We start from the raw sequence: 57,671 nt of genomic DNA, 5'->3' as shown, positions 1-57,671 counted from the left end.
ATACAGCCGTATTAAATGTCATTGGAGTAACGGAATTATTCTTCCAAACAAAATCAATTTCGGGTAACAACTTCCGTTATTTCGAATCATTCTTCGTTGCATGTGTTCTTTATTTCATCATGACATTTACCGCATCTCGCATCCTTCTGTATGTTGAAAAACGTCTAGATGGTCCTGATGCCTATCAAAAAGAACAAAAAGAAGCCGTATAGGGGGACGCACAAATGGCAGTCATTAAAATCGAGCATTTAAGTAAATCATTTGGACGTAACCAAGTGTTAAAAGATGTAAATTTCCAAGTGGAAAAAGGAGAGGTAGTTTGTTTAATCGGCTCCTCTGGATCTGGTAAATCCACATTGCTTCGTTGCATAAATTTATTAGAAACGCCAAGTGGCGGTCAAATTATTTATAAGGGGGAAGACATCCTAGATGAAAAGCACAATATTCAAGAATATCGCACACATTTAGGCATGGTGTTCCAGCAGTTCAATTTATTTAACAACCACAATGTCATAAGTAATTGCACAGTGGGCCAAATCAAAGTGTTAAAACGTTCGAAAAAAGAAGCAGAAGAAACGGCGCTTAAATACTTGAAAATCGTTGGCATGGATCAATATGTGAATGCCAAGCCACGTCAACTCTCAGGTGGACAAAAGCAGCGTGTGGCCATCGCTCGGGCCTTATCTATGAATCCTGATGTAATGCTATTCGATGAGCCAACATCTGCATTAGACCCAGAAATGGTGGGTGAGGTGTTAAAGGTAATGCGTCAGCTAGCAAACGAGGGCAATACGATGCTCATTGTGACACATGAGATGGAATTTGCCAAAGAAGTAGCAGATCGTGTTGTCTTTATGGATAAAGGTGTAATTGTGGAAGAAGGCCCTCCAGCACAAGTATTAGTCAATCCACAACATGAACGTACGAAGGAATTTTTAAAGCGTACATTAAAATAAGCACAAAAAAGTGAGTCCAACCTGTTGGACTCACTTATTTTCTAGAATTCCATTCTGCATAAAGTACAAAGCAGATTGCGAATGCTACAGCAATAATAAAAAACCATTGCGGTACACCACCAAAACTCATCATAACACCTCAAATATTCATTTTTTTTGGATAGAATAGGTATAGTATTTCTTTTTTCTCCACAAAAGACCAAAAATATTATAAAATAAGCAATAGACATTAGCTTTTGCTAGTAAAGAGAGGTAGAGAGAATATGTTACATTTAAAATGGAAAGATGCGCCAACATTACGAACGGTTACATGCAAACATACAAATGCATCGAAATACTTAGTATCAAACGTATTAACAGTAGGGAAAGAATATGAAGTGAAAAATGAAACAGAAGAGTTCCTATTTATCATCGACAACACAGGTAATGTCGGTGGCTATTATAAAGATTATTTTGAATAAAAACAAACAGGGTGGTTCAGAGCATTTGCTGAGCCACCCATTTTTTTGTTAATCTCGCTGATAGCTGCTAGCACCCGCCACATCCTGTAGCTGTTGTTTCTCTTGTTCAGTTGCGGTATGCAGGGCAAAAACATCTTTAATTGCTGTTTGTAGCTCTTGCTGTGTTTCTTTAAACTTCGAAACTTGCTGTTCAAACGTGGGACTTGAGAAGCGATCATGAGCCCTTGATAATCGCTCCTCTAAACGTGCATAATGATGATCCATATGCATCGACAGCATCATCGCCAGGTGGTTTTTCCAGAGCGGAATCAAGGTAACGATAGAAAACTCAATTTTTTCAGCTAATGTTTGATTGGCCTGCTGAATCATACGTATTTGAGGAGCTGTTTGTAGAGCGACTTGCTGTGATACCTGTAAATCATAAATACGTTGATCCAGTCTTTCGATTTGAGCAGCAAAGTCATTTAATTGCTGAATCGCAAGTGGCTGTTTGGTAGCTTGGACACTCGTTATTTGTGCAGGTAGCTCTACCTCAATGGCTTGCTGCTTTTTCATTTGTCCTGCGGCAATCGCCGTTGCCAATTCCTCAAAAAATCCTCGATTATGGGCATAAAGCGCCTCTAAGTTTTCAACATCTTTTATCAGCTGAAGCTGTGCACGTTCCAGCTGAACGCCAATGCGTTCCACCTGTATACTAATACGTTCAAATTCTGTGAGTGTTTGCTTCACATTAGGCTCGGTTTTGCCAAAGATTTTTTTGAAAAAGGTTTGCTTTTTTGGTTCCAAAGCAGTCGGATCTACTCGATCTAACGTCTGCATTAAAGAATCCAGCATTTGACCAATTTTAGTGACATCCTTTTGCTTTACTTGAGCAAGCATGCGGTCAGCAAATTGAGACAGAGCTCGCTGTGAATCTTGCCCAAGGGACAGCAATGATTCAAAATCAGTCAAATCGATTTGACTGGCATACAGTAATGCGCGACTTTGTGCAAGAGGCGATAGCGTTTCATAAGTCGCCATCGCCTCGTTTTGCGGAGTTGTTTCTAAATAGGATTGGACTAGTGGAGAAAGCCCTGGTATGGTATTTAGTTGAAATGCGTGTTCGTTTGCTGTCATTTATCATCGCCTCGCCAGTCCAATTGTTCTCTACGTCTAAGATTGGAACGATTTGCGAATTCAATCTCCATTTGCAGATGATCGATATCATTTGCAAGTGCATCCTTTAAATCAATTTGAATTGTGTCATTCAAATCAGTTAGGGTTTCTCGTGTTTTGGATAAAGTTAATTGAATTTCCTTATCCTTCACTGGCTGCTTGGAAAGCATTGTATATTTATCCGTTAATTCTACAGCAGAAGGTAAGTGTGCATAGAAAAATGGTTCCACATTATAAAATTTACGTGGGTCTGTCTTGACGATTTTGACGATATTTTTGGAGATACGCGTCATTTCAAGTAGTTGTTTAAACGCTGAAACAGAACGTACACGTAAATAGTTTTGACTCAATGTTTGAATATGCTTATTAGCTGTTAATACTTGTGTTTCAATGTGTTTGAATTCTTCTTTTGTGATGCCTGCTATTTGCATGACTTTCTTTTTTTGTCTATGTTTCAGCAACGCTGTACTCGTCGCATAGGAACCCGCAAACAGTAAACCACCAAGGAAGAATCCAGGATTTGCCGCAATTGCTGCGATAGAAACAGTTGTGAGCGAAATAAGAAAGCTGGCACTATGTCTAGAGAAAAACTGTCCGACACTAAGCATTGTTTCATCCTCCTTGCTTTTCAATATGTCTATCTTCTTATACGAAATAATCGACATAAAGTTTCATTGAAAATTAATCCCTTACATAAATTTTACTGCTATTTGTGAACTTTCTCAATGATAATACATAGAATAAGTGAGTTGTTTCGATGAATAAGTCGGTTTTGCTATCCTAAGGAGCCATTCTGACATCGGAATGAGCGATTTTTTGCATCTCGGTCCCAGAATAGAGGAGCGTAATTTGATTCAAGAGCGGCTTCTGCCTCAAAGCGAGCGGTTAAGTGAGATCCATGAGCGGCTCCAACTCGAAAAGGAGCGGTTTATTCTCTAAGAAGAGCATCTACATCCAAAATGAATGAGTCTTGTATGAAACTTTTTCCAAATGAATTCGTAACTGATACAAAGGGGGATATAGGATGACGAAAATTTTTCTGGTGTCTATTACAAAAAATATGGATGAACCAGTAAGTGAACAGAAAGTGAAAGAAAAAGTCTTTGAGAAAAAATCAAAATTAAAAGCCTATTTAAACAAAGAAGGCTATATGAAGGAATCTAAAAATCAATATGTGAAAATCACTGATGAATCGATATTAGTTGCTGCCATTCAAAAAATAAAAATCAAAAAATGATGATAGGTCATGTTCTTAAGAGCATGACTTTTTTGATTTCAATAAATAGGAGAGGAGGCATCATTCAAAGAACCCATAGCCCAGTGTCAGCTCTCTAGAAAAACGGCTTCCAATTTGAATCTTTTTCGTCTTTTTCGTTTGGTTTTCTTACAAACGCAATACATCGTTCTTCGCATGCACCCAATCTAATATACAAATTGCACATATCTGGTAAGTATTTAGTAGTTTTTCATGCATTATATCCGCAACAAGGACAAGTAAATTGTATTACTTCCTATGTGACAATAAAACGCCGTGTTAGTTTAAAATTTGTTGAACCCAACAACACTACAAAAAAGCCAGACATTAAACAATGTCTGACTCCATACGTATATAGCCTTTTAAATCATCGTATAATTCTAAAGAAAATGAATTGGAATTGGCTTGGGGACTAACGCCTTTTTGGACAAAAAGGAGAAATTCATTGAGTGCCTTTTCTGAGCCCTCCACTTCCACTTCAATTTGCTCTGCGTCATTCAATCGACAGTATCCTTTTAACCCTAATTCAATAGCTTTTTGCTTGATGAAGAATCGGTAGCCTGTGCCATAGACATCACCAAAAAATTTTATACTTGCTCGTTTGTTCAAGGGAATACCTCCTACTTAATAGAGGAGAGGGGCGAACCTCTCCTTTTATTGCATGACACGTTCTTTTTCTAAATAGGCAATTAAGTTATTAATGTGATAAAGTACATGCTTAGATGCCTCATCGACTTCTTTTAGATGAACATCAGCTTGTTCGATATGACCCGCTTTATGGGCTTCAGCCGCAAGCTTCGCTGATTCATGGACGCGTAAATGATAGCCATCTAATTCATGATAGTCCTGTAAATGACCGAAACGTTCGACTGTACGAGGCGCAGTGTACCATTTGCCAAGTCGACAGTCTCTATGAGAAGAAACATCGCTTGGATCAACGTTTTCTAGGCCAAGGAACATGTTATAAATGCGCCATTTCCATAAAATATGATCCGCCTTCGATAATTGTAGTAGGGCAATAGATGAAAGCTGTACATTATTGTTAGCAATAAGATCATTACGGAAACGGTTAATTTCTTTCCCTAATAAATGAATATCGCTGGATGTATTATGACTATAATCACGAATATCTTCCTGCAAGCTTGAAATTTCGATCATTCTTGCTGAAACTTCATCAATCGCGGCTGCTTGTTCCTGGGAAATGGCAGCCGTATTTGTCACATCTAAATTAATACCCTCAATCGCTTGAACAATGGCATTTAATAATGGTAACGAATCTTTTGCTTCAACGGTTGCTTCTTTAATAATAGCTGTCGTATCTGTAATTGAGTTAGAAACATCATTCGAATAACTCTTTAAATGATGAACATTTGCGGATACTTCACTTAGCGCAGCTACCGTGTTTTCAGCAAGCTTTCGTACTTCCTGTGCAACGACCGCAAAGCCTTTCCCATGTTCACCTGCACGCGCTGCTTCAATGGAGGCATTAAGTGCGAGTAGATTCGTTTGATCGGCGATTTGATTGATTAATGTGACAACCTGCTCAATATCATTTACCCTTTTTTGTAATTCCGAAAATGAGTCAACAATGGATGTAAAGGTCTCCTCTGTTTTAAAAATCTCCGATAGGGCATGCTCAATAGCATTTTTACCTTTTGTAGCATGGTCAACAGATTCAGTTGTTTTCTCTGATATATGAGAAGACATGCGTGCAACCTCATTGATAGAAGCTGCAATCTGTTCTGTTGCAGCAGTAGAGGATTGAATCTCTTCATTTTGCTTATCTAGGCTAAAGACTAAATCCTTCATGTACATAATTTTGGCATTGACATCCATTAAAGAAGATACTTCTCCTACCACATTTTCAATAATGCGTTCTGTTAACACTTCCACTAACAATTCTTGATCGACATTGACAGCGGATTGGAATGATTTCATATATTGAAATGCTTTATTTGGCTTGATACCAAAATTGTGTAAAATATATGTAGTAATATAGAAGGCAAATTGGTTGAAGACAACAATTAATTTACCAGGCTCGTATTGATGCTTGCGGAATAGATTGAAAAATTTGACAGTTTCATCTACATAATGATCATCACGAGTTGCTAAGAAAAACTGTGTTAAGTATTGATTAATATTTTCTTCACTAATGATTAATTGAGAGGTAGGGGATATCTCGCTTAAATAATGATGAAAAATGGCATTCATGGAAGGGGTAATGTCTTTGAGCTTTTGATAGAGTGCCTTTAAGTGCTCCTCATCTTGTGAAGTGAAATGATTGAATGCCAGTGTTTGGTAAAATCGGCCTGTTGCATGTAAATCTGTACCACGTTTGAGTAGTTCTTCTAGCTCTGCTTTAGGTCGAATACTTGAAAACATAAAAATACCTCCAAAAAGTATGTATAATAAGGTAATAATAGCATAATTCAGGTGGTTTTAATAGACATTTCAGTTGTGTTTGCTAAAATGAAACTATCTTATGACAGCAAGGAATGGGCAAATATGTATACAATTATTTACATGAAAGCGGACTATGAGCCTTGGTGGAAATTTGAAGGCTGGGAAGCTTATATTCAAACTGAAGATACATTTGACACGAAGGAGCTCTTTGAACGTGCATTACAACAAAAATTAGCGCATTTTCGTTCCTCTTACGATAATGAGGCAGCCAAAGAGGAGCAGTATTGGGCTTTTTGGTCTGAGGATGAAAGCTTTTACTGTGAGGCTTGCGATGATGATGCACAAGTATATCATGGGATAATTGCGTGTAAAATAGAAGAGAAGTAAAAAAATTTTGAAAAAAAGTAAAAAAGATTTTTTCTTTATTTGACAAAATTATGGATGGCAGTTATACTTAACTTAACAATTTAATTGCTTCACCGGAAACATGAATTCACATATTACAAAAAGTGATCGCGTTAGTTCGGTACTCTTTGTAATATGTGAATTTTTTTCAATCGCTGAAGAAATTACATATTGTTCACTTTTATTTTTTGGAGGTTTTCTTAAATGAAACAAGGTACAGTAAAATGGTTTAACTCAGAAAAAGGTTTTGGATTCATCGAAGTTGAAGGTGAAAACGACGTATTCGTACACTTCTCAGCTATCCAAGGCGAAGGTTTTAAAACTCTTGACGAAGGTCAAAAAGTGGAATTCGAAGTTGTAGATGGCAACCGCGGACCACAAGCTGCTAACGTAACTAAACTTTAATTCTCAGTAATTAAAATTACTTCGTTAAACCCAAGACATCCTATGCAAATAGGATGTCTTTTTTGTATCATTTGCAAGTTTAAGGATTACAAATCCTATTTTAGGTTAAATATATAGTAGTGGCGGATAGCCATGCAAAAGTAAAGGATAGCGCTATAAAAGTAGCGGATAGCCATGTGAAACTGAAGGATACCTGCACAAAAGTAGCGGATAACCCCATAAAATGGAGGGTAGCCCCGCCAAAATAGCGCATCGCTTGTAAAGAAGGAGGCAGATGAATGTGAATAATGAAGAAAAATTGCCTGAAGAACAGGAGCAACAAGATTTTTATCAGAAACTACGTACAAAATTAGTAACTTTTCTTGGGTCGAAAAAGGGAAAAAGTAACAAGTTTACTCCGTATTTAATGTTTGTGCCTGATTTATTTCATTTGTTAATTAAAACAGTAACCGATGCGGGTGTAGATAAAAAGAGTCGTGCATTAATTGGGGCATCCATTGCGTATTTTGTATTACCAATGGATTTAATGCCAGAAGGACTGCTAGGCTTTGGTGGCTATTTAGATGATGTTGTACTAGCAACTTTTGTGGTAAATACCATTATTAATAAGTTGGGTCCAGATGTAGTGGAAAAGCACTGGACAGGGGATGACAAGCTTTTACATGTGCTACAAAAGGTTGCAGAAGTAAGTGATGAGGTAGTCAGTAAAATTCCTGTAAAATCACCAATTGCTCAGTTCGTCAAGCAAGAAAGTAAAGATAAATAATAATATTATGTAAACCTAAGACGCCCTATAAAAATGAACCTTATTACAGGTTCATTTTTTATTGCTCTTCTAATAAATTTCGGAGTTGTTGTACAGGTACAAATAGGCCAACATTTCCAATGGGCTCATATTTCATCGTGGCAAAGATAACCCCAATGACCTCACCATGTTGATCGATTACAGGGCTACCACTATTGCCCCGATAAACAGGAGCTTTTAGCATCCTAACTGGCTCCTGCCAATCTTCTAATTGAATGGCTTCTAGCAATGTTCCTTCATTAGCGATGCCGGTGAAAGCAAGTGGATTTCCAATAAAATAGACATGTTCATTAACAGTGTAAGGTGGATCTTCTGCAAGAGGTAGATAGGGAAGTTGCTCAGCTTGCACCTGTACAAAGGCTAAATCTACGGCTGGATAGCTCTCGATTAATGTTGCTTCCATCAGTCCCTCATCAGGAAAGACAACTGATAATGTTGTGGCATGTTCGACAACATGGGCGTTGGTGACAATCAGACCATCTGGTGAGATGGCAAAACCAGTGCCTTTACTGGAGCCTGTTGAAATTTCAACGACTGCCTTTTTATAGGTTTGTATATCCTCTTGTGCAGAGAGCCGCGTTGAAACCTTGATAAATTCAAGCGCAGGTATGGAGTAGATTTGAAAAATGAGGGCAAATGTATTGAAAAACAGCACTAGTGCCATACCCCACACGATCCAGCGTACAAGAGGCTTTTGTTTTTTTGGCTTTTTTCCATAAATGCGTTCTTCTCGCGCCTGTGCTAATGCTTTTTGCTGTTCCTCGAGTACAAGTTCAATAAATTCTTCTTCCGTTAATTCATCTTGCTTTGGTGTTGCATTATGTATATCACTCATTGATTGGCCTCCTTTGCTAAAAAACAGACGCCCAAGCAGGACGCCTCTTTTCTTTCAATTATTCTATTTTTTGCAAGGTTGATGTCACAACAAATGGCTCATCTTGCTCTGTTTCCATCGTATCCTCTTTGCGAATTAGACCAATGTCCTTTGCAAAATATTTGGTTGTGGTCATTTGATCTTCAGAGCGACTTAGCTGGATGACATCTTGATAGACCGTTGTACCAGTATCAACAGTAGCGGTCGTTGATTCAATGGTCCAACCTTGAAAGCTTGTCCCGACTTGTAAAGGCTTTTGAAGTACGGTTTCCAGTACAGGATAAGATGCTGCCTCAGCTGCACTTGGCATGCTTGGATTACTGTCAACAGGTTCTCGATAGACAAGATCAATACTTGTATCCGTTATGCGGTAGATTTTTAATAGTGTCACACCACCATTATCCTCTATTTGTACGATATGCTGTGTATCGAGGTAGGTAGTTTTTAGTGTGAAGCTAGCAAATTCATTTCCTTCCCCTTGAAAAGAAGCAACAGATCCATCAGGTGGAAAATAGGAGAGAAGTGACGTTTGATCTTGTTCCACTGCTTGCTTGTCTTCCACAGATGGTGTTGGAGCTGGCACAGGCTCTTCCTGAACTTCTTCACGACAGCCAGCCAGTAAAAATACTACAGAAAGTACTAGAACAGGGTATCTCATGGGCACACTCCTTCGCTATTTTCTTTCATTATACGTGAACGAGGAGTGTTATACGAATAATATGAGATTATATAAATAATATTATTATGTAAACTATTAAATGAAAACTTGTAACAGCATGGAAAATTATCTATGATAGAAATGAAGTGAAAAAATGGGGGGCAAAGACATGTATAGACATGTAGATGATTTCTTACAAGAATGGTCAAATGCATCAAACGGGACACTACAGGTATTACAGGCTTTAACAGATGACAAGCTTCAGCAAAGCATTATAGAGGGTCACAGTACACTTGGTTGGTTAGGCTGGCATTTAGTTGGAGCAGCAGGTTATTTTAGCTATCTAGCAGGCTTAAAAGTACCAATGATTCGCCAAGAAGATCCTGTGCCAACGACTGCGGCTGAGATCGTGACAGCCTATGAAAGCGTAGCAAATGGTATTAAAGAGGAAGTGGCTAAACTTTCGAATGAAGAGTTACTAGAGGTAGTAACAGGCTTTAAAGCGCCGATGCCAAAAGGGGCTTTATTACGTGTATTAATTGACCATCAAACACATCATCGTGGACAAATGACGGTCCTACTACGTCAAGCAGGTTTACCAGTACCTGGCGTGATGGGACCAACAAAGGAAATGCAATAATCACGCGAGCAGCAGATAAATCGTTTATCTGCTGCATTTTTTAGATTGACACTTACCTACTAGTAAGTTAGTATAAAGCCATGACAAATAGAAAAATGCAAATTATAGAATTAACATTGAAGAATATTCAGGAAAAAGGATTCACATCATTTAGTTATGAGCATTTAGCAAAGGAGCTTGGCGTCACGAAAGCCAGTATTCACTATCATTTCGAGAAGAAGGGAGACTTAGGGATTGCTGTTTGCGAAAGAATTCAACAAGGATTAGAGAGAACTTTTACATTGATGAAGGAGTCGACTTTGCCAGCTGAGGAAAAGCCATTTGCCTTTATTATGCAGCGAATAAAATTTCTAGAGCAAGACGGCATTTGCCCTATATCAGCTTTACAGGCGGATTATCAAGAATTACCGCAACCAATGCAAGAAAAGCTTCAGCAGCTTAGTCAAATGGAAATCGATGTCTTTGTTGAGCTATTGAAAGATGCTAAACAACAGGGCGCACTCCAAGCTACTAATGATTTGGAGGCTCTAGCTGTATTACTTATTTCAAGTACGAAAGGGGCATTACAATATAAACGTGTTGTAGGAGAAGCATTCTTTCAAAAGATGCTGGAGCAATTAAAGGAACTGTTAAAGTAAGACATGATACGAGAAGGAGCGATGTGCATGGTACGAAGAGTCGTTGTTACTGGATATGGTGTTGTTTCCCCGTTAGGTAATTCAGTATCAGCCTTATGGGAGAATATTAAGGCAGGAAAATCAGGGATTCAAAAAATTCAAGGGGAGGCATTCAGCGGCATTAATACGCAAATTGCTGGGACGAGTAAGGATTTCGATGCAACGCTGTATATGGATAAAAAAGAAATCAGTAAATATGATCTATTTGTGCAATATGCTGTTGCTGCTGCCCAGCAAGCTCTGACACAAGCCAATTTAAATATGGATCAGGTAGATAAGGAACGTTTAGGCGTTTACATTGGCTCTGGCATTGGGGGCATTGAAACGATTTTAGAAAATCATCAAGCGATGCTCAATCAAGGGCCTAGGAAGGTGTCACCATTTATGGTGCCGATGATGATTAGCAATATGGCTGCAGGAATACTAGCAATCAAAACGGGCTTTAAAGGACCAAGCTTTTCACCTGTTTCTGCCTGTGCGACAGGAAACCAGGCGATTGGAGAAGCTTTCTTAGCGATTCGACATGGCTATGCGGATGGCATTTTAGCAGGCGGAGCGGAGGCACCGATTAATCCACTTAGCTTTGCAGGATTCTCCCGCATGAAAGCCATGTCCACTAGGAATGAAGAGCCAACAAAGGCCAGTCGACCATTCGATAGCGAGCGGGATGGCTTTGTCATGTCTGAAGGAGCTGGCATCGTATTCCTAGAGGAGTATGAACACGCCAAACAAAGGGGTGCTACGATTCTGGGTGAGATTGTTGGCTATGGTGTGACAACAGATGCTTATCATATTACAGCTCCTGATTTTACGGGTGCTGCCAATGCCATGAAGCTGGCATTAAAAATGGGTGCTATCGATGGGGCAGCTATCGATTATATCAACGCACACGGCACAAGTACTCCAGAGGGAGATAAATCTGAAACAAAGGCTATTAAACACGTTTTTGGTGACCATGCCTATCAACTAAAGGTTAGCTCCACAAAATCGATGACAGGACATCTATTTGGCGCGGCCGGTGGAATTGAAGCCATTATTACATTGAAAAGTATAATGGAGGGCATTATTCCACCAACCATCAATTATGAAACACCAGATCCCGAATGTGATTTAAACTATGTTCCTAATGAGGCACTTCATCAAGACGTTAACTTTGCGCTATCGAATGGGTTTGGCTTTGGTGGTCATAATGCTGTGCTAGCATTTAAAAAATTTGAGGAATAAGGCATTAGCTTAGCTAAAAAGAGTGGTATGAATTTAATTGTTCATACCATTTTTTATGTTTGTTTTATCAACTTGAAAAGAGAAGAGGGAACTTAAGCTATTGCAAGTCAATAAGTTTTCCTTATGAGAAATAGCTAGAAATTCGTATTATAACTTATAGTTAGAGTATGGTAAATTCAAAGGAAAAGGGGGATAAATGATGCGAATCTTTGATGCACACTTTCATATCATTGACTTTAATTTTCCGATTATCGAAAATCAAGGTTATACGCCACCAAGCTATGTAGTAGAGGATTATCAAAAGGACACAGTGAGTCTCCAGATAGCGGGAGGCGCCATTGTATCAGGATCTTTTCAAGGATTTGACCAAGCCTATCTTTTAAAAGCATTGAAACAACTTGGTCCCACGTTTTGTGGGGTAACGCAATTACCTAATACGGTCACGGATGATGAAATTGTACATTTACATAACAATGGGGTACGGGCATTACGCTTTAATAGTAGACGAGGTGGCTCAGAGGATTTATCACAGCTAGAAACCTTTGCACGACGGGTTTATGATTTGGTGGGCTGGCATAGTGAATTATATATCGATGCGAAGGAAATACCGGAGATAGCCTCGACAATTGAAGCATTACCAGCCATCTCCATCGATCATTTAGGGTTGTCGGAAGAAGGGCTGCCACATTTATTAAAGCTTGTTGATAAGGGAGTACGTGTCAAGGCGACTGGCTTTGGTCGTGTGGAGCTGGATGTGAAGCATGCTTTACAAGCGATTTATAATGCTAATCCAGATGCCCTCATGTTTGGAACAGATTGCCCGTCTACAAGAGCTAAACGACCTTTTAATTATGGGGATGTGGAATTGATTCAACAGCTATTTGATCAACAGGCTGCTGATAAAATCCTCTACAAGAATGCGCTGCAATGGTATTTTCAGCGTTGAATATAAAAAAGAATCCATGTTGGCATGAAAATGGATTCTTTTTTAATTATGACGGTACTAAGCATTTCGATAGTTGGCAAACATTATTTCATTATAATACTGATCTAATTGAGGCATACCCAGCTCTTTTGCGATCATTAGCTCAGCCTCTCGGTCATATGCTACTCTAATAAATTGGATGGCATTGTTTGACTGTGTTCCATCTAGAATGGCATAGGAAGCAGAAGTTAGGTCAAGTGAATTACCAACACTCCCTACATTACAAAGAATTCCTTGTTTATATGTATGTAAAAAAGTTGTATGGATATCGCCATAGAACACAATATCAGGATGTTTCTTGTAATGGCTTGAATTGGTTACTGCCGTATTCTCAAACATAGATAAACGCTTTTCAAGTGGATGATTTGGTAGGATACGTTCAAATTCACTTCTTGGAGACGCATGGAAAAATCTTATGAGCTGTTCATTTAATTCAAGATCAATATGGAAGGGTAATGACCCGAGATATTGATAGTCTTTTGCTGTTAATCGATCTTTAAACCATTGGAGAAAATCATTGTCAGTAGGGGATTGAATAAATACGTCCCAATTGCCTCGTACGACTTGTTCACAATTCTGTTGGATAAGTTCTATACAGGCAGATCCTTGAGGGCCCTTGCCGATTAAATCACCTAAACAAAAAATTCTGTCAATCTTTCTTAAGCGAATGTCTTTTAATACGGCCTCTAATGCCGTTTTATTCCCATGAATATCTGATATAATTGCAATTTTCTTCACGAAGATTACCCCCTCATTAATGCTATACTATATAGTTCAATAAAAATCCTTTTAATCCTTTAAAAACCATATAAACACAAAAGACAAAAAAATCCTCTACCCACTATGGGTAGAGGATTTTTGTAAAGCTTAGCTTAAGCCTTGGCTATCTTTCCACTCTAGGAATTCATCATATGTTAACTGCTTATCTAAAATAGAGCCGTCTTCACGGATTTCGATGACACGGTTAGCAATTGTTTGGATGAACTGATGGTCATGTGATGTGAAAATCATTGCGCCTTTGAAACGAATTAAGCCTTCGTTCAATGCTTGAATTGATTCAAGGTCAAGGTGGTTCGTAGGTTCATCTAATAAAATAACATTTGCTGTCGCAAGCATCATTTTCGATAGCATACAACGTACCTTTTCGCCCCCAGAAAGAACAGCAGGGGATTTCTTCACTTCTTCACCAGAGAACAGCATACGTCCTAGGAAACCACGAAGGAAGCTTTCTGTTTCATCGTCTGGAGAATATTGACGTAACCATTCTACTAATGTTTTTTCAGAACCTTCGAAGTACTTGTCATGATCGTTTTCGAAGTAGCTTTGAGATGTCGTTACACCCCATTTAAATGTGCCAGCATCCGCTTCTTTTTCTTCCATTAAAATATCAAGAAGTGCTGTTTTCGCCATTGGGCTACCAAGTAAAACAATTTTATCTTCTTTGTTCATCGAGAAGCGCATGTCCTTGAATAGCGTTTCGCCTTCATGACTTGCTGTTAGACCGTCTACTGTTAGGACATCGTTACCAATTTCACGCCCGATTTGGAAGTTGATGAATGGATATTTACGGCTTGATGGCTTAATATCATCAAGCTCAATTTTATCAAGCATTTTTTTACGAGATGTTGCTTGCTTCGATTTAGAAGCATTGGCAGAGAAACGTGCGATAAACGCTTGTAATTCTTTAATTTTCTCTTCTTTTTTCGCATTTTGGTCTTGTGCCATTTTTTGCGCTAATTGAGAAGATTCATACCAGAAATCATAGTTCCCTACATATAATTGGATTTTAGAGAAGTCCAAATCCGCAATATGTGTACATACTTTATTTAAGAAGTGACGGTCATGGGATACAACAATAACTGTATTCTCAAAGTTAATCAGGAACTCTTCCAGCCACTGAATTGCCTTTAAGTCAAGGTGGTTGGTAGGCTCATCGAGTAATAGTACATCAGGCTGACCAAACAGTGCCTGTGCCAGTAATACTTTAACTTTGTCAGAACCTTCAAGATCGCCCATTAGCATGTAATGAAGATCATCGGAGATACCTAAACCGTTTAATAGTGTAGCCGCTTCTGAATCAGCTTCCCAACCGTTTAGCTCTGCAAATTCACCTTCTAACTCTGCAGCACGCATGCCATCCTCATCTGAGAAATCTTCCTTTGCATAGATAGCGTCTTTTTCTGTTTTTACGTCATATAGGCGCTTATTCCCCATAATAACTGTGTCGAGCACTGTATGCTCATCGTATTCGAAGTGGTTTTGTTTCAGGACTGATAAACGTTCGTCCTTACCCATTGATACATTTCCTTCCTGCGCTTCAATTTCACCAGAAAGGATTTTTAAAAATGTTGATTTACCAGCACCATTTGCCCCAATTAAACCGTAGCAATTGCCTGGTGTGAATTTTATATTTACGTCTTCAAATAGTTTACGATCGCCATAGCGAAGACCTACATTACTAACTTGAATCATGCAAGTTCCTCCTTTTTTCACAATGGCTCTAGTATAGCATGAAATATGTTCCATAGTCTATAAACATTATTAAATCAAGGTTTGGCGTTCTTTCCGCATTTTTTGTTAAACATAAACTGAATAAAGATACAATAAAAAAGTTAAATTTGGTGTAACTTTCTTTGAGAGTAAGGCGTCTATATTGTAGTGTGATTAACTATTTTTGAAAAAGAATAGAAAAATTACATCATTTACCACGGGGATTTTAGTTGCTTATTCACAAAGGTTTCGGCTAGAATGATTCTGACTGTTTATATGTCAAGTAAATCATCACTGGTGCCCACAAGCCCATCCCCGTTTTGAATGCCAGCTATTCGTGGCTCTTTCATTTATACTAGATAGATGTTGCTAAAGTTAGACGAAAAACATCACAATCCTCATAAATGATTTCATTCATTTTTCTTGATGATAATTTCATATAAGAATGCTGTAAGCTAAAGAATTAGTCGTTGTTGGTATTGATATGCCTGCGTTCAACTAGGACATTCAGCCCTTGTGGCGGGAATGATGATTAAATAAACACATCGATGGAAATTTTAACAATTGGAGGTATATTATGGGTAAGGGCTTATTATGGACAGCCACTTGTGTAATAGTAGTTTTACTTGGGTTTGGTAGCTACTATTTTATTAAAGAAATAACAAACTCTATGGCATACAATAAATTAGTAGATGAGTATAAAAAGCCAGAACCAATTGAACATATAGAGGAAGAATATGATGTTATTGTCATCGGTGGTGAACCAGAGGGTGTGGCTGCGGCTGTGGCTGCGGCTCGAAATGGTGCGAAAACATTGCTAGTCGAAAAACGACAAGAGTTAGGTGGATTATTTACATATGGTATGCTGAATTTCCTCGACATTCCTCGTAATGGCCGTAACAACTCGATTAGTGAGGGAATATTTAAGGAATGGCATGAGCTTGTTAGAGGGAATGACGCTTTTGGCATTGTAGGTGCCAAGGCAGCCTTTAAAAAGCTGATCGATGAAGAGCCCAACTTAACGTTATCCGTGCAAACCGAGGTTGTGAAAGCAAATGTCAAACAACAACAATTAACGTCTGTGGAATTAAAAAATGAGTACGGTACATATGTTGTGACGGGGAAATCATTCATAGATGCTACACAGGATGCTGATTTTGCTGCTTTGTCGGGCGTACCTTTCTTTGTAGGTGGCGAAGATATTGGCATAAAAGATAAGCGCATGGCCGTGACTTTAATGCTACATCTAAAAAATGTCAATTGGGATGAAGTAAAAAAAGCGGCTAATTCCGGTGTATTTGGCGGTGCTAATTTAAATCATACGGTGATGTGGGGCTTTACAAAGCTGCATGATGAATACAAGCCATTACAAGAGGGCACAAGATTACGAGGGTTAAACTTAGCTCGTGTAGATGATGAATATTTCATCAATGCTTTACAGATTTTTGGTATTGATGGTTTGAATGAATCCGCCAAACAAGCGGCCATTGTCGCTGGGAAGAAAGAAACGTTACACATTCTAAAATATTTACAAACAAACTTCCCAGGGTTTGAAAAGGCTGAAATTGTCAGCTATCCAGAAGAACTCTACGTCCGAGAAACAAGACATATTTGGGCAGAGTATCAATTACCAATGGCAGACCTGTGGAAAAATAGTGATCAGTGGGATAGCATTGGCATTGCCTCTTATCCAGTCGATGTGCAAGCGCAAACGCCTCATGATTATGGCTATGTGATCGCTGCACCAAAGCAATATGCTATTCCTTTCCGTTCGTTAGTACCGAAGGATATTGATGGCTTACTGGTTGTCGGACGCTCTGCTGGTTATTCATCACTTGCAGCTGGTAGTGCACGTATTGTTCCAACAGGGATGGTAACAGGTGAAGCGGCTGGGACTGCGGCTGCTCTTATACAGAAGCACGATGTAACCTTTAGAGACATGAGTAAGGATAAACCATTAATCGCTACATTACGAAAGCAATTGGCTAAACAAGGTGCCTATGTTGATTCATTTTCAATTGAGTATCCATATCAAGGAGAATGGTATGATGAAGCCATTCAAACGCTCATTAATTACGGCCTTGTAGTAGGCGGCTATGATAATGACCTAAAAGTAAACAGTAAGGCGACGAAAATAAAGTTTGCTAAAATGTTAAAAGAGAGTATGCTACGTGCTGGTGGAGAAAGTGCATCAGGAATGAAGGATCAGCTCGAAATTGTCATCAATAAAGTTTATAATCAAGGCGATGAAGCCATTGAGCGAGATGAGCTAGCCCAGTATTTGGCTGATGTTCTCATCGGTGAATCCAATGCGACAAGCTGGGATACATTAGTAGAAAAAGGAATGGTCACGGAGAAAGTAGCGAAGAAAGTCTCTGACAATAAGGAATTAAAATTAAAAGAGATGTATGCGATTATGGCTGATGTGATTCATTATGTAGAAAAGAAACACTCCTCTTCTTGAGGAATGTTTCTTTTTTTCTATTGTCCATCCTTTTGATCCAATTGATAGCTTATATATGTTAGCACTGAAGCTATGAGTGCTAAAATTCCACCAGCCCATGAAAGTTTGTCTAGACTACCCGTGGCAACGACAATCCCACCAATTGCAGCCCCTAATGCAATGCCCACATTAACGGCTACAGGGGTTAACGAGGATGCAAAGTCTTTGGCAGACGGGGAATACCTTTCTGCTAGATCCATGAAGTATAGTTGAACAGTTGCATTCACAGCATAAAGCATGATAGCCATTAACATAATACTCGTGAGTCCCAGCCATGTGGAGGACATCGTGAAATAGAGGGTAAATAAGATAATGGCCTGAAAGATGAATGTATAACGCAATTTACTAAGACCATTATGTTGAGCGATCTTGCCAGCTAAAAGATTACTAAAGATCGAAAAAAAACCATAGATTAAGAGAACAATACTTATATATTTCGTATCAATCCCAAGTTTGTTTTCTAAAATTGGCGTAATAAAAGTATAGATTGTGTATGTTCCAGCAATCGTAAAAACAGGAATGAAGAATGCTAGAATGATTTTAGGTTGCTTAAATAAACTTAATTGGTCTGATAGCGAACCTTTTGTTCCTTTACTATTCCGAGGTAGCACAAAGAGGCTGATGACAAAGGCAATCCCTCCTAATAGAGCCGTTAACCAGAATGTCATATGCCAATTACTCCATTGACCCACCATCGTTCCTAGCGGTACACCCATAACGTTGGCAATGGTAAAACCAGCAAATATTAAGGCAATGATAGAGGATCTTTTTTCCTTTGGCATATTATCATTTGCTAAAGACATAGATAATGCTGTTAGCACACCGCTGACAACAGCCGTAACAACTCTAGAAGTCATTAAAATACCATAGGAACTAGCTAAGGCACTTACTATATTTCCAAGTATAAAGATAGCAATGAACAGTAACATGAGTGGATATTTTGCAAATCTACTAACAAAACCGGTTAAGATAGGTGTACCAATGGCATAGGCAATCGCAAATCCAGAAACTAAGGAACCAGCAGTGGCGATGGTAATGCCTAAATCTGTCGAAACCTCTGTTAATAATCCTACAATGACAAATTCACTTGTTCCCATGACAAAAGTTAATAATGTTAAGGTAAAGGCTAAAATTTTATGTTTATGACTAAGTGTATTTTCTTTCATCAAATAATGCTCTCCTTTTATATTTATATATCTAGAATAATCGATATATTATTCGAAACCTAATCAATATAGCGTATCTATTTATCGTGAATAATCGATATAATAACTAAAACAGAAACCCAATTAATCATTTTGGGTATCTGAGACAAGAAACGAAGCAATTTGATGAATCGTTTCTTCTTTTAATTTATAATACGTCCATTGACCATGACGAAAAGATTCGAGAAGTCCAGCTTTTTGCATCATATTTAAGTAGTGAGAAACGGTTGATTGAGAAGTTTTAGCTTTCTCTTGAATATCACCAACACACACGCCTCCTTCGATACTCACTTTTGGGAAATGTTTCTCAGGTTCCTTCAACCACTGTAAGATGTTTAGCCTCGTCTCGTTTGATAACGCTTTGAAAATTTCAATTGGTTCCATATGACGATAATATATCGAATTATCTCGATATGTCAATTGCTAAGTACCGTCATTTTACAGTAAAAATGGTTGACGCCAATAAGGAAGTCCGGTAATATATGTAAAAATCATAGAAAAATTCGATGAAAAAGAGAGTAATTGATGGGATGACTGGCAAGCGAGTTAGGGATGGTGTGAGCCTAATGCAGGGACCATGAATGAAGCGCACTTTGGAGAAGATTCTCGAACAAGTAGTAGAGAATAGCGGGGCGTCACCTCGTTAACAATGGAAAGTGGTCATGTCACATGGCAACTAGAGTGGTACCACGGGATTATCATGCTCTCGTCTCTAATTTTAGAGGCGAGGGCTTTTTTATTTGAACAGGAGGAGGAGCAAGATGAATCAACAAATCGCCGACAGTTTAGCAGTTGCATTAAAACAACAAATAATAGGAGAGGACATATTGTCATTATTAGAAAAACCCAAAAGCTTGGAGCTAGGGGACGTAGCCTTTCCATGCTTTACTCTAGCAAAAGTGTGGAAAAAATCACCGCAGAGTATCGCAGCACATATAGCAAGTCAATTAAATCATGACAGTATCGAGCTTGTGCAAGCTGTTGGTGGCTATGTCAATATTTTTCTCGATCAACAAAAGGTGACGCAGCAGGTGTTACGCAAGATTCTGCACGACAAGCAACAATATGGTACTACTCCAACAAAGATGGGAACGGTCGTCTTAGATTTTTCCTCTCCTAATATCGCCAAGCCTTTCTCGATGGGACATTTACGTTCAACGGTCATCGGCAATGCCTTAGCAAATATTGCAGAAAAAAATGGCTATCAAGCCATTCGTATCAATCATTTAGGGGACTGGGGTACACAGTTTGGCAAGCTTATTGTTGCTTATCAGCTTTGGGGTGATAAAGAGGCTATTTCAGCGTCACCGATAGAGGAGTTATTAAAGATTTATGTGAAGTTTCATGAAGAGGCAGAGCAAGACCCCACGCTCAATGAACAGGCTCGTGCCGCCTTTAAAGCATTGGAGGACGGTAATGAAGAGGCGCAGGCATTATGGCAATGGTTCCGAGATGTATCATTCGTAGAATTTCAAACAATATATGAACTATTAGGAATTCATTTTGATGCCTTTATAGGTGAAGCCTTTTACAATGACAAAATGCCGTCCGTTGTAACAGAATTAGAAGAAAAAGGGCTCCTTGTGGAATCAGAAGGAGCGTATGTTGTGGAGATGGAGGAGATGCCTTCATGTTTAATAACAAAAACGGATGGAGCCACGCTTTATGCGACGCGTGATTTAGCAGCAGCCCTGTATCGCCAACAGCACTACCAGCCGCAAAAGATGTTCTACGTTGTTGGCAATGAGCAGTCCCTCCACTTTAAACAACTTTTTCAGGTAATCGAAAAAATGGGCTATCCTTGGGCAAAGAATCTGCAGCATGTGTCATTTGGCATGATGCTGAAGGATGGTAAAAAAATGTCGACGCGTAAAGGCAAAGTGGTGTTATTAGCTGATGTACTAGCAGAAGCTATAGCGACTGCACAGCGTAATATGGAGCAGAAAAACCCTTCTCTACCTAACAAAGAGCAAGTCGCAAAGCAAGTGGGGGTTGGAGCGGTAATTTTTAATGATTTAAAATCCCATCGTCTAAACGATATTGAATTTTCAATCGAGCAAATGATGAATTTTGAAGGCGAAACAGGGCCATATGTACAGTATACATATGCACGTATTTGCTCTATTTTAGATAAAAAGAAAGCTCCGACTCAAGCTATGCTATTCAAATCTTTAGGTGAGCAGGCTTGGCCAATTATCTTATTACTAGAACAGTTTCCTAAAACGGTAGCTATGGCTTTTGAGCAGGCTGATCCGTCCCAAATAGCAAAATATGTCTTACAACTGGCACGTTTATTCAATAAATATTATGCACAGTACAAAATATTAGCAGATGATGAACAGCAGGCATCTCGTCTTGCACTATGCCAGAGTGTTGCTATTGTTTTAAAAGAGTCATTAGCCTTATTAGGTATTGAGTCACCTAAAAATATGTAAGAAGAATTAGCCATTTAAAGTCAAACTGTCCAATCATTGACCATCCATCGAAAACATGATAAAAGGATAGAGGAATCCATGCAAGCTTTTCATAAATGAAGGCTGCGTAATAATAGAGAGGATCAAACAAATGGCTAAAAAACATTGGACCGTATCACTCACCTTCGTGGTCATTAGTATATTTTTTGTCGCTCTTAATATGAGGCCAGCTGTCACGGGAATAGGACCGCTTTTTAATGTCCTCATGACGTCCTTACATGTCTCGAATACAAGCATGAGCTTTCTCACAGCTATCCCCGTTTTTTGTATGGGATTATTTGCACCTTTAGCTGTCCCGCTTCAGCGAAAAATGGGCACGAAATCAGCTATCACCCTTTTAGTGGCTATCCTTGTCGTCGCGAATGGGCTACGCTTTTTCCAAGCAAGTTATCTCTTGCTCATCGTGACAAGCTTTGCGGCAGGCTTAGTGATTGCAATGATTGGTCCTATTCTAAATGCTTATATTAAGAAAAAGTTTCCAGAACGCTTTACGACAGTAGTCGGTATCTATTCATTCGGTATTGGCGTTGGGGCTACTTTAAGTGCAGCCTTAACCGTGACTTTTTATCAGGGTTTCAGTAATAGCTGGACAATCGCCCTTGGCATGTGGTCAATCCTTGCTATAGTTGCTCTCGTTATCTGGCTAGCGGCAATTCCATCCGAACACAACGAGCAGCTCCAACAAGTAACTGCGTCAGAAGATGTCCGTAATCCGTGGACATCTAGACGTGCCTGGGTAATTTTACTGTACTTTGGTTTACAAACATCACTCTTTTTCTCTATCATGTCATGGCTTACGCCGCTATTGCAGGATAAAGGCCTGTCATTAGAGGCATCCAGTGCCATGCTAACAATTATGTCTATTGTACAAATGATAGGGAATATGGCCGTACCGATTCTCATGGAAAAATGGCCAAATCGAATGGTCTGGCTACTAGTGTTTAGCTTTGTTGGCGTGATTGGATTTATGCTACTCTGGCTGACAGCGGGTATTTACCTATGGCTGGCTGTTTTATTAATTGGCATTGTGCTAAGCGGGCTATTTCCAATCGGACTATTGCTGCCTCTTGATGAAGCCAAAAATGATCAGGAGGCCACTAGTTGGTCATCTATGGTGCTGGCAGGTGGCTTTATGGTAAGTGCCATTATCCCCATTCTAATAGGCATTTGCTATGACCTAACGGGCAACCATACATGGACGTATCTGATCTTTGTATTATTAATGCTCGGCATTCTAGTAACGACTGGACTATTAAGAAAAAAATGATTGTAAGAGACATGTGTCAGGTTGCACATGTCTTTTTATGTGAAAATTATTTTGAGGGTATGATAACCTTCCATCTGTCGCTTTGAAATAAGGTTTGATCAAAAACACCCTGCAAACACGAATTTTAAGTTAAAAAGAAAGAATCCGCTTTAAAAAAAGATTGATTAAAACGGATTCTTTCTTTTTGAAGACTTATGCCATTTTTATAAAATAGTTTGATTATTTACTATCTGTTGTTGTTCCACAATTGCGCCCGATTATTGAATATCCTTATTCATCCTAAAAAGCCGCTAACATTTTACAGTACAGCGTTTTCTAAAATAGTAAAAGAGCTTGTATTACAATTAATTTCTGCTAATGCACCAAGAGGTAAAATGAATTTTGGTTCGGTATGTCCAAAGTTCATATTGTATAGAATTGGTGTATCCTCCAAGTTAAATTCTTTCATCACTTTTAAAATCTCTTCTTTATATTCTTCGCAATACTTTTCATCTTGTGGTTTACCAAATATAATTCCGTTTGCTTTTTGTAAAATACCTTGTACACCGTAGTTTCTCAACCAATATCTAAGTAGGGTAGGCTCTGGTTGATCTTCAGATGTTTCAAAGAAAAGAATGCAATTTTCCCAGTATTTTTCTTCAGGCCATAGCACGGTACCTTTAGCAAACTCTAGTACTTCAATGCACCCTCCTATTAAACGTCCCTGCACTATACCTTTACCTTGCAGCAATTCGTATCCTTTATTAGGCTGCATTATGCGTTTTTGATTTTTATTTGATTCTATCCATTCTAAATGATCACTTGTCCATTCTACAGAAGGAACAATTTCACCTATTACTTCATTAGAAAATAGCGTTTTCTGAATAGATTGAACGGTATATGAGTGCATTTCAACGTTTTCTGCAAAATCGGTTAAAATTGCTGGTCCATAAAATGAAGATATACCTGCCTTCAAACAAAATAAATGAGCAATCGTTACATCTGAGTAACCCATTAAAATTTTAGGATTTTTAGTTATAACCTCAAAATCAGTGTAAGCGAGTAAACGAACACTATCATCTCCACCAATATTTGCAATAATAGCTTTAATCTTGGGGTCCTTAAAAGCCATCATTAAGTCCTCTGCACGTGCTTTTGGATTTTTGTCTAGAAAATCTACACCTTTCAAGCTATTTGGCATTGCTATAACTTTCAGTCCAAAAACCTCTTCAAGTCTTTTTACGCCTTGTTCATAACGCCATTTTAATTCTGGTTCTCCAGCACCTCCCCAAGAAGGACTTATTGTGGCGATATAATCTCCTTGCTGGAGTTTATCTGGCTTTAATAACATATAAATTCACCTCAAATTAGATTTAATTTCATTAAAAACAACATATTAAATGGAAATTTTAAACAGTCTATCGTATATGTGAAATAAGCTACTAAATCCTTGTTTGGAGACATTGCACAAAATGATTTTATTCCACAATCTGACCCGTTTGCGGAATACTGACTTTTTATAAAGATCCTTTAGTCTAAGCGTATCTAAAGGAGGATAACGTCGCAACTTTATTTCAAAGCCACAACTTTCATTTGGGAACGTTATTAAAATTATTAGTGAATTATTGATACATTCATTTTTAAAGCAACAAATAGGGTTTAGTCATTGGTTATTATGTCATTATCTTCAAGATTTAATATACCTGGTGTCGCATTCTTTGTTTTTCCAACAGAGCCTATGATTTCTCCATTATACTCGTATAAGATAGCTTGAATATTATCGCCTTCAATATCTTTCTCATTTAATTCATAAGTAGTTACATCTAACTCTTTGCCTACATAATTCTCAAGAAAAGAAAACTGATAAGAGTCATAAAACGTTAAAGATTCCTTAGATAATTCGCGTGTTTCCTTTGTGTCAAAGGATTTAATTGACCAACCTAACTCTTCTAAATATAATCTATGTTTTTCGTTAATCCTTTCATTGTTACAAGCTGTTAAAATAAACAGAATGCACAAAATCATCGTTATTTTTTTCATAATTCCCTCCTATTCACTTTTAACTACTAAAGTATTTCGATAAAACAGACTTTTATTCCTCTAAAAAGCTACCAAAGCGAAGTATTCCACAATATGGCCGGTTTGTGGAATACTGACTTTTTATAAAAAACCTTTAGTCTAAGCGTATCTAAAGGGGTATAACGTCGCGACTTTTTTATAAACATCGCCACTTTTTTTCAAAGCCACACCATCCTCACAGCAAATTTTGTCTTCCACCAATATTAATGGGTAGAAAGAAATGAGTTTAGGGTAGTTGCTGCATTTTTCTAATATCAATAAGTATATAATAATATTATGTAAACTTGAAACATTACTCATCCTTGATTATGATAGAGAAGAGAGAATGTAGAATAGAAAGTTTTGGTGAAGGTATGTATAAAAAAGTGCTCATTTTAGGAGCGACAGCTTTTCTTGTAGCAGGCTGCGACAGTCAAATAGGGACAGGATGGTTTCAAAATAAAAAGGCAGAGCTGGAAACAGAAGGAGCTGTGATGAAGCAACAGGAAAAAATTGTCCCAGAGGTCAAAGTGATTGGAGAGCATGGTGTTGGAGCAGGCATTATTATCAGGCAGCAGGATGATCAACTGTATATTTTAACGAATGGCGCACTAGTGGCATCCAAACCAACTGCCCTTGTTCAATTTGGTCAGGACAAGCTGGTAGCAGCGACTATTCATGTCATGTCAACAGCCTATAATATGGCCCTGCTACGAGTAACCTATCAAGCGGATGTGCAAGTGCCTAATTTATATGAAGGTGAGCTAAATCAGCTAGCTGTTTATGTGAATGGCTTACCCTATACGATTCAAAAATACCGAGATAAAGTAGCGGCTTATTATATAAAAGCGGAACAATCGATACCTCTAGGAAGCCCTGTCATGGAGGCTGAAAACGGAGCCATTGTCGGATTATATGTTAATCGACAACAGCAAGGAGAGTCGCAGCCATACATATTGCCTATAAAGGAATTCCAAGCATCCATCGATGAATGGATTGAGGAGGGCATGACAACCAGTGTACGACTTTCCCAATCGAAAAACTTATACCCCTATATTGAACAAGGGGATAAAGAAGCTGTACAGCAAGCAATCGAACAATATGGAGAAAATATATTTGCGTATAATACCGATGAAATTATGCTATTTTTAGATACGTTTCACAAGCATTTAAAGGGGGCTGTGACAACCCAGGATGCAAGTGTTTTGAAACCGATTGTCGGGACAGAGGCTATACAGGAAACCTTGGCTAGTATGGTTGCCTATTATGCTTCCAAGCAAGCCAAAATTCATTTCTCAGACACGGATATTCAGGCAATTCGCGTAGAAGGGCAGCGTCTTATCGTACAGGCTAAAACGGAATATATCCTGACGAATGCTGCAGGACAGGAGGCACTTGCCTACTCCAACATGTTGTATGAGTTAGAAAAAAATGAACAGGGCGAGTACAAGCTACTTGGTCTCACAAACAAGGAGTGAATTTTGCATGGAGCAAGCTAGACAAATGCTACAGCATCATTTTGGCTATGATACCTTTCGGCAAGGACAAGCCCAGATTATTGAACAAACATTACGAGGGCAGTCAAGTCTTTGTGTCATGCCAACAGGTGGAGGGAAATCCATTTGCTATCAAATTCCAGCGCTAATGCTTGAGGGGTTAACCATCGTGATTTCGCCACTGATTTCACTGATGCAAGATCAGGTGGAGGCTTTACGTACAGCAAATATTCCAGCAGCCTATATTAATAGTACGCTGACGGCACAGGAAGTGGATGCAACCATGCAGCTTGCTAGTGCGGGTTATTTAAAGCTCCTCTATATTGCACCTGAACGACTGGAAAGTACTACGTTTCTTCAAGCATTGTCGTATTTATCTGTCCCATTACTTGCGATTGACGAGGCTCATTGTATATCGCAATGGGGGCATGATTTTAGACCAAGCTATCGTTCGATCCACAAGCTTTTTACGCTATGGCCCCAAAAGCCCACTGTTTTAGCACTGACAGCTACTGCAACGCCAACGGTTTGTGATGATATTCGTCAATTGTTAGCGATTGATGAGCAGGCAACGGTCATGACAGGTTTTTCACGTGAGAATTTGGCACTTTCGGTGTTAATTGGTGAAAATAAAGAACGCTATGTAAAAAATTATGTTCAACAAAATAAACAGGAAGTGGGCATCATTTATGCAGCTACTCGAAAAGCTGTGGATGCCATTTATGATGTGCTGAGTCGCTCTGGTGAAGACGTTGCGAAATATCATGCAGGTCTATCAGAGAATTTAAGAATGGCTGAGCAGGAGCGGTTTTTAAAAGATGAGGCACGTATCATGGTGGCAACGAATGCTTTTGGTATGGGTATTGATAAAAGTAATGTGCGCTTTGTGTTGCATTATCAAATGCCTCGTAATATGGAGAGCTATTACCAGGAAGCGGGCCGTGCTGGCCGAGATGGTCTGCCAAGTGCTTGTATTTTATTGTATGCTTCAGGGGACGTTCAAACACAGCGTTTTCTTATCGAACAGTCACAGGATGAGGCTCGTATTACACAGGAGCTAGCTAAACTACAAACAATGGTCGATTATTGCCATACTGAGGGTTGCCTACAGAATGCGATTTTAGCGTATTTTGGAGAAGTTGAGGAGGAGCCATGTGGGCGTTGTAGTAACTGTATTGACGGGCGAGCAGTGACAGATGTGACAGAGGATGCGCAAAAGGTGCTGGCCTGTGTTGTGCGTATGGGACAAAAATTCGGGAAGACCATGGTGGCACAGGTGCTAATTGGCTCTAAAAATCAAAAGATCGCTGAATTTGGCTTTGCCCGTTTATCGACCTATGGCATTTTAAAAGGACAATATACCTCAAAGGATGTCTCCAACTTTATCGAATTTTTAATTGCAGAGGGCTTGCTGGCTGTGAAGCACGGTACATTCCCTACAATTTATGTATCTGCTGAAGGCAAGGAAGTGCTGCTTGGCAATCGACAGGTCATGCGTAAGGAAGCTGTCACAGTGAAGAAGCTGGTGGATAATGATCCATTATTTGAACACTTACGGGTATTACGCAAAGAGATTGCCGACGAGGAAAAGGTCCCACCATTTGTTGTATTTTCTGATAAAACGTTACGTGAATTATGTGATAAGAGACCAACTGTACTGGAGGATTTACGACAGGTGAGTGGTATAGGCGAAGTAAAATTTGAGAAGTATGGTCAACGCTTCTTTGACGCACTACAATCGTTTTTAGAAGCCTCTGTTTAATAAATTTGTTGCTATTGTATAAAAGAGAGGTGTCCCACAAGCTGGAGACACCTCTTTTATATTATTTTTCCCAATGCTTTGCAATGAACGTATCACGCCCAGAAACGGCACGGTCTTGCTGATAGTGTGCTGTCTCTTTTTTATAATAATCCTGGTGATAATCCTCTGCTGGATAAAAGCGTTCAGCATCGCGAATTTTGGTTACAATAGGTTTATCAAAGCGTCCGCTATTGGCAAGCTTTTCTTTCGATGCCTCTGCGATTTGCTTTTGCTCATCTGTATAGGTAAAGATTGCTGTAGTATAGGATTCGCCACGGTCATGGAACTGTCCATACGCATCCGTCGGGTCAATTTGCATCCAATAAATATCAAGGAGCTGCTCATAACTAAAAATAGCAGGGTCGAATTCGATTTCGACTACTTCTAAATGACCTGACGTTCCTTTTTTGACATCTTCATAGGTTGGGTTTTCTAAGTGGCCACCCATATAGCCTGAAGTGACTTTATGTATACCGTCCCACTCGACAAATGGCTTGACCATACACCAAAAACAGCCGCCAGCAAATGTCGCTTTTTCTATCATTTGAATCATCCTTTCTTTTGTGAAAATATTATAGCATTGTTTTACGCCAAACTGTGCAAATGGGTGTAAAATAACGTTTAGATAGAAAAACATGGAATAGATCCTTTTTATAATGAAACTTTCTAGCTAATCAATCGTTACATTAACTATATCAAAATAGAGGAGTTAGTTGTTATGGAAGAGCAAGATTATACGAGACGCTCCCAACGTCCTAAAAAGCGTCGATTACGTAAAGGGAGAGCATTTTTTACACTATTACTATTGTGTATCATTGTGATTGTCGGCTATTCGGTCATGCAATATCGCAGCGGGCTTGAGCTAGCCAACGACACCAAAGTTGCACAGGAGGATTTTACTGGTGATAGCATCAAAGGGGATATCGAAAACTATTTGATTTTAGGGGTCGATACACGTGGAGAGGAAAAATCACGGACTGATACAATGATGGTATTATCCTGGAATAAAGCAAACAACGACATTAAACTCGTATCCTTTATGCGCGATATTTACGCGGATATTCCAGGCTATCAATCCTATAAGCTTAATACAGCTTACTACCTAGACGGTGTTCAGCTATTAAAGGATACATTAACAAATATGTTTGGCCTACCGATTCATCACTATGCACTAATTGATTTTAAAAACTTTGAATCCTTAGTGGATATTTTAGCGCCAAATGGTGTGGAAATGGATGTTGAAAAGGACATGTCTGAAAATATTGGGGTAGAGTTAAAGCAAGGTGTTCATCGTTTAAATGGACAGGAGTTACTAGGTTATGCGCGTTTCCGTCATGATGCAGAAGGAGATTTTGGGCGTGTTGCACGTCAGCAAAAAGTGATTGAGGCATTAAAAACAGAGTTATTAACGCCTACGAATATGTTGCATTTACCAAAATTTGTTGGTGCGGCACAGGGCTATATCACAACAGATTATTCATCTACTGAGGAAATGCAGCAAGTACTTAAATTGCTATCAAAGGGCAAGGTAAACATTGAGAAAGCAACCATCCCTATCGAGGGTAGCTATCAATTCCAAAACTTTAGCCATGCGGGCGATTCTATTGTCATCGATGTGGAGCAAAACAAAGCCTTTTTAAGTGATTTTTTAGGTATTTCACTAGAGTGATGTTTCGCAAAAACCAGCATTATCCTGTAATATAAAGGGAGAGCATTTGGATTGGGGTGGATATATGGAAAAAGAGAGACCAAAAGAGCGTTCAAGCCTGTTAGCAACCAAGTTTATTCGTTTTTTAGGTGGTAGAAACCTATTATTTACACTGGTAATTTTATTACTGGTGGCATGTGTTATTTTTATGTTTAATCAAGTTTCCTTTATCTTTACCCCGCTACAAGTTTTATTTGAAGTAGTCATTTTACCAGGGGTACTAGCCGTCATTGGCTACTATTTATTACGCCCATTGCTGGCGATTCTAGTACGATGGCGCATTCCAAGAATATGGGGTATTTTAATCCTCTATATTGCGGTCATTGGTGTCATTACGTTACTTGTGGTGCTAGTCTATCCGTTTTTACGCGATCAGTTCACGAATTTAGCACAGGAATTCCCAGAGTACTTCATGGCATTTACACAAAACATTGTAGAATTCCTAAATCATTCACGTTTTAATGAGTACTTAGATAAAATTAGTTTTAATTTTGATGAAGTTTTGAATAACTTCACAACGGATATGGTAAAAACAGTGAAGGATATGGCGACCAATGTAGCACAGGGTGTGGCATCTGGTATTACCGGCTTCCTTTCAACGTTAACAGGTATTGTGCTATCACTTGTAACGGTGCCATTCATCCTGTTTTATTTACTAAAAGAGGGCGAAAAATTACCGAAATTTATGCTGAAAGTGTGCCCACCACGTATGCGTAAAGAGGTAACTGACATTTTCCATGACATGGACAAGCAAATTAGTTCGTACATACAGGGACAGATTTTAGTATCCATGTGTATTGGGGCAATGGTGACGATTGGCTTCTTAATTATTGGCATGAAGTATGCTTTATTGCTCGGCTTCCTTGCCATGATTACAAGTGTGGTGCCCTATTTAGGACCCGTTATTGCGATTACACCAGCAGTCATTATCGCTCTTGTTACATCCCCATTGATGCTGATTAAGCTGGCAATTGTATGGACAATCGTTCAGTTAATCGAAGGAAAGTTCATTTCACCGCAAATTATGGGGAAATCACTCAGTATTCACCCGATTACGATTATCTTTGTACTATTAACGGCAGGCTCCTTATTTGGTGTCCCAGGCGTTATTTTAGGGATTCCGGGCTATGCAATCTTTAAGGTACTTGTCACGCATTTATTCAAGCTCTTTAAGCAGCGCTATAATCGCTACGAAGATGACGTTCATCAAAAATATGATATCTAATAAACGACCAGCTACTGCTAGCAACGCAGTAGCTGGTTTTTGCTGTAGAAAACGGCATTATGCTATTCTAGTAGTAGAGAGTCAAAGCAAGGGGGAAAAGGAAATGGCATACATACCGATTAATTTTCAAGAGAAACTGGCTAAATTTCAAGAGCATTGGTCTCCAAAGGTCATTGCTGAAATGAATGATTATCAATTCAAACTCGTCAAAGTTCAGGGGGATTTTGTTTGGCATAAGCATGAGGATACGGATGAGGTATTTATCGTCCTTGAGGGGCAATTAATCATCGAATTCCGAGATGGCCAGGTAAGCCTGCGTGCAGGAGAGATGTTTGTGGTCCCACGCAATGTGGAACATAAACCCTTTGCAGCTTCGGAGTGTAAAATTCTGCTTGTAGAGCCAATGGGTGTCGTAAATACAGGTGAAGAGCAATCAGAGCTTACCGCTGAAAATGATGTGTGGATTTAACCTTCATAGAAAAACCCTTCCAACAAAATGTTAGAAGGGTTTTTACATGGACTAATTATTGCTTTGCTAATAATTGTACTTTTGCTAAGCGATCCACGGCTTCTTGTAGAAGTTCCTTTGGTTGAACTAATGCTAAACGTAAATAGCCTTGTCCAGCTGTACCAAATACGGTTCCTGGAACTGTGACAACGCCTACTTGTTCAATCAATTGAAAGGCTAATTCTGTGCAATCGATAGCATAGGGATATTTAGCCCATACGAACATTCCACCATCAGAGGGTGCTGCTTCCCAGCCTAAAGCTTGTAAGCCATTCATCAGCGTTTTATGGCGCTCTGAGAAAGTGGCACGTAAGCTTTCCGTAATTTCCTCAGCGTTATCCAATGCTACGACAGCCGCATCCTGAATAGGCTCGAAAATACCGAAATCTAAATTTGATTTTAATTGCTTAATAACAGCGATCATTTCTGCATTTCCTGCGATATAGGCAATACGCGTTCCAGCAAGGCTAAAGCTTTTAGAGAGGGAGTTAATCTCCATACCGACCTCTTTTGCTCCTGGTGCAGCTAGGAAGCTAATAGGGCCATCTCCCGTAAAATAGAACTCTGAATAGGCAGCATCATGGAGGACGATGATATTATACTTTTTAGCAAAGGCGATGACTTTTTCAAAGTATGCTAATGACGGCATCGCTGGTACAGGATTTCCTGGTAAGTTTAAAATCAATAACTTTGCTTTCTGTGCAATTTCTTCTGGTACAGCGTCTAAATCAGGTAAATAATCGTTGTCGGCTGTTTGAGGCATGTAATAAGGTGTTGCGCCAGCTAAGTGAATCCCTGCGTCATACGCTACATAAGCTGGGTTTGTGGATAAGACGATGTCTCCTGGATCACAAAAGGCAATTGGTAAATGCACTAAGCCTTCTTGCGAACCAATTGTTTGAATAATTTCTGTCGCGGGATCTAGATCAACATTACTACGACGCTTATAGTAGCGACTCACCGCGTCATAAAAACGCTGTGTGCCAGTCAGTGTATAGCCATAAGATTCGGCTAAACCTGCACGATAGGAAAGATGCTCACGTATTTTGGCATGCGGAGGAAGATCAGGGCTGCCTAAGCTTAAGTCAATTAAAGTCATGCCCTTTGCTTGCTGCTCTCGAGCAAAATTTTTCAAATCTCCGAAAATTGCTGGTGTAAATAATGACATTTTTTTAGATGGTACGATTTTCAAAACTAGTACACTCCTTGTAGTTGTATAACAGAATAGTAGTTCACATTTTATCATACTGAAGCGCAGAAAGGGACAGATATTCTGAAAAAAGAAAATATTTATATAATGGAGAGGATGTGTGCATAGACTAGCGAAAAAAGATTTTCTACCATTGGGAGAAACTACTATAAATTCCTTCAAAGAGGAAAGTGTATTATACTGAGTATAAAGCTTTTCAGGTGGGGTGAGTCTTATGAGAACAGAGCAAGAAATGTATGATTTAATCCTAGCCACTGCACAACAGGACACTAGAATTCGTGCTGTTTACCTAAATGGCTCAAGAGCAAATCCGAATGTACCAAGGGATATGTTTCAGGATTTTGATGTGGTGTATGTCGTAACAGATATAGCCTCTTTCTTACAAGATGATAAATGGATTCAAGTATTTGGTGAGCAGCTGATGGTGCAGGAGCCTGATCGATTGGATAAGGGGCTTGGCTTGGACAAAGACTTTTCTTATAGCTATACATATTTAATGTTATTAAAGGATGGGCATCGCATTGACCTTCGCTTATTATCGACACAAGCTATGCTGGATGAATATGGACAAGACAAGCTGACAGTCCCTTTACTCGATAAGGATCAGCTTTTGCCATCTATCTCTCCATCTTCAGATTGTGGCTATCATATTAGTCCACCGACTGTGGGGCAATTTGCCAGCTGTACCAATGATTTTTGGTGGTGCTTACAAAATATAGCCAAGGGCATTTGGCGAGACGAACTCCCATATGCCAAGCAAATGTTTGAGGAAACGACAAGGCAGTCCTTACATCAAATGCTTAATTGGTGGATTGGTCAGCATCATCATTTTCAGCTATCTACAGGCAAAATGGGAAAGTATTTAAAAAACTATGTGCCAGCTAATTATTGGGCATTGTACGTAAAAACCTATGCCGACGCTGATTATGCTAACATGTGGAATGCCCTATTTGCGGCATGTACACTCTTTCGAAGCATCGCAAAGGAGGTTGCCCATCACTTCCAGTTCTCGTACCCTCACGAGGATGATGCTCGTATGTCAGCCTATTTGAAGCATGTACGTACATTACCACCAGATGCGAAAACGATTTTGTAAGGGGGAAGAGGGCAGTGAAGGTTTATTCATTAAGTGGACCAAGCGGCACAGGCAAAAGTACAAGTGCGCTGGCCTTTGCCCATAAATTAGGGGTGGAGGCCATTGTTGATGATGGATTACTCATTGTGAATGGCATCAGAGTGGCAGGTCTTTCTGCTAAATTCGAAAAAAATACAATTACTGCTGTACGACGTGCCATTTTTACAGATCCAGTTCATCGTGAGGCTGTCCAAAAGGCGCTAGCTCATCATCAGGTACAATCTATTTTACTGATAGGTACATCGACTAAAATGACGAATAGTATTGCCAAGCAGCTAGAGCTGGGTCCGATTGAACACTATTATAATGTAGAAGATGTCCGTTCATTGAAAGAAATTCAAAAAGCACGCTTTATCCGTCAAACACAGGGCAAGCATGTTATGCCGATTCCATATAGACAAGTGGAGCAAAATTTCTTTAAACGATTGGTGCAAAAGGGCATGGAGATTTTTTCTTCGAAACGAGAAAAAATCGGGGAAACGACGATTGTACGTCCTGATTTTCAGCGGGAATATATAGAAATCAGCAAGCATGTTTATGTACAGCTACTGACATACTGCTGTAGCCAACAGGCAATTGTACAAAAGGTCGAGCAAGCACAATTTGTGCTAGGGGATCAGGTTCAAGCTATCCTCACTATACAGGTAAAACTGCCGATCGATTATCCATTAGCAGCGCGTTTAGTAGAATTACAACGAGCTGTGCAGCAAGATTTTTATCTACATTTTGGCTATGAATTAGATGCTATTCATGTACATGTAAAAACGGCTTTGCAAAAGAAAAAAGCGTAAAAAACAGGTACTCCGCTCGCACGTTGGCGTTAAGAGTACCTGTTTTTTATTTAGGCTGGCGAGTGAACTGTGGCTGGCGTTTTTCCACAAAGGCACGACAACCCTCTGCGAAATCACTGCCTACAAATGGTGAAGAGCCTTGCCATAAGGTCGGCGCACTATCGAGACATTCTTGAACAGATTGCTTCACGGCAAGTAAGGATTCAGGCGACATTCCTGCAACCAGCTTACCCATTCGAATCATGTATTTATTTAAATCTTTTTCAGCTACTAGGTAGTTAAGCATTCCAAGCTTGAAGGCTTCCTCTGCTTTAAACATTCGTCCTGTAAAGACTAAATCCTTGGTTGTGGCAGGGCCGACAAGCTGGACTAAACGCTGTGCAAATTTGTTATTTAAGGTGATTCCTAATTTACCGACAGGAATGCCGAGCTTGGCCTTTTCAGAGCCAATGCGGATATCGCAGGCTAAGGCTAATTCCAAGCCAGCGCCCATCGCAGGCCCATTGATGACGCCAATCGTTGGAATCGGGAGGCGCTCAATGGTAGAAATGGTTTTTTCCATATGTACAAAGGCTTCTTCAGCTTGTTCAAGAGAAATGGCATTGAACTCTTTAATATCGGAGCCCGCTGTAAAGTTTTGGCCAGAGCCTCGTAAAATTAGTACTTTATTTTTCGGATTATCTAATACTTGTAGGGCAATTTTGGCTAATTGATCCCACATGTTTGCGGTTAATGCATTTTTTGCTTGTGGTCGATGAATTGTAATAATCGCTAGTCCAGCTGTTTCTTGATAAATAATTTTCGCATCTTCTGCTTCCAGTCGAGTCGTTTTTACTTGCATATCGGAAAGCCTCCTACATGTTAGTGTCTATCTTTATTATATAACACAATTAACCATAAACACGAAATGATACGAATTTTCACATAAAATTGCATTGTTATACAAGAATGTAGGGAATAGTAAGTAATTATTGTACTACAACAGGGGAGCGGAATTTACTATTGTAAGAAAGCAAAAATTATGAGAAACTACTTTAGGAACATATGTTTCTTTATTACGTAAATGGCATTTGAATGGTAGAAGCGGGTTCCTGTTATAGAAATACAGATTATCCGACATTACAATATGATAAAATGCAGTTGAACCTACGCACCCAAAATATAGTAAAATATAAATAACTCACGCAAAGTAGACAAGGAGGGACGATTTGATTACACTCAGGGACGCATGGAATAGCTACTATTTATTGCTACAATCTTTGAAAAAAAGTGCTGCTACAAAAAAACAATACAATATGGACGGGCAGCAATTTTTAACTTTCGCCCATAAGCAAAACTACTTGTATGCAGATCATCAATTGAAAAATTTATTACAGCTTTACTGCGACTATTTAAAGGAAACTTACAGTAATATCAATACTTTTAATCATAAAATAGCGACATTACGAGGCTTTGTAGACTTTATTTTTTTACGAGAATGGGTGGAGCCTTTTGATTATCAGCATCTTTTACAGCCGAAAAAAAGACAAAAAGAGGCACTGCAAGCACTGACAAATAAGCAGATCATGCAAATTGCTAACGTATGGCCCACCTATTTTCAATATGCTAAGACAAAGGAGCATGCATGGCTGGCAAGACGCAATGGCTGTATCGTTCAAGTGTTGATGGAAACAGGTTGTAAGCCTGCCGAGCTCGTTCGCATGAAATGGACACACTTTAATGAAGAAAAAGCGACTCTTTTTATAGCCAACCGAAATGGACGTCGAGAAATAAAGTGTTCACCGATCCTCATGGACATGCTCGCACAGTATAAAAAAGAGACGACCAATTTACATGAGCAAGAGGTAGGGGAATGGGTTTGGGTAAGCGAGGCAAGTTTAGCGAAGCCGATTACTACGAAAACAGTTGAACGCATTTTTCAAACGATGTCACAAGATATAGGGAAGAATGTAAGAGCCACTGACTTGCGTTATACTGTGATGCAACGGGCGTTTCAACAGGAAAAAACGCTGGAGCACATTCAACAAGAAATGGGCTATGTACGGAAATGGGTGCTAACAGAAAGACAGCAGCGCCTAGAATAAAAGCGTGCAGTAATCGCGATTTATCACCATTACTGCACGCCTTTTATAAATGATTCAATGCTTTGACATTTACTTTGACTGTTAAATCATGCTTGCCTCCTGTATATACCCCTTCCACAGGGCTAATGTCACTATAATCGCGTCCAATACATAAAATAATATGGTTTTCTAATACTTCCACATTATTTGTGGGATCAAGACCGATCCAGCCAATACCTGGAATCATGACTTCTACCCAGGCATGTGTAGCGATATCTCCGATGAGGGCTGAGTTTTCATCGACATATAGATAGCCACTGACATAGCGAGCTGGTATTCCTTTCGCCCGTAAAACAGCAAGCATGACATGGGTGAAATCCTGACAAACACCCCGTTTTAATGCAAATGCCTCACTTGCTATTGTAGTTACATTGGTCGCTGTCGGGTCATACTCAAAGCTAGAATATAAATACTGCATTAAATTAAGCGAAAAGAGCACAGGATTTTCAGCATGACCGATCGCATGATAAACTTCCTCTAGCTGCTGCTCTGTCATAAATGTAAAATGTGTTGCTTTTAAATACGGTAAATAATGCTCATAGAATAGCTGTGAGTGAAAGATGGTCTGCATTTCGGGCGAATATTGAATACGATGAATAAATGGTGCACGCTGAATACTTACAATTGAAGATGTATGAATTTCTAGTATTTGATGTTGCTCTGGTATATAAAAGGAACCAACAGTATTGCCCCAAATATCCGTATGCTCACGGGTTAGGGAGGATGGCGTTATGGCAATTCGATAAGATAATAATCGCTGACGCTCATCGCTACGCGGCTTTAAACGAATAGTATTCAAGCTTTGATCGACTTCAGACTCATATTGAAAAATATTTGTATGCTGAATTTCAAATTTCATCGTGTCCGCTTCCTTCTGCTTACTGACTTGCTTGTTGAAAGGGAGCTGTGGTGAATTCCTTTCAAGGTTGTACGCTGGGTTCATATAAATGATAGATTGTCGAAAAGGCATCACTAAAAGCCATACATTGAGACAATCTTTCCTCCATCATTTTTAGGGTTTCCTCAATAGTCATTTGCCAAAAATCGATATGATCGATTGCAAGAACAAGGCTACTAATATCCGACTGAAGCGTTAAAAATCGTGGGGATAAAGAATCATGTTCAATAGCCGCTATGGCTTCTTCTATTTTCTTTACACAGAACATCACAGAACATGGGAAATGCGCATCTTGGACTAAATACCGAATGACCGTTAGTAAATTGGTCTGGCGATGCTTCCGCATGAAAGATTCTCTTGCTGCGGAAAGATCCAATAAAAAGGTACCATCATCCTCTAACAGTGACGTACCTGTTCGCTTCTGTTGTTCTACGATTATCACGATCATCCGAATGGTTTTTTCTGCTCGTTCAAGCCATTTGCCGACCTGCATAAAATAGAAGGGAAGATCGCGATCCATCGAGCCCTCAATTAACCCTGTCTCCATCCATAAAGTCTTTCGTACATCCTGTAAAAAATCTTGAAGGGCAATGAGTGGAATCGGTCGTTCTCTTTTTAGTATGGACTGTTGCTTTGTTAAATAAAAGGAATTTTGAATTTCCCAAAGTTCCGTTGGCATACTATCACGTGTAACTCGTGCATTTTCCCGAATAGCACGCAATGTGGCATGAAGGGCATTGCCATTTTTCTCAGAAAACAGAAGATAATCAATCAAAGGATTAACACGAATCGTTGTGTAATTTGCTAAATACTCCTCCTTAGAGGCACAAATATTTAAAACAGCCTCCCAATGATCAATATAATCATGTTCTTGCCCAGATTGCTCCAACATATTCAACAGCTGTACCTGTAATATATGTGCATTTGTTTGTGTACGTTCACTATAACGTGCCATCCAGTACAACGCGTCGGCTACTCGACTTAGCATGCTGCAATTCCTCCTTTAAAATCCACGTATCCTTTGCACCGCCCCCTTGAGAGGAATTTACCACAAGAGACCCTTCTTGTAGTGCCACTCTAGATAAACCACCAGGCAACACATAGCAATCCTCACCCTTCATGACATAGACACGTAAATCAACATGGCAAGGATAAAATCGCCCATTCTGGAAGGCAGGTGCTCTGGACAATTTAATCGTTGGTTGTGCAATGTATTGATAGGGCTGTTCAACAATTTTTTGCTTAAATAAAGCAATCTCTTCCTTACTCGCATGTGGACCAATTAACATGTCATAGCCACCAGAGGCTCCCACGTTTTTAATAACGAGCTCGTGTATATGCTCTAGCACCCATTTACGCTGACTGTCATCTCCTAGATGATAGGTTTTCACATTCGGTAGAATAGGTTCTTCCTGTAAATAATAGCGAATCATCTCAGGCACATAGGCATACATTGCTTTATCATCTGCTACTCCATTCCCAACGGCATTCAAGATGGATACATGACCTGCTTGATAAGCAGCCATTAAATGTGGAACACCTAATAAAGAATCCTCACGAAAGACAGTAGGATCTAGAAAGTCATCATCAATCCGCCGATAAATAATATCGATTTGCTGTAGGCCATAAATGGTTTTCATATAGACCTTCAAATCCTGTACAACTAAATCACGGCCCTCGACGAGCTGGATGTTTAAATGCTGGGCTAAAAAAACATGATCGTAATAAGCAGAATTGTACATGCCTGCTGTCAGAAGTACAGCTTTAGGCTCTCTTTCTGTTTGCATGGAAGACGGACGATGGGCAAGAAGTGCTTTTTTCATGTAAGCCATTTGTTTATCAAGAGGTCGAATCGTATGCTTGGAGAAAAATTCAGGGTATACTTCCTTCATCACATCCCGATTTTCAAAGACATAGGAAATGCCGGAAGGGTTGCGTAAATTATCTTCGAGTACATGATAATCACCTTTTTCATCCCGAATTAAATCAATCCCTGCTAAAAATATATGATTCGCAATTGGTACTTGAATTCCTCTCATGGTTGGTTTGAAATAAGGATTATTTTCAACAAGCTGTCTCGGAATAAGACCGTCCTGAAAGATCTTTTGCTGTCCATAAACATCCTGTAAAAATTTGTTGAGTGCCTCCACGCGCTGCTTGACACCTGCTTCAATCATGGCCCATTTGGTTTGAGGAATAATAATTGGGACACAATCAAAAGGCATGGTACGTTCTGTTCCATCTTGTGCACCATATACCGTAAAAGTAATCCCTTGTCTGAGAAAGCTCGCTTGCGCTTGTCGGTATTTTTCTTCAAGTTGCTCCCGCGAAAAAAAGGTTAGCTTATGATGAAAAGATCGATAATGAGGCTTTGGCTTATTGCCATCAAACATTTCATCGAAAAACAGACTAGAATCATATAAATTCATCATATGGATCGCCTCCGAATTCAAGTAGTAGTGAAAACATGTTACACTGTGAATAAATACATAAAAGGGGCTAACAACCATGACCATCATTAATTTAATGCAAGCGTATGAATTAGATAAACTATCCAAATTAAATTTATCAGACGAGGAAATTATACGAGCTTTGCGTTCGGGGGATGTATCAGCTTGGCAAGAACAAGTGCCAAACTATGAATTTAGCGAGACAATGGCTCTATATCAGGAAGGGGAACGACAGTTCTTAAATGCATACCATGGCCATTATCGAATCAAGTATGTAACATTACCAGGCATCCAACGTTTATTGCAGCTACGCTTTCAATTAGAAGAAGGGAAGGATTACCAACTATTAGAAACAGGTATCCAGCATTTAACGTGTGATGAGGAAACAGTCACAAGACTTCAGCAAATGTTATCGACAAACTGGTCACTAACAAAACAAGAGGATGGTAATTATTCAGTTTTTGTAAAATAATCCCATGTGTGTTGTGAGACGAATCGACATGGACAGTTACCCATCTATTGTTTTTTTGAAGCGTCTCACACAGCAAATAAAGTCTACTAGATTTTAATATTCATTTACCGAGAACTTTATGCCTAAAATCCTATAACTGTCACAAAATAGTTGTAACAAAAATCCTCTTTTTAAAAGGGGGGTTTTTTTATTACCTTCGAACAGAACATTTGTTCTAACATGCGAAAAAGGGCATTTTTTTTCAATAAAGTTCCCAAATTTATATTTGGGAACGTTTTTTCATGGTAAAATAGAGCAAATAGAGGTGATGAGCATGCAAAAAACAAAACAACCAAAATTCATGAAGGATTTTCTTGTCTATTTAACAACCATCAAAGGAAAGTCTCAGCGCACAAGAAAAGAATATGAATATGACCTGACCTTATTTTTCCGCTTCCACAAAGCTGTCCAGGAGGATTTGGATATAGAGAATTTATCCGCCATTGATATTGGCACTATTACAATAGAAGAAATACGCGAAATGACATTAGAGGATCTTTATTTATTCATGGAATATTGCGAAGTACAGCGAGGCAATTCAGCTGCTGCACGAGCACGAAAAGTGGCCACATTAAAATCCTTTTTTAAATATTTAAAAGGCAAACGTCGACTTATCGAGGAAAATCCTGCAGATGAATTAGAGACACCAAAGATAGGCAGAAAACGACCCATTTATATGAACCTACAAGAAGCTACACAATTTATAGATGGGATTAAAAGCAATCAGGCATCCCCGAGAAATTATTGCATGATGATGTTTTTCTTAAATTTAGGAATACGTGTCACCGAGCTATGTCAGCTTAATAAGACATCCATTCAAGGACGTTATTTAACCGTAATTGGGAAGGGCAATAAAGAGCGTACTGTCTATTTAAATGATAGCTGTATGCAGGCACTTGCTGACTATGAAAACAGTGGGAAGACACCCTATAAAGGCGAAGGCGAGGAGCCCCTATTTGTGTCTCAGAAGGGAACACGCTTTACACGTCAAACGGTTGCCAAAATCGTTAAACGCATTAATCAGCAGTCAGGTCTTCAAAAAGAACGACTTACACCACACAAGCTACGCCATACATCCGCAACGATGATGTATAAAGCAGGGGCAGATATCCGTAGTTTACAGCACATTTTAGGGCATTCTAGCGTCGCAACCACGCAAATTTATACACATATTGAAGATGAGCAGCTACAGCATGTTTTAGAGAATAATCCATTTAATATTGTTCGTGAAAGATGATTTTCCCCTCTCCATATCGAATATATAGTAGAAGACCTAATGAAAGGGGAGCCAAGGATGTCAAACGTCAAAGAACATCTCGATACCACAAGAACACAATTGCTTCAGGAAATTCACTTATTGGACGATACAACCTTTAATAAGAAACCAGATGCACAAAGCTGGAGTGTGGCACAAATCTGTCATCATCTCGTATTAGTAGAGGAAGCAACAAAGAAAGCCATTACATGGGGATTAAAGGCAGAGGAACAGTCAACACCCGCTCGAAAAAATGTTCAGCTCATCTTAGATCGAACAAGAAAGTTCCAAGCACCGCCTATTGTAGAGCCAACAGAAGAGCCTTTCACTGTTCAAGCGATGCTGGATTTACTAGCTACAACAAGAAAGAACCTCCTCGCCTTTTTGCAAACAATCGAGGAACCTGAAGCATTGGCTAAGCGCGCTGTGAAGCACCCAGCCTTAGGAGAATTACCACTCGACCAATGGATTGAAATGGTCTATATGCACGAGCAGCGTCATATCAAGCAATTACAAGAAATCGTTAGAGAATAACATGTATGAAAGGAATTTGGCCACAGGAGAGGAGCTAAATTCCTTTTATTGTTATTCAATTTTTCTGTTATAATCTCTTGACGTGCTACATAATCTGTTATATATTAAATAAAAATAATAACAACTGTTATAAAACAGATTTAGTTAGAGGAGGAAATTTAAATGTCAAAGTATCGTGATGGTTATGAATTTTATTGTGAAATGTGTGAGCGCTATGGATTGGAGCCAATTTCTTTCCGTTACTATGTATTACAATTATCACAGCAACAACTTTCGGCTTACAATATGCAAGCAAAACAATTAGGAATTTAAAAGGAGTGATTATGACGGAAGCCGCCGTGAATATTTTATGAAAAGCCCAGCCATACTAAATAAAATGGTCTGGGCTTTCGTGATTTCAGCAAGAAATTTCAGATAATTCATTGACAAGTACAGTAGTCTGTTATATATTTTTAAACAAATAATATTTCTGTTATATAACAAAAAATCAGACGTAAAATAGGGAATGTGAAAGGAAGTTATGAGGATGACAGATTATCGAGAAGGTTATGAATTTTATCGTCAAGTATGTGAGGAGCATGGGCTAGAGCCTATTAATTTTCACTATTACATTTCAAGTTTATCCCAAGAGCAATTAGATGCCTACAACATGCAGGCGAAATCAATAGGGGGTTCAATAGAATATGAGGTCTCTTAACATATAAAATGCCTTACTTCCTATGTGGGACAGTAAGGCATTTTACTTTAACAAAAATTTTACAAGACACTCAAACATATTATATAAAACTTTTATATTTTGTATTAAAAAGATAAATAGCCTAAATAAACTATTTAATATAGTTCAAAAGTATTGAATAACAATATATTTAGACAATTACAAGGAGGTTATATCCACTAATTTTTGTCTATTTTATTAAAAACTATCAAATGCAGCTTTGAATGTTTTTGAGATTTGGGTTGAATTAACTGCTTTTCTAAGACTATAATATAATTACATAAAAAAGGGCGATATACCACAACTTTATACCTCGCTGTAAGATAAAGCAAAAGTACCAAACCCTTCATATTTTAATGAATGGAGAATGAAAATGATGAATATCACGCCTAGTAGTGTTAATCAAATGAACTACAGTCTAAAAGAATTACAAGATATCTTTTCCGCCATGAATAGTTCCATCATTGTAGCGATTACAGATCGTACCGGAAAAATTACTTTTGTTAATGATCATTTTTGTAAAATTTCGAAGTATACGCGTGAAGAATTAGTTGGTCAAGATCACCGTTTACTAAATTCAGGCTTTCATCCCAAATCTTTCTTTAGAGAGATGTGGAAAACAATCGGTAATGGCGATATGTGGAATGGCGAGGTGTGCAATCGTGCAAAGGATGGCAGTTTATATTGGGTGAAAACAACGATTTTTCCGTTCCTAGATGAACGAGGAAAGCCTTATCAATATATTGCCATTCGCGTAGATATTACAGCGCAAAAGGACATTAAAAAAATTACTCATATTGCCTATCACGATGAACTAACAGGGCTACCAAATCGTCGCAAATTAGAACAGCGTTTAGAAAATGAATTTCATCAATCTCGACGTACAGGAGAGAAGTTTGCGTTATTTTTCATTGATGTGAATCGTTTCAAACACATTAACGACGGACTTGGTCATATTATTGGCGATATGTTTTTAGTGGAAATGTCCAATCGTCTGCGCAATATTGATCATACTTCGAATTCTTTTTATCGCCACAATAGCGATGAATTTGTCATGATTCTAAATGATGTCAATCGCATTGAGGAAATGGCTAAGGAAATTATTGGCGTCTTCAATGAAAGCTTTATTGTCGATACCTATGAATTTTATGCGAGTATTAGTATCGGCATCAGTGTATTCCCAGATCATGCAAACTCTGTGGAAGAATTATTGAAAAATGCGGATATTGCTATGTATGCTGCAAAATCTACACGAGGTAATCAATATCGACTATATCGTGATAATATGGACGAGGCCAATGATAAATGGCTTTTGCTGGAAACGAAATTACATCAAGCATTAAAGCAAGATCGTCTAAAATTACATTATCAGCCTAAGATCGACTTAAAAACGGATTCTGTTATTGGTATGGAGGCATTGCTACGCTGGTATGACCCTGAATTAGGTCATATTCCGCCAGATCGTTTTATTCCATTTGCAGAGGATTGTGGATTAATTAATGATATTGGTGTATGGGTTTTACGTAAAGCCTGTGCTCAAGCTCGTCAATGGAATGAATTACATGATTTATCATTGCGGGTAGCTGTAAATATTTCACCAATTCATATTAGTACAGGTGGCTTTGTAGATATGGTGCGTAGTGTCATTGCAGAAACAGGCATTGACCCTAATTTATTAGAAATTGAAATTACCGAGATGAGTATGCTTGATTATACGGAAGATTTAATTGATACTATCAAGCAATTACGAGAACTAGGTATAACTATTTCATTAGATGATTTTGGGACAGGCTATTCATCGTTAAATTATTTAAAAAAATTCCCAGTGGATGTACTTAAAATTGATCGTGCCTTTGTCCGTGATATAGTACCTGAGAAGTCTGGAATCGCTATGATTTCAGCCATGATTTCATTAGCACATGCCTTAAATCTCCAAGTAGTAGCTGAAGGTGTAGAGGAGGAAGCTGAATTAAATGTTCTGCGTGAGCATGGATGTGAGTATGTGCAGGGCTATTATTTTAGTAAGCCTTTATCTGTAGAAGATTTTACGAATCTCATTGTTAATACTGTCACAAATAAATCCAGTTATTAATTGCTATTCCTGAATGATTTTGCTAAAGTGGGATAAAGTAAAACTGTTAACCTGATAAACCATTTGATGATGTGGCCAAGTAAGTAAGAATTGTGAAACAGAAAATATAGCACCTGCTGAGAGCTATATCACCGCTTCTTGACTGAACACCTACCACGGAGATGTTATGCAAACATAACCGAGTCGTTTTCGTTACCAAACGTGAGAGGGCTTTATAATCTACGTAAAGCTAAATCAAGGTGGTACCACGTCATTCCAGCACAAAGACGTCCTTATTCAGAGGACAGCTTTGTGCTTTTTTCTTGCTTCAGCTAAATCTTTATACGGGTTGAACAAGTATTCATTTAACAAAATTGGAGGAGAACACATGTCAAAACAACTAGAAGATTTTTCGAAATGGTATATCGAGACCATCCAAAAAGCCGATTTAATGGATTATACACCTGTTCGAGGCTGTATCGCCTTTAAGCCAGACGGCTATGAAATTTGGGAGCATATTCAGGAGGAAATGGATCGTCGCTTTAAAGAGACAGGACATCGTAATGCCTATTTCCCAATGCTTATCCCTGAATCCTTCTTTCAAAAGGAAAAGGATCATATCGAAGGTTTCTCACCTGAGCTTCCTTGGGTAACCGAGGCAGCAGGGGAACAATTAGAAGAACGGCTAGCCCTTCGTCCAACATCTGAGACGATGATTGGTCATCTTTACTCTAATTGGATTAAAAGCTACCGTGACCTACCAGTGCTAATCAACCAATGGGCAAATGTCTTCCGTTGGGAAAAGAAAACACTGCCTTTTATCCGGACATCAGAATTTTTATGGCAAGAAGGGCATACAGCGCACGTGGATGAAGCAGATGCTCGGCAGGAAACAATGCAAATGCTAGACATTTATAAAGAAGTAGTAGAACAGGTGCTAGCAATTCCTGTCTATGATGGACAAAAAACACCTTCTGAACGTTTCGCAGGTGCTGTCGATACGTATTCTATTGAGGCAATGATGAAAAATGGCAAGGCTGTGCAAGCAGGAACATCCCATTATTTAGGAACAAAATTTGCTGAAGCCTTTAATATCAAGTATTTAAATAAAGCGAACCAGCACGAATACGTACACACAACATCTTGGGGTACATCTACACGCTTAATTGGTTCAGTTATTATGGTGCATGGTGATGAGCAGGGACTTGTTTTACCTCCACGCATCGCACCAACGCAAGTCGTTTTAATTCCAGTAGGACCATGGAAAAAGAACCCTCAAATCATGGAGCATTTAGATGAGATTTTTGCAGCCTTAAAAGCGAAGCGTATTCGAGTACGTTTGGATGATTCAGACCAATCGCCAGGCTATAAGTTCAATGAATGGGAGCTAAAGGGCGTGCCTGTGCGTGTTGAATTAGGGCCACGTGACCTAGAAAACAAGCAAGCTTTACTGAAAGCGCGTGATGAAGAAGAAAAACGAACTGTTGATTTAGCTACAATCATCACAGCTATTGAAGAAGAATTAACAACCATGCAAACGCGCTTATTAGAAAAAGCTCGTCAATTCCGTGAAGCAAATGCTCACACAACAATTGACACACTCTCACAATTACAACAGCACATTGACACAGCAAAAGAAAATGGCACAATCCCAGGCTGGGTGCTTGCTGGCTGGTGTGGCGAGGATGCATGTGAGGAAAAAGTGAAGGAAGAAACAAAATACACATCTCGCAATATTCCATTCAATCCACCAACAACGAAAACCACATGTATTGGCTGTGGAAATGAAGCAAAACATACAGTTTGGTTTGCACAAGCATATTAATTAACAAAGCATGAACAGAACGCCCGAACAATTATGAAGCACACTAGGTTGTTTTATAATTTAGTTCGGGCTTTTGATGTTCTGCTAAAAAGACTTTATTTCCATTTAGATAGTCAAAATTCTCACTCTTGTTTCTCCATGGCTCCTCCAGATAACCTCCAAATAGGCATTGATCCAACGAGCTGTCTTAATCACTCATAATGGTGTTCCACCTTAGCATCTATCGCCAAGTTCTCATCATGATTGTGATAAAATAAAGGGACGTTTGCTTCTGAAAAATCCTAAAGAAATGGGGATATGAATGACAGTATTACAAGAAGTATTTGATCACTACCTTAATATCAAATTTAATAAGGGTTTACCAGCTGTTCAAATGAAGGACTTCGAATATGTTTTATTAGAAGATACTAGCGCAGAGCTCTTTTTTATTGATCACGAACAGGGGACATTTTTGGAATGGGCAGAGGCATTTCAACCACAAAATCCACATTATGTGCAAAAGCCAGACTGGCAGCCTATGCTTACATCTTGTTTCAAGCAGCTAGATGTTTATGATGAGCAAGTTTGCTATTATTTGCTCTACACAATAAATGCAACGACTAGAATAATTCCACGGAACCCGTATAACAAAATGAATGATTTTATGAAAAACTATTGCTTCTTTCAACTTGCTCAATTAGAGCATGTCACGATACTCAGCAAAGAGCAGAAACAACAGTTAAAGGACTTTTTATTCTTTTTCTATCTGTATAGCCATCCAGTGAACGAGGAAACACTTTATGCTTTTTCGTTCAAAGAAGGAACTTTAATTCATGCTAAAACGAATATCAATATGGAGCAATATTTTTCTCATTATCATGATTATATTTGTCAGCATAAGCATGACAGAACATTATTAACACCACATGAGATAAATGCTTGCAAGAAGCTGACAATCGAACTTTTGAGAAGCATCGAAGGAAAATCAAAAAGACTCGTTATGCCTTTTGAAGATGGCATAGAGTACCTACATCTAATTAATAATGTAGATGATTTTTTACATATGTTTAATCAAAATAATAAGGCATTCTATCAATTGCTTCATAGCTTTCTATGCGATCATCAATCGAATCCTTATCATGAGCATTGCTTTAGTATGCTATTACAGAATTATGTCACTTATATTTTGACTTTTCACTTTGATGACCTTATTCAGTTAATAGCGTATTTCCATGACTTACCATCAATAGGTAGAATGATTATCAATAAAATTTTTGTCGATACCATCTTTATGCAAAAGATATTAAAAGAGGCTAATATTAACATTCATCATTATCCAACGATTATAGAGTTTTTTGACGAGGATGCTAGAAGCATATATCTTGATGAACAGTAAAAGGAGACAAGGAAATGACCAACACAACAGGCTGGAAAATGAATGCACAAAATCGCACATTTATTGCTTCATTTAGTGGTGGCAAGGATAGTGTTTTAGCTTTATATAAAGCATCACAGGTGGGCCAAGCAATGGGGCTCATAGTGATGCTAGAGGAAGAAGGGAAACGTTCAAGGTCCCACGGGATGCCACCTGCGCTTATCCAGGCACAAGCTGACTCTATTGGGCTGCCAGTCTATACGGCTGCAGCAAGCTGGGCGGATTATGAAGAAGTATTTGTAGGTTTATTAGTAAATGCAAAGCAGCAGGGAGCTGAAGTATTAGTAACAGGAGACTTAGATATGCCTGCACATGGTTGCTGGCACGATAAAGTCACTAAAAAGGTAGGTTTAAAGCTAGGCATGCCATTGTGGGAGATGAACCATCGTGAGGCTGTCGATGAATTTATTCACTTAGGATTTATTACAATGATTGTCACGGTCAACCTATCCTTGGGCATGACGGAGGACGATTTAGGGCGAGTGCTTACCCCTGAATATGTAAAGGAGCTTGAAGCCCGTAGCATTGACCCATGCGGAGAAGGCGGCGAATTCCATACGACCGTCATTGATGGCCCTCTATTCAAGCAGTCAATTGCGGTGCGTAAAGGTTCCGTTATAAGAGATGGAGACTACGCCTTTTTACCCTTAGAGCTAGCATAAATTCACATCAGAAAACCTTTATTGGAATGCGCAATTCATGTCAATAAGGGTTTTTCTTTTAAGGCATATTGTTATTTTTTTCATCTGTAATAAAATTATTACAGATGAAAAATACATTAAAAGGTGATTTGATGAATTATTAACGGTTTTTGGATTTTTGTCAAATGCTTATCGATTAAATATTATTTTGCTATTCTTCATCAAGAAAAACAATATGTTAGCCAACTTGCGAGAGAATAGGGATAAGTAGACTGTTACTTTATCTACATTTACAGAAGTTAGAGGAAGCCCAATCAATGGCTATCACCAAATTTCTGATAGTGGCAAAGCGATGAAGTACTATACACTAAATCCTTTCAGACTGACGATAAATTCAGATTTCATCACTGAAGTTGCTAACGATATACCCGATAAAAACAGAAAGGAGTAAGCTTTGAAAATCATTAATTTATGAAAGGAGTCTTATCATATGTCATCAACATCACTTTCCATATTTTCAGCGTTCTTTGGTTTACTTCCACTTCTAGTACTTGTTTTTATTTTTGTATTTGTTATCAGTGTCTTTCGACGAGTGGAACGCCTTGCAGAGGAACGCCTAAAAATAGAGAAAGAAACAGCTCAATTGCAACAGCAGCAGATTCAAGAAATAAATAAACGTTTAACAACTATTGAAAATATATTGAAACAAGTTGATTAGGAGTAATACATTTCAACTATTTCGAGGTAAAAGGCATATGGTTTCATTCAACAATGGTTCATATCCCTGAACATTGCTATAAAATATTATTTGTCTTTCGCTACGAACGTGGAATATCTGTAATAAATGAATAATTACCCGAAAGTACATAGGCTCCTCCTCTGTACTTTTTTGTATTTTAGCTAGTTTTCCTTGTAGGTATAGAACTCCTACCACTTTGACCAAAATAGTATTTGACTGGACACTATTTGGTGTCATATAATTAAGACACCAATCAGTGTCCTATTAGAAAGGGTGGTGGTTTTGAATAACAATCATCAAGAGCGTGACGTTTATGTAGCCATTGCTGACCCAACAAGACGAAAGTTGATCCGTTTATTGGCAGAGGTAGATGAGTTACCGCTTCACGAATTAACCGCTCAATTTGATATGGGGCGTACTGCTGTCTCGAAACATTTAGCCATTCTAAAAGATGCAGGCCTTGTTCTTGCACGCAAGGAAGGTAGGGAGACGAGATATCGATTGAATGCAGCTCCATTGAAAGAAATACAAGATTGGGTATCGTTTTATGAAGGTTTTTGGAAAGAAAGAATCGCGCAATTACATCTATTATTGGAGGAAAAAAAATGAAACCAGATGTATCATTAGATTTTAAATTTACAAGTTCCATCGAACAAGTATGGCATGCTTTAACAGACTCAGATACACTAGCAAAATGGATCTGGAACAATGACTTCCAACCAATTGTAGGACATACATTCCAATTCCGTGCTGAACCAAATGAATGGTGGGACGGTATTGTAGACTGTGAGGTACTGGAAGTGGAAGAGCCTCACAAATTATCTTATACTTGGACAAGTGCTGGCGAAACAACAACAGTTACATGGACATTAACACAGGTAGCAGATGGTACGACACAGCTTCATCTTGATCAAGGTGGCTTCAGCGAAGAAACAAAGGCACGTCAAGGTGCAATCGAGGGAGCAAAATATGCTTGGACAAATATGAGTGCACAGCTTGAAAAAGTATTAGCGTAGTATAAATTAAATAACAGCAAGAAGAGCGCAATTCCGTAGCAAGAATTGTGTTCTTTCATGTTCAGTCCCATCTTTTAATTTTCTTAAATGGAAGGATAACTAAATGAAAATTAATGAACTAATTGCCAATAATATTAACCGTCTAGATGTCGTTTTATCCGACGATCAATCTTTAGCCATAGCAGGTTTGTCTGGTTCAGGGAAGACGACATTTTGTCAAACGATTGGAGAAGAATCCAAAAAACGTCTTGTTTCTTTATTGCCAAAGGCTGAATATCAATATTTGTTTCCAAACATTATGGAAACGAACTTCAGTGCCATCAAAATGGAGGACATGCCCCTTGTACTTTTTCTAGGAAAATCCTCAATCTCTAGCAATCCACGTTCCACAATTGGTACACATACAGGTGTTTTTAAAGAAATTCGTAATCGATTGGCAGATGAGTTTCAGCTATCGCCAGAGATGTTTTCCTTTAACAATGCGTTAGGCTGGTGTCCTGCATGTAAGGGGCGAGGCACGACAAAAAATGTAGAATGTAAAAAATGTTTGGGTAAGCGCTATAGTCCAGAAGTGGAGCAGTATAAAATCACTTTATGGAATGAACTCTATAGTATTTCTGATATTCATCATTTAAGTATAGAGGCCATCTATTCCTTATCAAAAGAATTAAATATCAGTGAAGAAAAACAGCATATTCTGCATAATATTATGCAAATGAATATTGGCTACTTAACCTTAAATCGTATTATGGGGACTTTATCAGGTGGAGAATTAACAAGGCTGTACTTAGCAGAATTCATGGCAACAAGCGAAAACACCGTGATTATTGTTGATGAAATTTCTGTGGGTCTGGACCATAACACCTTACTAAAAATTTTAGAGCAAATACAACAGCTAGGCGCTAAAAACCAAATTTGGTTGATTGATCATTCTGATACTGTGTTAGACACGGGAGACGAGCATCTATTCTTTGGACCAGGTAGTGGAAAATACGGAGGAAAAATCGTTGAAGAATCTCCACGACCAAAGCCTATCTTTTGGGAACGAAATCCAGCAGCACCAACATCCTATTATCAATTCCGAGATTTATATTGCCGTAATATCCAAATGGATGCAATAGACATTCCACAAAATCGACTTGTTACCTTTACAGGAGAGTCTGGTTGTGGGAAATCAACGCTTGTTAATGAGTGTATTGCTAAAGATTTTATCAAACGCTATCCAAAGGACAAACTCGTGATGGTTGGGCAAGATCGTAACCAATCCATTACGAGTCGTTCCACTGTCGCGACATTCCTTGATATTAAAAAGAAACTAACAAAATATAGTGAGGACATTGATGATATTTTCCAGCGCTCGATTGAAGATATAATCAACGAACTACCTAATGAGGATATCGCACATAAACGCTTAAGCTTATTGATTAAGCTTGGACTAGGCTACTTAACGCTTGAGAGAAAAACGCAATCTCTATCGACTGGTGAATTCCAATGTGTGCATTTAGTCTCAGAGTTATTTGCAAACGCTCGTAATCCCCATACATTATTTATTTTTGATGAGCCTTCTAAAGGACTATCTCAGAACATTTTAAACCAATTCATCGATAGTGTCAGGGACATCCTAGATGATGAATCTATCTCCATCATCATGATTGAGCATAATGCCTATATGCTGGAAAGCTCTGATTTTGTTGTTGACTTCGGTAAAAGACAGCAGGAGCCTGTAACACATCTAAATGTAGTTAGCCATGAAGATTATTTTAATCAGGATATTCATTCAATGGGTTCAACTCCATTACAAATCACATCTACACTCGCATTAAGGAAGGGCATTCAATACTTAGAAGACAACCATATTAGCTATTTCAAAAATGCGGAAAATATATATAAGGGTGGCATCTTAAAAAGCTTATCTTCCATGGCTCGTCTGATTTACGGTGAATATGAATCGAACAAAATTGCCCCAGTTGTTGCCATTGATTTAGAAAGACATTTATATAGCCAATATAGCTTCCTGTATGAAATAGGTGGCCTAATCAATCATATTGTGGCTGCTCATCCAACAAATAAGGATACGAGAAGCTTTGATTTTTATAGCCAAGAAAATCATTGCCCTAGCTGCTCTGGTCGATTGGAAATTGAAAAATTCGATTTTGATCTTGTGGTACAAGACAAAAACGTGCCATTTTGGGACGGCCTACTACATCCCGATATAATGGAGGTTTTAAAATACTATCAACATTCTAAATTAGAATTTCTCTTTGAGCAGATTAAAATAGAGCTGGGTCAGGACATTAGTAAAAGCTATCATGATATGACTGAGGAAGAAAAGCATACATTTTTATATGGTTATTGGGATAAGTCCTTTTATGATAAGGCAACGAAATCCTCGAAAAAATGGGAGGGCTTTAATTTTATCATTGGTCGTTATATCGTGATTTCAAAATCCATTATTAAAGAGCAAATGAAGGAAACAAGAGAAATGGTACCATGCCCAATTTGTCATGGGACTGTACTCAACCACCAAAAGAAATTACGATTTGGGGACACAGATATACGTGACTTAATTCGCCAACCGCTTGATGAAGTCATCAACATTGTAGGCAACTTACCACAACTAGAAAAAATCAAAGCCATCGTTGGCGGAGACATGTCACTGCTACAGGATGTTTCCTTATTGCCAAGGGAAACACAGGTATCCCTAAAAATGCTGGAATTAGAGCTAGCAAGCTTTGTCGGCTATGAAATCGTACTACAAAATGCTTTTCCTTTTTGGGCCAAAATCAAAGATAATCTAGAGCGCATCAGCCATAAAAATCAAGTGACCATCTGTGATTTTGCCAATATACAGGAGACAAGAGAAACCATCATCGATCAATATTTTACGAATGGTAAATATAAAAAACTAACATATGTATATGAAGCATTTGGCTACAAGAAAATCGTTACCCAAATCAATAAAGTCAAAGCCAGTCATTCCTGTCCATTCTGTAAAGGGAAAAAGGTGCTCTCTGAAGATGGACTGCATGATGGAGTCCATAAATTAACCGTGCCCTGTGTAAGCTGTGGCGCAAGTGGCATTAATGAGGAGGGACGCCAGCAAATCGTTGATGGCATTGATGTGGAAACATGGCTAACTGGTACTGTAAGCGATGTTGTTACAGAGGGCTCCCATCTTGAGGCCGTTGCCAATATTCCTATTTTTAATCGTATACGCGAATTGAATAAGCAGGAAATGATGGCCGTCTATCAGTTCCTCCAATCAAATCACTAAATCATCAAACCCATATGCTTCGGCATATGGGTTTCTTTCGTTGGACTAGAATTACTCACTCATTTTTCCACAAAAATTCATAATTCGTGTCATCTTTGATTACTATAAAGATAACAGTAATGGTAGTAAAAGGGAGGACATGGTTTGGTAAAAAAAGTGCTGTTATTCGGGGATATTGGCATTGATGATACGGTGGCATTGATCTATGCACGGCTTAATCAAGAAATAGAAATTGTGGGACTCGTTGCAGATTATGGCAATGTATCGCGAGAGGATGCGGTATCCAATATTTATTATGTCATGAAATTGTTCGACTTTCCTCAAGGAATTCCTGTGATTTTAGGAGCAGAAGTACCCTTAACAGGAGAGCAGCCGACCTATTACCCAGAAATTCATGGTGAACGAGGTCTTGGACCCATCATCCCAAAAGATGATCACGAATTAAAAATCGAGAACTTTTTTGAAATCGTCAACATTATTGAAAGGTATAAGCATGATGAGCTAATTATTGTCAATATTGGGCGATTAACCTCACTAGCCACGATGTTTATCCTTTATAAAGAGCTTATGAAAAATATCAAGGAATTTTATATTATGGGTGGAGCATTCTGGGTCCCAGGTAATGTAACAACAGTGGCTGAAGCGAATTTCCATGGTGATCCCTTTGCCGTTCAGATTGTGCTTACCTATGCAACGAATGTGACAATCATCCCTTTAAATGCGACCCAAAAGGCTATTGTCACACCTGGGATGGTGGACTATATTGACTCCTTTGGCAAAACAAAAATTCTAAAGCCCTTAATGGAATACTATACACGTTTTTACAAAGAACGGGACCCCTCACTTCTAGGAAGTCCCGTGCATGATGCGTTAACACTAATGGCCGTTATTTATCCTGACATGTTTATTTATGAGTCCTATCCTGTAACCGTTGTCGACAAGTTAGAAGGACCTGCAAGGGGGCAAAGTATTGCCGAGACAAGACCTTATGAAAATAATAATGGCGAAAAAAAGCATCGTATTGCCTTTGATATTCATTATGAACATTTTTTCCAAAACTTTTTATCGGTTATGACAGGGCAACCATTTCACTAGTTATTCAAAAACACCATCCCTTAAAATTGTAAAATCAACATGGACATTTACCTTCATGTCTTTATATAGTTTCTGCCATTTTTCCTTTGTTAGCTTAGAATGTCTTACTTCGCTTCGATATTTCTCACCAAAGCCAAAAATATCAGACTCAACTTCCTGACTATGAGCAATCACTCTACGTATTTCCTTTGATAATTTTTTCTCGATTGCTTTTTCCAGTGTCGCCACACTTTTTGGATCCCCTTGATTGATATCAGGGTACACCTCTAATACTCTTGATTTGATTTTGACGTTCAGGTCAAATGTTGGTGTATCCGCATCAACTAACTTCATTTCTCGATTGGAATGGATTGCATCAAAGGCTACCGTTATTTTATTGGCAGGCTTTTGAAGAATCTCGGAAGGTACATCTTCATTTTCCAGAACGGTTTCATATAAACCTACTTTAAAGGTATCTCTAACAATCTTTACGTAAAAGCTATCTTTAGCTGGAAGGGTACTGACCATTTTGCTACCTTTAAAGAGAGCTACACCACTTAATTCAACCAGCTCGTCATCTCTTTTAATAATAGGCATGGCGAAATCTTTCCCAGATGAATAGAAATCATGGGCAATTTGATGAAGTGTAGAGGAAATCATATATTCCTGCTTGACATTTTGTTCAATTAACCTAAAAATATGCTGCCCAATATCCTCAATATTTTGATATTCGTATTTCAGTAATGTTTCTGTTTCACCTTCCACAATAGCCATAAAGATTCCATTGCTGACACTAGCATTTTCTAGGTTTGTATCAATATAATAGCGAAGGTCTTTTTTTGCCAATTCCTCTCCAAATAGGATGACTCTCATTTGACCAACCATGATTTTTTTCGAAAGCTTACGATTGGCTTCCATCCGATTTCCTTTACTCGTATCGTTTTCTGTAGACAGAACTTCCACATTGCTTTGAAATTCGGGATTTACTTCACGAATAACAGCTGTTGTCTTTATTTTATCCTCTGTTCCTACATCATAGCCGACTAAAGTAGTTAATCCAACTTTATCCAAAATATTGGTTTGTGCACATCCATATAAAAAAACAAAGGATAGAAGAATCATCCATCTTACTCTAAGTTTATTCATTCTTTTTCACCTTCTTTGATGTGAAGTTCTTCTTTAGTCGTGCTATTGGCCAAAGTAAAATAGGGTAGACAAAGATTACGTAAAAGGCAATTTGTCCAAACACCGTGTTAATTGTATTAATCTGTGTACGTGTTTGAACCAATATTGTTCCAATTAAAATGATGAATGAAAAGAGCCAAACAAACTTTTTTTCACTTATCGGGAATAAACGAATTGCTCCGCGGTACGCAGCCCATAAGTATAGACATAGATTCGGTAAAATGATTAGCATCCAAAAACAAACCGCCACAAATTCAAAGCGTTCCATAAAGGGGAAGCTAATAAAACTAAATAATGTCAAGGTTGCCCATATCGTTTTCAATAGCTTGCCCTCACTATAATAAGCAATGGACACCAGCATCACGGCTAAATAAATGATGGTTGTAGCTAATAGTCCTAAATGAACAGGTTTTCTGATTTTTTTCTTGTCTTTTACAAAGGGGTAAATCACGTTTAGAATTTCAAAGCCGATTATGGTAAAGGTCATTGATTGTGCCCCTTTTAAAATGGAGCGAATATCATTTTCTAAAATAGGGAGAAGACTATCTACTGAAGCGTATTCCATCGGAAATACTAACATTGGAAGAATCCATAAGGAGAGAATGATACTAAAAAAAGACACGCCTACAATGACACGAAGCCCTCCTGTAAAGGCATAGATAATAATCATTAATAAAGTTGCTGACAGGAACCAGGTCTCAATGCTAGGAAAAATCCATGCTTGTATCACTTCAATATAATTTCGTAAAACTGAAAAGAACGCTACGGAGCAATAGATGACATAAATTGCATTTAAAAAATTGCCAATCCATTTACCAAAAATATCAATTTGAATTCCGTAAAGATCATCAGAGCTATAAATTTCTAACGTTTTAATCATACAAAATGTAACAAGATGTGTGGCAATCCCAGCCAGTAGAACAGAAATCCATGCATCCTGTCTAGCATCTTGATAGATAATGCGTTGAAATCCCTGTATACCTACCCCAATTTGAGCACCGTGTACCACAAAAAAAAGCAAATAAGCATTAATCATATCTTTAGGGCTAAGTTGTATAGGTTTTGCCATTTATTTCACCTTCAGTTCAACTTTTATCAGGTTTCACTGGCTCTGGGACAAATTTATGTTCATCCTTTGGTCTTGTCAAAGCAGGTCTTTTTGATGTTAATGGGACAGGCATTCTAATAATACT

57 protein-coding genes and 1 other annotated feature (2 of these 58 cut by a window edge) are annotated in these 57,671 nt (G+C 38.6%); of the genes, 36 read left to right on the top strand and 21 right to left on the bottom strand.

Annotated elements, in window-relative coordinates:
• The 3 genes from NY607_RS18855 to NY607_RS18845 form a co-directional block, all read left to right on the top strand.
• On the top strand, positions 1–212 hold the final stretch of the coding sequence (locus NY607_RS18855) for an amino acid ABC transporter permease (RefSeq protein ID WP_259420149.1). The gene continues 514 nt to the left of window position 1, outside the view; only the last 212 of its 726 coding nucleotides appear in the window; its start codon lies beyond the left edge, outside the window; its stop codon occupies positions 210–212.
• 12 nt (positions 213–224) lie between these two features.
• Positions 225–956 carry an amino acid ABC transporter ATP-binding protein gene (locus tag NY607_RS18850; RefSeq protein ID WP_004230107.1) on the top strand — a complete coding sequence of 244 codons (732 nt, stop codon included), beginning with the start codon at positions 225–227 and terminating at the stop codon, positions 954–956.
• Positions 957–1,219: 263 nt separating this feature from the next.
• Positions 1,220–1,417 (top strand): DUF6501 family protein, encoded by a 198-nt coding sequence (locus tag NY607_RS18845; RefSeq protein WP_237900761.1) that lies wholly within the window; start codon positions 1,220–1,222, stop codon positions 1,415–1,417.
• 48 nt (positions 1,418–1,465) lie between these two features.
• On the opposite strand, the gene NY607_RS18840 is transcribed toward NY607_RS18845, so the two are convergent.
• Both NY607_RS18840 and NY607_RS18835 read right to left on the bottom strand, forming a co-directional pair.
• On the bottom strand, positions 1,466–2,533 hold the full coding sequence (locus NY607_RS18840) for a toxic anion resistance protein (protein ID WP_259420148.1): 1,068 nt from the start codon (positions 2,531–2,533) through the stop codon (positions 1,466–1,468).
• The gene (locus tag NY607_RS18835) at positions 2,530–3,180 is read right to left on the bottom strand and encodes a 5-bromo-4-chloroindolyl phosphate hydrolysis family protein (RefSeq protein WP_004230101.1); all 651 of its coding nucleotides are present in this window, start codon (positions 3,178–3,180) and stop codon (positions 2,530–2,532) included. The genes NY607_RS18840 and NY607_RS18835 overlap by 4 nt, the downstream gene beginning before the upstream one ends.
• Before the next feature lie 416 nt (positions 3,181–3,596).
• Here NY607_RS18835 and NY607_RS18830 point away from each other — a divergent pair, with 416 nt between their 5' ends.
• Positions 3,597–3,809, top strand: a complete 213-nt coding sequence (locus tag NY607_RS18830; RefSeq protein ID WP_048392884.1) for a hypothetical protein — start codon at positions 3,597–3,599, stop codon at positions 3,807–3,809.
• Positions 3,810–4,154: 345 nt separating this feature from the next.
• Here the strand turns inward: NY607_RS18830 and NY607_RS18825 are convergent, their stop codons facing one another.
• Positions 4,155–4,436 carry an acylphosphatase gene (locus NY607_RS18825; RefSeq protein WP_048392882.1) on the bottom strand — a complete coding sequence of 94 codons (282 nt, stop codon included), beginning with the start codon at positions 4,434–4,436 and terminating at the stop codon, positions 4,155–4,157.
• Between the two features lie 45 nt (positions 4,437–4,481).
• Positions 4,482–6,209 (bottom strand): globin-coupled sensor protein, encoded by a 1,728-nt coding sequence (locus NY607_RS18820; protein WP_048392879.1) that lies wholly within the window; start codon positions 6,207–6,209, stop codon positions 4,482–4,484.
• A 123-nt stretch (positions 6,210–6,332) separates the two neighbouring features.
• On the opposite strand from NY607_RS18820, the gene NY607_RS18815 reads away from it, so the two are divergent.
• From NY607_RS18815 to NY607_RS18805, 3 genes are all read left to right on the top strand, one after another.
• Positions 6,333–6,617, top strand: coding sequence for a DUF1033 family protein (locus NY607_RS18815; RefSeq protein WP_206542475.1), 285 nt, complete (start codon positions 6,333–6,335; stop codon positions 6,615–6,617).
• A gap of 222 nt (positions 6,618–6,839) precedes the next feature.
• Positions 6,840–7,040, top strand: coding sequence for a cold-shock protein (locus tag NY607_RS18810; RefSeq protein ID WP_004230088.1), 201 nt, complete (start codon positions 6,840–6,842; stop codon positions 7,038–7,040).
• 274 nt (positions 7,041–7,314) lie between these two features.
• The gene (locus NY607_RS18805; RefSeq protein ID WP_054548604.1) at positions 7,315–7,806 is read left to right on the top strand and encodes a YkvA family protein; all 492 of its coding nucleotides are present in this window, start codon (positions 7,315–7,317) and stop codon (positions 7,804–7,806) included.
• A gap of 58 nt (positions 7,807–7,864) precedes the next feature.
• Here NY607_RS18805 and NY607_RS18800 read toward each other — a convergent pair whose 3' ends face one another.
• Positions 7,865–8,680: a S1C family serine protease gene (locus NY607_RS18800; protein ID WP_103118108.1), complete on the bottom strand. Its 816-nt coding sequence runs from the start codon at positions 8,678–8,680 to the stop codon at positions 7,865–7,867.
• 58 nt (positions 8,681–8,738) lie between these two features.
• The gene (locus tag NY607_RS18795; RefSeq protein WP_048392874.1) at positions 8,739–9,377 is read right to left on the bottom strand and encodes a hypothetical protein; all 639 of its coding nucleotides are present in this window, start codon (positions 9,375–9,377) and stop codon (positions 8,739–8,741) included.
• 169 nt (positions 9,378–9,546) lie between these two features.
• On the opposite strand from NY607_RS18795, the gene NY607_RS18790 reads away from it, so the two are divergent.
• The 4 genes from NY607_RS18790 to NY607_RS18775 all read left to right on the top strand — a co-directional run bounded on the left by NY607_RS18790 (position 9,547) and on the right by NY607_RS18775 (position 12,864).
• The gene (locus NY607_RS18790; RefSeq protein ID WP_259420147.1) at positions 9,547–10,017 is read left to right on the top strand and encodes a DinB family protein; all 471 of its coding nucleotides are present in this window, start codon (positions 9,547–9,549) and stop codon (positions 10,015–10,017) included.
• Positions 10,018–10,097: 80 nt separating this feature from the next.
• Entirely contained in the window at positions 10,098–10,655 is a 558-nt protein-coding gene (locus NY607_RS18785) for a TetR/AcrR family transcriptional regulator (protein WP_016993630.1), read from the top strand.
• A 27-nt stretch (positions 10,656–10,682) separates the two neighbouring features.
• A complete protein-coding gene (gene fabF / locus NY607_RS18780) occupies positions 10,683–11,918 on the top strand; it encodes a beta-ketoacyl-ACP synthase II (protein ID WP_259420146.1) in 1,236 nt (411 codons plus the stop codon).
• 199 nt (positions 11,919–12,117) lie between these two features.
• Positions 12,118–12,864: an amidohydrolase family protein gene (locus tag NY607_RS18775; protein ID WP_103118112.1), complete on the top strand. Its 747-nt coding sequence runs from the start codon at positions 12,118–12,120 to the stop codon at positions 12,862–12,864.
• Positions 12,865–12,921: 57 nt separating this feature from the next.
• On the opposite strand, the gene NY607_RS18770 is transcribed toward NY607_RS18775, so the two are convergent.
• Together NY607_RS18770 and NY607_RS18765 are read right to left on the bottom strand one after the other, a co-directional pair.
• The gene (locus NY607_RS18770) at positions 12,922–13,641 is read right to left on the bottom strand and encodes a metallophosphoesterase family protein (RefSeq protein ID WP_048392870.1); all 720 of its coding nucleotides are present in this window, start codon (positions 13,639–13,641) and stop codon (positions 12,922–12,924) included.
• Positions 13,642–13,770: 129 nt separating this feature from the next.
• Positions 13,771–15,375, bottom strand: a complete 1,605-nt coding sequence (locus NY607_RS18765) for an ABC-F family ATP-binding cassette domain-containing protein (RefSeq protein WP_004230062.1) — start codon at positions 15,373–15,375, stop codon at positions 13,771–13,773.
• Positions 15,376–15,970: 595 nt separating this feature from the next.
• Between NY607_RS18765 and NY607_RS18760 the strand changes: the two genes are divergently transcribed.
• Positions 15,971–17,857 carry an FAD-dependent oxidoreductase gene (locus NY607_RS18760; RefSeq protein WP_305799923.1) on the top strand — a complete coding sequence of 629 codons (1,887 nt, stop codon included), beginning with the start codon at positions 15,971–15,973 and terminating at the stop codon, positions 17,855–17,857.
• A gap of 17 nt (positions 17,858–17,874) precedes the next feature.
• Here the strand turns inward: NY607_RS18760 and NY607_RS18755 are convergent, their stop codons facing one another.
• Both NY607_RS18755 and NY607_RS18750 read right to left on the bottom strand, forming a co-directional pair.
• Positions 17,875–19,062: an MFS transporter gene (locus NY607_RS18755; protein ID WP_237900967.1), complete on the bottom strand. Its 1,188-nt coding sequence runs from the start codon at positions 19,060–19,062 to the stop codon at positions 17,875–17,877.
• A 123-nt stretch (positions 19,063–19,185) separates the two neighbouring features.
• Positions 19,186–19,485, bottom strand: a complete 300-nt coding sequence (locus NY607_RS18750) for an ArsR/SmtB family transcription factor (RefSeq protein WP_131520404.1) — start codon at positions 19,483–19,485, stop codon at positions 19,186–19,188.
• Positions 19,486–19,598: 113 nt separating this feature from the next.
• Positions 19,599–19,818, top strand: a binding site (T-box leader).
• A 44-nt stretch (positions 19,819–19,862) separates the two neighbouring features.
• Here NY607_RS18750 and argS point away from each other — a divergent pair.
• Positions 19,863–21,536, top strand: a complete 1,674-nt coding sequence (gene argS / locus NY607_RS18745) for an arginine--tRNA ligase (protein WP_259420145.1) — start codon at positions 19,863–19,865, stop codon at positions 21,534–21,536.
• A 130-nt stretch (positions 21,537–21,666) separates the two neighbouring features.
• Positions 21,667–22,842 (top strand): MFS transporter, encoded by a 1,176-nt coding sequence (locus tag NY607_RS18740; protein ID WP_259420144.1) that lies wholly within the window; start codon positions 21,667–21,669, stop codon positions 22,840–22,842.
• A gap of 298 nt (positions 22,843–23,140) precedes the next feature.
• Here NY607_RS18740 and NY607_RS18735 read toward each other — a convergent pair whose 3' ends face one another.
• Together NY607_RS18735 and NY607_RS18730 are read right to left on the bottom strand one after the other, a co-directional pair.
• On the bottom strand, positions 23,141–24,172 hold the full coding sequence (locus NY607_RS18735) for a S66 family peptidase (RefSeq protein ID WP_259420143.1): 1,032 nt from the start codon (positions 24,170–24,172) through the stop codon (positions 23,141–23,143).
• 308 nt (positions 24,173–24,480) lie between these two features.
• Positions 24,481–24,861: a DUF4830 domain-containing protein gene (locus tag NY607_RS18730; RefSeq protein WP_131520245.1), complete on the bottom strand. Its 381-nt coding sequence runs from the start codon at positions 24,859–24,861 to the stop codon at positions 24,481–24,483.
• A 392-nt stretch (positions 24,862–25,253) separates the two neighbouring features.
• On the opposite strand from NY607_RS18730, the gene NY607_RS18725 reads away from it, so the two are divergent.
• On the top strand, positions 25,254–26,357 hold the full coding sequence (locus tag NY607_RS18725; RefSeq protein ID WP_193767327.1) for a TcaA NTF2-like domain-containing protein: 1,104 nt from the start codon (positions 25,254–25,256) through the stop codon (positions 26,355–26,357).
• Between the two features lie 7 nt (positions 26,358–26,364).
• Positions 26,365–28,137, top strand: a complete 1,773-nt coding sequence (recQ, locus tag NY607_RS18720; protein ID WP_259420142.1) for a DNA helicase RecQ — start codon at positions 26,365–26,367, stop codon at positions 28,135–28,137.
• A 61-nt stretch (positions 28,138–28,198) separates the two neighbouring features.
• Here the strand turns inward: recQ and msrA are convergent, their stop codons facing one another.
• Positions 28,199–28,720, bottom strand: coding sequence for a peptide-methionine (S)-S-oxide reductase MsrA (msrA, locus tag NY607_RS18715; RefSeq protein WP_081011039.1), 522 nt, complete (start codon positions 28,718–28,720; stop codon positions 28,199–28,201).
• 174 nt (positions 28,721–28,894) lie between these two features.
• On the opposite strand from msrA, the gene NY607_RS18710 reads away from it, so the two are divergent.
• From NY607_RS18710 to NY607_RS18700, 3 genes are all read left to right on the top strand, one after another.
• Positions 28,895–29,845, top strand: coding sequence for an LCP family protein (locus tag NY607_RS18710; protein WP_048392859.1), 951 nt, complete (start codon positions 28,895–28,897; stop codon positions 29,843–29,845).
• 64 nt (positions 29,846–29,909) lie between these two features.
• Complete coding sequence (locus NY607_RS18705; RefSeq protein ID WP_048392857.1) at positions 29,910–31,109, top strand: AI-2E family transporter; 1,200 nt, start codon at positions 29,910–29,912, stop codon at positions 31,107–31,109.
• A gap of 103 nt (positions 31,110–31,212) precedes the next feature.
• Positions 31,213–31,578 carry a cupin domain-containing protein gene (locus NY607_RS18700; RefSeq protein ID WP_048392856.1) on the top strand — a complete coding sequence of 122 codons (366 nt, stop codon included), beginning with the start codon at positions 31,213–31,215 and terminating at the stop codon, positions 31,576–31,578.
• 55 nt (positions 31,579–31,633) lie between these two features.
• Here the strand turns inward: NY607_RS18700 and NY607_RS18695 are convergent, their stop codons facing one another.
• Positions 31,634–32,809 (bottom strand): aminotransferase class I/II-fold pyridoxal phosphate-dependent enzyme, encoded by a 1,176-nt coding sequence (locus NY607_RS18695; RefSeq protein WP_016992684.1) that lies wholly within the window; start codon positions 32,807–32,809, stop codon positions 31,634–31,636.
• Positions 32,810–33,041: 232 nt separating this feature from the next.
• Here NY607_RS18695 and NY607_RS18690 point away from each other — a divergent pair, with 232 nt between their 5' ends.
• Positions 33,042–33,923 (top strand): aminoglycoside 6-adenylyltransferase, encoded by an 882-nt coding sequence (locus tag NY607_RS18690; protein WP_237900796.1) that lies wholly within the window; start codon positions 33,042–33,044, stop codon positions 33,921–33,923.
• 14 nt (positions 33,924–33,937) lie between these two features.
• Positions 33,938–34,753 (top strand): hypothetical protein, encoded by an 816-nt coding sequence (locus tag NY607_RS18685; RefSeq protein ID WP_259420141.1) that lies wholly within the window; start codon positions 33,938–33,940, stop codon positions 34,751–34,753.
• Positions 34,754–34,799: 46 nt separating this feature from the next.
• Here the strand turns inward: NY607_RS18685 and NY607_RS18680 are convergent, their stop codons facing one another.
• Positions 34,800–35,594 (bottom strand): enoyl-CoA hydratase/isomerase family protein, encoded by a 795-nt coding sequence (locus NY607_RS18680; RefSeq protein ID WP_048392847.1) that lies wholly within the window; start codon positions 35,592–35,594, stop codon positions 34,800–34,802.
• Between the two features lie 367 nt (positions 35,595–35,961).
• Between NY607_RS18680 and NY607_RS18675 the strand changes: the two genes are divergently transcribed.
• Entirely contained in the window at positions 35,962–36,837 is an 876-nt protein-coding gene (locus tag NY607_RS18675; protein WP_237900798.1) for a tyrosine-type recombinase/integrase, read from the top strand.
• Between the two features lie 43 nt (positions 36,838–36,880).
• Here the strand turns inward: NY607_RS18675 and NY607_RS18670 are convergent, their stop codons facing one another.
• From NY607_RS18670 to NY607_RS18660, 3 genes are all read right to left on the bottom strand, one after another.
• Positions 36,881–37,735, bottom strand: coding sequence for a transglutaminase family protein (locus NY607_RS18670; protein ID WP_048392841.1), 855 nt, complete (start codon positions 37,733–37,735; stop codon positions 36,881–36,883).
• 61 nt (positions 37,736–37,796) lie between these two features.
• Entirely contained in the window at positions 37,797–38,762 is a 966-nt protein-coding gene (locus tag NY607_RS18665; RefSeq protein WP_131520239.1) for an alpha-E domain-containing protein, read from the bottom strand.
• On the bottom strand, positions 38,716–40,206 hold the full coding sequence (locus NY607_RS18660) for a circularly permuted type 2 ATP-grasp protein (RefSeq protein ID WP_131520238.1): 1,491 nt from the start codon (positions 40,204–40,206) through the stop codon (positions 38,716–38,718). The genes NY607_RS18665 and NY607_RS18660 overlap by 47 nt, the downstream gene beginning before the upstream one ends.
• 76 nt (positions 40,207–40,282) lie before the next feature.
• On the opposite strand from NY607_RS18660, the gene NY607_RS18655 reads away from it, so the two are divergent.
• The 14 genes from NY607_RS18655 (at position 40,283) to NY607_RS18590 (ending at position 55,314) form a co-directional block, all read left to right on the top strand.
• Positions 40,283–40,696: a hypothetical protein gene (locus NY607_RS18655; protein ID WP_259420140.1), complete on the top strand. Its 414-nt coding sequence runs from the start codon at positions 40,283–40,285 to the stop codon at positions 40,694–40,696.
• A 313-nt stretch (positions 40,697–41,009) separates the two neighbouring features.
• The gene (locus NY607_RS18650; RefSeq protein ID WP_054550128.1) at positions 41,010–41,972 is read left to right on the top strand and encodes a tyrosine recombinase XerC; all 963 of its coding nucleotides are present in this window, start codon (positions 41,010–41,012) and stop codon (positions 41,970–41,972) included.
• Positions 41,973–42,029: 57 nt separating this feature from the next.
• Positions 42,030–42,524, top strand: coding sequence for a DinB family protein (locus NY607_RS18645; protein WP_259420139.1), 495 nt, complete (start codon positions 42,030–42,032; stop codon positions 42,522–42,524).
• 162 nt (positions 42,525–42,686) lie between these two features.
• Positions 42,687–42,836 carry a hypothetical protein gene (locus NY607_RS18640; protein WP_004230023.1) on the top strand — a complete coding sequence of 50 codons (150 nt, stop codon included), beginning with the start codon at positions 42,687–42,689 and terminating at the stop codon, positions 42,834–42,836.
• Positions 42,837–43,050: 214 nt separating this feature from the next.
• The gene (locus tag NY607_RS18635; protein WP_048392829.1) at positions 43,051–43,221 is read left to right on the top strand and encodes a hypothetical protein; all 171 of its coding nucleotides are present in this window, start codon (positions 43,051–43,053) and stop codon (positions 43,219–43,221) included.
• 391 nt (positions 43,222–43,612) lie between these two features.
• Positions 43,613–45,331 (top strand): putative bifunctional diguanylate cyclase/phosphodiesterase, encoded by a 1,719-nt coding sequence (locus NY607_RS18630; protein WP_103118122.1) that lies wholly within the window; start codon positions 43,613–43,615, stop codon positions 45,329–45,331.
• 367 nt (positions 45,332–45,698) lie between these two features.
• Positions 45,699–47,135, top strand: coding sequence for a proline--tRNA ligase (gene proS / locus NY607_RS18625; protein WP_259420138.1), 1,437 nt, complete (start codon positions 45,699–45,701; stop codon positions 47,133–47,135).
• A 301-nt stretch (positions 47,136–47,436) separates the two neighbouring features.
• A complete protein-coding gene (locus NY607_RS18620) occupies positions 47,437–48,510 on the top strand; it encodes a hypothetical protein (RefSeq protein ID WP_259420137.1) in 1,074 nt (357 codons plus the stop codon).
• Between the two features lie 14 nt (positions 48,511–48,524).
• Positions 48,525–49,211, top strand: a complete 687-nt coding sequence (locus tag NY607_RS18615; protein ID WP_131520231.1) for a Dph6-related ATP pyrophosphatase — start codon at positions 48,525–48,527, stop codon at positions 49,209–49,211.
• A gap of 469 nt (positions 49,212–49,680) precedes the next feature.
• Positions 49,681–49,908, top strand: a complete 228-nt coding sequence (locus NY607_RS18610; protein ID WP_259420136.1) for a hypothetical protein — start codon at positions 49,681–49,683, stop codon at positions 49,906–49,908.
• A 303-nt stretch (positions 49,909–50,211) separates the two neighbouring features.
• Entirely contained in the window at positions 50,212–50,538 is a 327-nt protein-coding gene (locus tag NY607_RS18605) for an ArsR/SmtB family transcription factor (RefSeq protein ID WP_237900808.1), read from the top strand.
• Entirely contained in the window at positions 50,535–50,945 is a 411-nt protein-coding gene (locus NY607_RS18600; protein WP_259420135.1) for an SRPBCC family protein, read from the top strand. Before NY607_RS18605 ends, NY607_RS18600 begins: the two co-directional genes overlap by 4 nt.
• Positions 50,946–51,048: 103 nt before the next feature.
• The gene (locus NY607_RS18595) at positions 51,049–54,219 is read left to right on the top strand and encodes an ATP-binding cassette domain-containing protein (RefSeq protein WP_259420134.1); all 3,171 of its coding nucleotides are present in this window, start codon (positions 51,049–51,051) and stop codon (positions 54,217–54,219) included.
• A gap of 144 nt (positions 54,220–54,363) precedes the next feature.
• The gene (locus tag NY607_RS18590) at positions 54,364–55,314 is read left to right on the top strand and encodes a nucleoside hydrolase (protein WP_237900814.1); all 951 of its coding nucleotides are present in this window, start codon (positions 54,364–54,366) and stop codon (positions 55,312–55,314) included.
• Here the strand turns inward: NY607_RS18590 and NY607_RS18585 are convergent, their stop codons facing one another.
• The 3 genes in view from NY607_RS18585 to NY607_RS18575 are tightly spaced (at most 16 nt apart) and all read right to left on the bottom strand, a layout consistent with a single transcriptional unit that may run on beyond the window.
• Positions 55,315–56,439, bottom strand: a complete 1,125-nt coding sequence (locus tag NY607_RS18585) for a Ger(x)C family spore germination protein (RefSeq protein ID WP_237900816.1) — start codon at positions 56,437–56,439, stop codon at positions 55,315–55,317.
• Positions 56,432–57,547, bottom strand: coding sequence for a GerAB/ArcD/ProY family transporter (locus NY607_RS18580; RefSeq protein WP_237900818.1), 1,116 nt, complete (start codon positions 57,545–57,547; stop codon positions 56,432–56,434). The genes NY607_RS18585 and NY607_RS18580 overlap by 8 nt, the downstream gene beginning before the upstream one ends.
• Before the next feature lie 16 nt (positions 57,548–57,563).
• On the bottom strand, positions 57,564–57,671 hold the 3' portion of the coding sequence (locus NY607_RS18575; protein ID WP_237900820.1) for a spore germination protein. 1,407 nt of this gene lie beyond the right edge of the window; only the last 108 of its 1,515 coding nucleotides appear in the window; its start codon lies off the right edge, out of view — the gene reads right to left on this strand; the stop codon is at positions 57,564–57,566.

Source organism: Lysinibacillus sp. A4, from assembly GCF_024919535.1.
GTDB classification, from domain to species: Bacteria; Bacillota; Bacilli; order Bacillales_A; family Planococcaceae; genus Lysinibacillus; species Lysinibacillus capsici.
Note: the sequence above shows the minus strand (reverse complement) of the source record. Positions and strands in the feature narration are given on the sequence as shown.

What these genes read in the sequence shown, in the direction of transcription:
- NY607_RS18850 (WP_004230107.1), top strand. Translation starts at nt 225, where the DNA reads ATGGCAGTCATTAAAATCGAGCATTTAAGTAAATCATTTGGACGTAAC.
- NY607_RS18845 (WP_237900761.1), top strand. Translation starts at nt 1,220, where the DNA reads ATGTTACATTTAAAATGGAAAGATGCGCCAACATTACGAACGGTTACA.
- NY607_RS18840 (WP_259420148.1), bottom strand. Translation starts at nt 2,533, where the DNA reads ATGACAGCAAACGAACACGCATTTCAACTAAATACCATACCAGGGCTT.
- NY607_RS18835 (WP_004230101.1), bottom strand. Translation starts at nt 3,180, where the DNA reads ATGCTTAGTGTCGGACAGTTTTTCTCTAGACATAGTGCCAGCTTTCTT.
- NY607_RS18830 (WP_048392884.1), top strand. Translation starts at nt 3,597, where the DNA reads ATGACGAAAATTTTTCTGGTGTCTATTACAAAAAATATGGATGAACCA.
- NY607_RS18820 (WP_048392879.1), bottom strand. Translation starts at nt 6,209, where the DNA reads ATGTTTTCAAGTATTCGACCTAAAGCAGAGCTAGAAGAACTACTCAAA.
- NY607_RS18815 (WP_206542475.1), top strand. Translation starts at nt 6,333, where the DNA reads ATGTATACAATTATTTACATGAAAGCGGACTATGAGCCTTGGTGGAAA.
- NY607_RS18810 (WP_004230088.1), top strand. Translation starts at nt 6,840, where the DNA reads ATGAAACAAGGTACAGTAAAATGGTTTAACTCAGAAAAAGGTTTTGGA.
- NY607_RS18805 (WP_054548604.1), top strand. Translation starts at nt 7,315, where the DNA reads ATGAATGTGAATAATGAAGAAAAATTGCCTGAAGAACAGGAGCAACAA.
- NY607_RS18800 (WP_103118108.1), bottom strand. Translation starts at nt 8,680, where the DNA reads ATGAGTGATATACATAATGCAACACCAAAGCAAGATGAATTAACGGAA.
- NY607_RS18795 (WP_048392874.1), bottom strand. Translation starts at nt 9,377, where the DNA reads ATGAGATACCCTGTTCTAGTACTTTCTGTAGTATTTTTACTGGCTGGC.
- NY607_RS18790 (WP_259420147.1), top strand. Translation starts at nt 9,547, where the DNA reads ATGTATAGACATGTAGATGATTTCTTACAAGAATGGTCAAATGCATCA.
- NY607_RS18785 (WP_016993630.1), top strand. Translation starts at nt 10,098, where the DNA reads ATGACAAATAGAAAAATGCAAATTATAGAATTAACATTGAAGAATATT.
- fabF (WP_259420146.1), top strand. Translation starts at nt 10,683, where the DNA reads ATGGTACGAAGAGTCGTTGTTACTGGATATGGTGTTGTTTCCCCGTTA.
- NY607_RS18775 (WP_103118112.1), top strand. Translation starts at nt 12,118, where the DNA reads ATGCGAATCTTTGATGCACACTTTCATATCATTGACTTTAATTTTCCG.
- NY607_RS18765 (WP_004230062.1), bottom strand. Translation starts at nt 15,375, where the DNA reads ATGATTCAAGTTAGTAATGTAGGTCTTCGCTATGGCGATCGTAAACTA.
- NY607_RS18760 (WP_305799923.1), top strand. Translation starts at nt 15,971, where the DNA reads ATGGGTAAGGGCTTATTATGGACAGCCACTTGTGTAATAGTAGTTTTA.
- NY607_RS18755 (WP_237900967.1), bottom strand. Translation starts at nt 19,062, where the DNA reads ATGAAAGAAAATACACTTAGTCATAAACATAAAATTTTAGCCTTTACC.
- NY607_RS18750 (WP_131520404.1), bottom strand. Translation starts at nt 19,485, where the DNA reads ATGGAACCAATTGAAATTTTCAAAGCGTTATCAAACGAGACGAGGCTA.
- argS (WP_259420145.1), top strand. Translation starts at nt 19,863, where the DNA reads ATGAATCAACAAATCGCCGACAGTTTAGCAGTTGCATTAAAACAACAA.
- NY607_RS18740 (WP_259420144.1), top strand. Translation starts at nt 21,667, where the DNA reads ATGGCTAAAAAACATTGGACCGTATCACTCACCTTCGTGGTCATTAGT.
- NY607_RS18735 (WP_259420143.1), bottom strand. Translation starts at nt 24,172, where the DNA reads ATGTTATTAAAGCCAGATAAACTCCAGCAAGGAGATTATATCGCCACA.
- NY607_RS18730 (WP_131520245.1), bottom strand. Translation starts at nt 24,861, where the DNA reads ATGAAAAAAATAACGATGATTTTGTGCATTCTGTTTATTTTAACAGCT.
- NY607_RS18725 (WP_193767327.1), top strand. Translation starts at nt 25,254, where the DNA reads ATGTATAAAAAAGTGCTCATTTTAGGAGCGACAGCTTTTCTTGTAGCA.
- recQ (WP_259420142.1), top strand. Translation starts at nt 26,365, where the DNA reads ATGGAGCAAGCTAGACAAATGCTACAGCATCATTTTGGCTATGATACC.
- msrA (WP_081011039.1), bottom strand. Translation starts at nt 28,720, where the DNA reads ATGATAGAAAAAGCGACATTTGCTGGCGGCTGTTTTTGGTGTATGGTC.
- NY607_RS18710 (WP_048392859.1), top strand. Translation starts at nt 28,895, where the DNA reads ATGGAAGAGCAAGATTATACGAGACGCTCCCAACGTCCTAAAAAGCGT.
- NY607_RS18705 (WP_048392857.1), top strand. Translation starts at nt 29,910, where the DNA reads ATGGAAAAAGAGAGACCAAAAGAGCGTTCAAGCCTGTTAGCAACCAAG.
- NY607_RS18700 (WP_048392856.1), top strand. Translation starts at nt 31,213, where the DNA reads ATGGCATACATACCGATTAATTTTCAAGAGAAACTGGCTAAATTTCAA.
- NY607_RS18690 (WP_237900796.1), top strand. Translation starts at nt 33,042, where the DNA reads ATGAGAACAGAGCAAGAAATGTATGATTTAATCCTAGCCACTGCACAA.
- NY607_RS18680 (WP_048392847.1), bottom strand. Translation starts at nt 35,594, where the DNA reads ATGCAAGTAAAAACGACTCGACTGGAAGCAGAAGATGCGAAAATTATT.
- NY607_RS18670 (WP_048392841.1), bottom strand. Translation starts at nt 37,735, where the DNA reads ATGAAATTTGAAATTCAGCATACAAATATTTTTCAATATGAGTCTGAA.
- NY607_RS18665 (WP_131520239.1), bottom strand. Translation starts at nt 38,762, where the DNA reads ATGCTAAGTCGAGTAGCCGACGCGTTGTACTGGATGGCACGTTATAGT.
- NY607_RS18660 (WP_131520238.1), bottom strand. Translation starts at nt 40,206, where the DNA reads ATGATGAATTTATATGATTCTAGTCTGTTTTTCGATGAAATGTTTGAT.
- NY607_RS18655 (WP_259420140.1), top strand. Translation starts at nt 40,283, where the DNA reads ATGACCATCATTAATTTAATGCAAGCGTATGAATTAGATAAACTATCC.
- NY607_RS18650 (WP_054550128.1), top strand. Translation starts at nt 41,010, where the DNA reads ATGCAAAAAACAAAACAACCAAAATTCATGAAGGATTTTCTTGTCTAT.
- NY607_RS18645 (WP_259420139.1), top strand. Translation starts at nt 42,030, where the DNA reads ATGTCAAACGTCAAAGAACATCTCGATACCACAAGAACACAATTGCTT.
- NY607_RS18640 (WP_004230023.1), top strand. Translation starts at nt 42,687, where the DNA reads ATGTCAAAGTATCGTGATGGTTATGAATTTTATTGTGAAATGTGTGAG.
- NY607_RS18635 (WP_048392829.1), top strand. Translation starts at nt 43,051, where the DNA reads ATGACAGATTATCGAGAAGGTTATGAATTTTATCGTCAAGTATGTGAG.
- NY607_RS18630 (WP_103118122.1), top strand. Translation starts at nt 43,613, where the DNA reads ATGATGAATATCACGCCTAGTAGTGTTAATCAAATGAACTACAGTCTA.
- proS (WP_259420138.1), top strand. Translation starts at nt 45,699, where the DNA reads ATGTCAAAACAACTAGAAGATTTTTCGAAATGGTATATCGAGACCATC.
- NY607_RS18620 (WP_259420137.1), top strand. Translation starts at nt 47,437, where the DNA reads ATGACAGTATTACAAGAAGTATTTGATCACTACCTTAATATCAAATTT.
- NY607_RS18615 (WP_131520231.1), top strand. Translation starts at nt 48,525, where the DNA reads ATGACCAACACAACAGGCTGGAAAATGAATGCACAAAATCGCACATTT.
- NY607_RS18610 (WP_259420136.1), top strand. Translation starts at nt 49,681, where the DNA reads ATGTCATCAACATCACTTTCCATATTTTCAGCGTTCTTTGGTTTACTT.
- NY607_RS18600 (WP_259420135.1), top strand. Translation starts at nt 50,535, where the DNA reads ATGAAACCAGATGTATCATTAGATTTTAAATTTACAAGTTCCATCGAA.
- NY607_RS18595 (WP_259420134.1), top strand. Translation starts at nt 51,049, where the DNA reads ATGAAAATTAATGAACTAATTGCCAATAATATTAACCGTCTAGATGTC.
- NY607_RS18585 (WP_237900816.1), bottom strand. Translation starts at nt 56,439, where the DNA reads ATGAATAAACTTAGAGTAAGATGGATGATTCTTCTATCCTTTGTTTTT.
- NY607_RS18580 (WP_237900818.1), bottom strand. Translation starts at nt 57,547, where the DNA reads ATGGCAAAACCTATACAACTTAGCCCTAAAGATATGATTAATGCTTAT.